This window comes from Paracoccus fontiphilus (assembly GCF_017356265.1).
Taxonomy (GTDB): Bacteria; Pseudomonadota; Alphaproteobacteria; order Rhodobacterales; family Rhodobacteraceae; genus Paracoccus; species Paracoccus fontiphilus.
Genome location: NZ_JAFNAW010000024.1, coordinates 1 through 51,233, shown reverse-complemented (window position 1 = coordinate 51,233; position 51,233 = coordinate 1). Strand labels below are relative to the sequence as shown.

Here is a 51,233-nt window from a genome sequence, read left to right as displayed (position 1 = left end):
TGTCAACGGCGGTGCAAAATCCGGCCACGCGGCGGGGTAAAATCAGGCCAGGCGGCGGTGACCGGCACCATGGCGCGCGCGCTCACCATATAGCTGGCGCGTGCCATGGTGCCTTGGCCCCTTGGGCCAAACGACGCGATGTTTTTCAGGGCTTTTGTTGCCGCTTCCGGGCAGTGCTGTTGGCGAGGCGATAACTCTCGCCGTTCATTTCGAGGATGCTGACGTGATGGGTCAGCCTGTCGAGCAGTGCGCCGGTGAGGCGCTCGGAGCCGAAGGTCTCGGTCCATTCATCGAAGGGCAGATTGCTGGTGATCAGGGTTGAGCCGCGCTCGTAGCGTTGCGAGATCAGTTCGAACAGCAATTCGGCGCCGGTCTTGGACAGCGGCACGAAGCCCAGTTCGTCGATGATGAGCAGCTTGTAACCGGCCATTTGCTTCTGAAAGCGCAGCAGACGGCGCTCGTCGCGGGCCTCCATCATCTCACTGACCAGGCTCGCGGCGGTGGTGAAGCCCACGGAGAGCCCCTTCTGACAAGCCGCCAGTCCGAGGCCAAGGGCGATATGCGTCTTGCCCGTGCCACTTGGGCCGAGGGCAATGACGTTCTCGCGACGGTCGATCCATTCGCAGCGGGCCAGTTCCAGCACCTGCATCTTGTTGAGCTTCGGAATGGCGCTGAAGTCGAAGCTGTCGAGGCTTTTGACCGCGGGGAATTTGGCGGCCTTGATGCGGCGCTCGACCATCCGCCGCTCCCGGTCAATCAGCTCCAGTTCGACGAGGCGGGCAAGGTAGCGGACATGGTCCATGCCTTCGGCCGCGCATTGCCGGGCCAGCTTCTGATGTTCGCGCAGGAATGTTGGCAGCTTCAGGGCCTTGAGGTGATGGGCGAGCAGGATTTCCGGGGCGTCGTTCATGCCGCGTCCTCTGCATCGCTCGACAGCAGCCGCATGTAGGACCCGGGCCTGGTCTTCTCGACTGTCGTCCGCGGCAGATAGGGATAGCAGTCCAGGTCCAACCGGGGCGGACGCCGTTCGACACGGCAAAGCAGCAGGTGCTTTACGGCATCGAAGCCGATCGCGCCCATCTGAAGCGCCTGCTTTACCGCGGCATGCAGATCAGCCAGATCGAAGGTCTCGAGCAACCGCAGGACCTGGACGTATTCGCGTCGGCCATGGCGGTTCATGCGGGCTTCCATCAGCTGGCGCAACGTCGCGAACTCCTCGGGAAGCTCCCAACCTTGCAACGGCGCGGCCTGATCAAATGCGTTGAGCTTCTGCTCCAGCAGCGGCAGGTAGTGGATCGGGTTGAAGATGAGTTCATCGCGATCCCAGCACCGGGGATGGCGGGCAATGACTTCGCCCCGACAGCCAATCACCACGTCATGGACATAAGCCCGGATCCAGACATCCTGATGGGCAAAGGCGACCGGCACCGAGTAGTCATTGGTCTTGTAGCGCACGAGCGATTGCGACGAGACGCGGCCGGTGTCCTGATCGCAGGCGTCAAAGGGTGAAGCAGGCAAGGATCGCATCTCTGCCAGATCGCGCTGCAGCCGCTCGCCGATCGTTTCGCCCTCACCGCGCAGGACATCCTGCTGGCGCTTGCGGCATTGCTCCTCCAGCCAGAGGTTGAACGCCTCCCAGGTCGCGAACTCGGGGAGCGGCACCATGAAGTTGCGGCGGCAATAGCCTGCAATAGCCCACCAGGCCCTCGACATTCCCCTTGTCGTTGCCTTTGCCGGGGCGGCCATAGCGATCCCGGATCAGGTAATGGGAGAGAAACCCGCTGAACAGGGCGGCCCGCTTGCGGGTGCCATCGGGCAGGATCTTTGCCACCAGGCAACGGTCGTTGTCATAGACAATCGACTGGGGGACCGCCCCAAAGAAGGCAAAGGCGTGGATATGGCCGTCCACCCAGGCCTCGGCCACAGCCGCCGGATAGGCGCGGACGTAACAGGCGTCGCTGTGCGGCAGATCCAGAACAAAGAAGTGGGCCTTCTGCTCGACACCGCCGATCCTGACCATCGCTTCGCCGAAGTCGGCCTGCGCATGGCCCGGGGGATGCGCCAGCGGCACGAACACTTCCTGGCCCCGCCGTTCCCGCTCCCGGATGTAATCCTTGATGATCGTGTAGCCACCGGTGAACCCGCATTCGTCACGCAGCCGGTCGAACACCCGCTTTGCCGTATGCCGCTGCTTCCGCGGCATGGAGCGGTCCGCCTCCAGCCAGCCCTCGATGATCGCGATAAAGGGATCGAGCTTCGGCCGCCTGACCTCGGCCGTCCGCCGGTAACCCGGTGGCACCGAGAACGTCATCATCTTCGCAACCGTATCACGGGAGATGTTGAAGGCCTTCGCCGCCTGACGCTGGCTCATGCCCGCCGCGCAGGCCTGGCGAACCCTGAGATATAGTTCCACGCTGAAAATCCTCGCGCCCTCCCTGCTGCCGCAGAAAGGGAAAGGGTGGACGACTTTTACGCCGCCCGCAGCAGCTCCATGCCGCCGCTTCCGTGGCCTAATTTCTCACCGCCGTTCTCATAAAGGGAAAGGGTGGACGACTTTTACGCCGCCCGCAGCAGCTCCATGCCGCCGCTTCCGTGGCCTAATTTCTCACCGCCGTTCTCAATGATCTCGACTGGTTCGACGCGCGTGAAGAAGGTCTGGGCGACCTTTACGAAGGCCTTCTCCAGAAGAATGCCGAGGACAAGAAATCAGGCGCTGGCCAGTATTTCACGCCCCGCCCCTTGATCGACAGCATCATCCGTTTGACAAAGCCTCAACTTGGGGAACGGATCCAGGATCCGGCAGCGGGCACCGGTGGCTTTATCGTCGCCGCGCATCGCCGCATCTACAACGAGAACAACGAGCTCTACGGCCTGCCCGATGGCGCCGCCGAGAAGCAGATCCGCGACTGCTACACCCTTGCTGAATTGGTGCCTGACACGCATCGCCTCTGTCTGATGAACCTCATGCTCCACGGCATTGAGGGCGACGCGCATTCCATGGACACGCTGACCGACGAAGGCGCCAGCTTGCCCAAGGCCGATCTTATCCTCTCCAATCCGCCCTTCGGTACCAAGAAAGGCGGCGGAAGGCCGCAGCGGGGTGATTTCTCGACCACTGCGAACACGTCAAACAAGCAGCTGGCTTTCGTCGAGCACATCATTCGCGGCCTCGCTCCGGGCGGCCGCGCCGCCGTTGTGGTGCCGGACAACGTGCTGTTCGAGGACGGCACCGGCCGCACCCTGCGGCAGATGCTGATGAATTGGTGCGACCTGCACACCATCCTGCGCCTGCCCACCGGCATCTTCTACGCTCAAGGGGTAAAGACCAACGTCATCTTCTTCACCCGCAACGCCGACAAGGCGCAGAGCGGCGGGACGAAGGAAGTCTGGGTCTACGACATGCGCGCTGGCGCGCCCTCCTATGGCAAGACGCGGCCTCTCAAGGCTGAGGACTTCACCGCATTTGAGGCCGCCTTCGGGGACGATCCCTATGGTCATGGCGAACGGCAGAATCAGGGCGAGGAAGGCCGCTTCCGCCGCTTCACCCGCGACGAGATCGACGCGCGCGGCGACAACCTTGACATTTCTTGGCTACGCGACGGAGAGGAAGAGGCCGAGGACGGCCTAACCGACCCCGACGACATTACGGCGGCTATCTTGGGCCACCTGCGCGAAGCCACGCGCGAGATCGAGGCGCTGGTGTTGGAACTGGAAGGCGGGGAAGAGGACGAGGCAACGGCAGCGGTGGCAGCGGAATGAGCGAACTACCCAGAGGCTGGTCTGTCGCGATTATCAAGAGCGTGGCGGACATCAACCCGAAGCATGATTCCACAACCGATCGCGAGACCGAAGTCAGCTTTGTCCGTATGCCGGCTGTGGATGAGCACCTGGGGGTTATTACTACGCCAGACATCAAGCCTCTTAAGGACGTCTGGAAGGGCTTCACGCACTTTGCAGAAGGGGATGTCATTTTCGCGAAGATCACGCCGTGCATGGAGAACGGCAAGACGGCAGTGGCCCGCGGCCTCAACAATGGTCTGGCGTGTGGTTCCACAGAGTTTCACGTGCTCCGGCCAACTGAGGCGCTGAACGCCGATTACATATGGCGCTACCTCCGGCAGAAATCGTTTCGCGCAGAAGCAGAAGCCGCGATGACAGGAGCTGTTGGCCAGCGGCGCGTGCCAAAACCCTTCTTGGAGGAACGCGAGCTTCACTTACCCCCCATTGCCGAGCAGCGTCGCATTGTGGCGAAGCTGGACCGGCTCTCGGCGCACTCCGCTGCCGCCCGCGACCACCTCGCCCACACCACCAAACTCGCCACCCGCGCCAAGCAGGCGATTCTTGACGCGGAAACAGTTCAGGCAACCGTAGACTGTGGTGTCGTGACCATAGAGGAGATTGCAGATGTCATGTTTGATGGTCCATTCGGATCCAATCTGAAATCAGAAGATTACACTGCTGAGGGCGTCCGTGTAGTTAGGCTGGAAAACATCGGTGTTATGGAGTTCCGCGCCGAAAAGATCACGTTCATCTCAGAGAGGAAATACAAGACACTTCAACGCCACAGCCTTCACCCGGAAGACATCGTATTTTCATCCTTCGTTGCTGATGATGTCCGTGCAGCACTAATCCCTGCCAACCTCGGAAGTGCCATCAACAAAGCGGACTGTTTTTGTGTACGTTGCGACAAGAATATCGTCGACCCAAAGTACCTTCTGTTCCGCCTGAGCGCTCGTCGAACATATCTCGACATGGAAGATCTGGTGCACGGGGCGACAAGGCCACGGATCGGCTTGAAGCATCTCAAGGCGTATAAAATTTCACTGCCTGCTCTCGAACAGCAGAAGGCAATTGTCCGCCGTATCGAAGCTGCCTTCGCCCGCATCGACCGGATGACCAAGGACACCAGTCGCGCTGCCCATCTCCTCGACCAGCTTGATGAGCGCCTACTGGCCAAGGCCTTTCGCGGAGAGCTCGTCCCTCAGAACCCTGAGGACGAACCTGCCGAGGCCCTACTTACCCGTATCCGCGAAGCCCGCGCTACTGCCCCGAAGCAGAAGCGGGGCCGCCGGAAGGAAACAGCATGACAGAAGGACGCACCTTCACCGTGGCCACCGATGCTGAGATCGTTAACCTGATCGAAGCAGCCCAACGTCGCTTGGTGGTCATTGCGCCGGCCCTGTCTCTGCTGGTTGCAAAGGCGCTTGCACGCCGCTTCAACGATCTCGACCATCTCGACGTCCGGGTAATCGTCGATGCAGACCCGGAGGTCTACCGTCTCGGATTTGGTGAACAGGAGGCATTGGAGGAGATCCGCCAAGCGGCGACCCGGAACCTTCTGGATCTTCGGGAACAAACGGGGGTGCGGATTGGGGTGGTCATTTCGGACGACACTACGATGATTTTCGCGCCAGTCTCAAAAAACATCGAAGCCGGGTCCGAGACGGCGGAGAAGCCAAACGCCATCATGCTCAGGGGTAGCTCTTCTGATTCCCTCATCAGCGCTGCAGGAGCCGACCCATTATCTGCAGCCTCGAAAGGCGAGATCGGCAATTCAGCGCTTGACCCGGCAAAGGTCGAGGCAATGCAGGCCGACCTTGCCCGCAATCCACCGGCAAAATTCGACATCGCCCGCCGCATGCAGGTGTTCACCTCCCGCGTGGTCTACGTAGAATTCGAGATCAAGAACTTCACCCTTAGCCGAAAACAGGTGCCCCTGCCGCGAGATTTCCAGACGGTGGTGAATGCACAGCTCAGGGATCAGATCACGAGTCGGCTGACTGCCCCCATCGCCCAACTGGGTGCTGTCAAGGTGTCGGTCGGAACTGGGGACAGCGCACAGGAGGAATTGATCGATGACACTTGGCTGCGCAAGGCGCGGAAGCAGATCGAGGATCTCTACACTTTCCAGATTGATAATTTCGGCCGGGTCATTTTGCGCGAGGATCGAGAGAAGTTCGATGCGGCAATTCAGGAGTTCACCACAGTCGTGGAGAGCTATCATGCAGCCGTTCGCAAAGCACTCGACGAACATCGCAAGACGTTCCGCGATAATTTTGTCGCTGAGTTCCTTCCACGCTGGAAGACCTCACCGCCGACCTACATGAGCCAGTGGGGCAGAACGCCTGATGAAACATCACTTAGTAAAGAGCTGGAGAACAGAGCAAACGAAGTTTTCGACGAGATGATGAACTTCGCGCCTCCGACTGTTCGTCTGGTCGAGAAGAACGTGTCGCCAAAGAACGTCGAAGATCCGCGGTTTCTCGATCCGTTGCGTCGCATCATGGAGAAGCGGCGGGTACCACGGCAAATCATTGAGTCGCTCTTTGCGTCTGGAGACGCGGCGCCGCAACAGCCTGACTTCCTTGATCTGTCGTAACTGCGGAGCCTCGTGACACATATCTTGCTCGAGCTTGTATATCCCAAGGCCTGAAGATGCTGCCGTGCAAAAGGTTCGCTCACGCTAAAGCTCCTTCGGATGAAGGAGGTTGATGACTCACGACTGGGTGGCTTTCAGGGGTGGGGCTGTGTTCTCGACAAGCGTTTGGGCCGGGAACAGCCGCTTCAGATTCGCCAAGATTGCGGTCGCCGGTCAGAGTTTTTATCCAGTTTTTGTCCAGAGCCGAGACCTGCGGGCAAAACGGCAAAGCTAAGTTGTTGAAAATTTGGTGACCCCGACAGGACTTGAACCTGTAACCTGCCCCTTAGGAGGGGGCTGCTCTATCCAGTTGAGCCACGGGGCCGCCACAGCCCTTTTGACCGCTGCGGCGCGCTTTGGCAAGGTTGTCGCGGGTGTTGCCGTCCGCTAACATCGCGCAAAGACCTGACCGACCGGAAGCCGATGAACGCCCCCAGACCCCGCCGCCCGCTGACCCTGCGTGATGTGTCCGAAGCCTCGGGCGTGTCGGAGATGACGGTCAGCCGGGTCCTGCGCAACCGGGGTGACGTGTCCGCCGCGACGCGGGAAAAGGTGCTGACCGCCGCCAAGATGCTGGGCTATGTCCCTAACAAGATCGCGGGCGGGCTGGCCAGCCAGCGGGTGAACCTCGTGGCGGTGGTGATCCCGTCGCTGTCGAACCTGGTCTTTCCCGACGTGTTGGGCGGGGTGTCGGCGGAACTCGACGACACGGGGCTGCAGCCGGTGATCGGCGTCACCAACTATTCCCCCGCACGAGAGGAGATGGTGCTTTACGACATGCTGTCCTGGCGCCCGTCCGGCGTGATCCTGGCGGGGCTGGAACACAGCAAGGCCTCGCGCGCCATGCTGGCCAATTCCGGCATCCCCGTGGTCGAGATCATGGACGTGGACGGCGAGGGGATCGACACGGTGGTGGGCATCTCGCACCGCCGTGCCGGCCGGGAAATGGCCGCGCGGATCCTGGCCGCGGACTATCGCCGGATCGGCTTCGTGGGCACCCACATGCCCGAGGATCACCGCGCCCGCAAGCGGCTGGCGGGTTTCGAGGAAGGCCTGGCCGAGGCAGGCGTGACGCTGGAAGCGCGGGAATACTATCAGGGCGGGTCCTCGCTGCTGAAGGGGCGCGAGTTGACCGAGCGCATCCTGACCCGCGCCCCGGATCTGGACTTCCTGTATTTCTCGAACGACATGATCGGGGCCGGGGGGCTGCTTCACTGCATCGACAAGGGCTATGACATTCCCAACCGGATCGGCCTTGCGGGTTTCAACGGCGTCGACCTGCTGGACGGGCTGCCAGTGCGGCTGGCCACAACCGACGCCCGGCGCATCGACATCGGGCGGCGCGCGGCGCGGCTGGTCGCGGGCAAGGACCCGATCCCCGAGGATCGCATCGTCGCGTTAACCCCGACCTTCCTGCCCGGCGACACGATCCGCAATGGATGACGCTTGTTGCGGGGCAGGGGCGTGATTAAGTCTGCCGCCATGCGTATTCCCTATCTCGACCGTCTGACGAACAAGGGCCCCCGCGTGTCGGTGGTGCGGCTGCACGGCGCCATCGGCATGGCCGGGCGCGGCGGCGCGCTGACCGATGCCGCGCTAGCCCCGGTGATCGAACGCGCCTTCCGCAAGGGCAAGCCCGTGGCGGTGGCCCTGTCCATCAACTCGCCCGGCGGGTCGCCGGTGCAGTCGTCCCTGATCGCCGCGCGCATCCGGCGGCTGGCCGAGGAGACGAAGATCCCCGTCCATGCCTTCGTGGAGGATGTCGCGGCCTCGGGCGGCTATTGGCTGGCTTGCGCGGGCGACGAGATCTGGGCCGACGAAAGCTCGATCCTGGGGTCGATCGGCGTGATCTCGGCGGGCTTCGGCTTCCAGGACCTGATCGCCCGCTGGGGGATCGAGCGGCGCGTGCACACGGCGGGCCGGTCCAAGTCCACGCTGGACCCCTTCCGCCCCGAGCGCCCCGAGGACGTGGAGCGCCTGCACAATGTGCTGGAGCCGATCCATCAGGCCTTCAAGGACCATGTCACCCTTCGTCGCGGGGCAAGGCTGGCCGCCGATCACGACCTGTTCACGGGCGAATTCTGGGCGGGGCGGAAGTCGATCGAACTGGGGCTTGCCGACGGCCTTGCGCATCTGGTGCCGAAGATGAAGGCGCTTTACGGCGACAAGACCCGCTTTGTTGTCCACAGCCCGCGCCAGTCGCTGTTCCGCAGGCTGGGCCTGTCGGCGGGCACCGTCCTGGACGCGGCGCAGGAACGCGCGGCCTTCGCGCGCTTCGGTGCCGGGGGATGAGCGTGCGGGTCGTGATCCTGTTCCTGCTGGTGATGGTCGCGCTGGCGCTGCTGCGCGGCCGGGCCTTCCGGCGCGGCTTGGGGCGGCTTCTGGGGATCGCGCCCGCGGCCCGCCGCTCCGGGCGTCGGCGCGACTGACCGCGCCGGTCCATTTTGTCCCCGGCCAGGCAAGATGTGGCAAGCAAGGGACTGAAACTGCGCAAGTTTCATCAAGCTCTGGCCGAATTATTAATTTCTTTAGCCAAAACAAGGGCCTGAATAACTGCCTAAAATATCGGCAAAGTTACGGGAATGTAACGATTGCTGGTTGGGACCGCCCTGCCTCACAGGACTCTCACAGAGTTATCCACAGCGGCGGTGGACAGCTTCCGCCTTGCATTCGCCCCTTGGAACTTGCAGCCCGCCACGGGAATCACTTTCTTGACTGACATGACCCAAGACACAGCACCCAAGACCGGCCATGCGCTGATCCAGGACTATCTTCGCCAGCTGGATCGCAGCCCCGGCGTCTACCGGATGCTGGATGCCCAAGGTGGGGTGCTGTATGTCGGCAAGGCGCGCGACCTGAAGGCGCGGGTGTCGAACTATGCCCGGCTCTCGGGCCATTCCGCGCGCATCGCGCGGATGATCCGCGAAACCTGTTCGATGATGTTCCTGACCACGCGCACGGAAACCGAGGCGCTGCTGCTGGAACAGAACCTCATCAAGCAGCTGAAGCCGCGCTACAATGTGCTGCTGCGCGACGACAAGTCCTTTCCGAACATCCTGGTGGCGAAATCCCACGCCTTTCCCCAGATCAAGAAGCATCGCGGGGCGAAGTCGGAAAAGGGCGACTACTACGGCCCCTTCGCCAGCGCCGGCGCGGTGAACCGCACGCTGACGCAGTTGCAGCGAGTGTTCCTGCTGCGCAACTGCACGGACGCCACCTTCGAATCCCGCACGCGCCCCTGCCTGCTGTTCCAGATCAAGCGGTGCAGCGCGCCTTGCGTGGGCCGGGTCTCGGCGGATGACTACAACGCGCTCGTGGCCGATGCCGAACGCTTCCTGCAAGGCAAGACCACGGTGATCCAGGCGAACTTGGCGCGCGACATGGCCGCCGCCGCCGAGAACATGGAATACGAACGCGCCGCCGCCCTGCGCGACCGGATCAAGGCGCTGACCGCCGTGCAGTCGGTCCAGGCCATCAACCCCAAGCGCGTGGCCGAGGCCGACATCGTCGCCCTGCACATGGAAAGCGGCCAGGCCTGCGTGCAGGTCTTCTTCATCCGCGGCAACCAGAGCTGGGGCAACCGCGACTTCTATCCCCGGCTGGGGGGCGTGGAATCGCCCGCCGAGGTGATGCAGGCCTTTCTGTTGCAATTCTACGACGACAAGCCGCCGCCCCGGATGATCCTGCTGTCCCATGCGCCCGACGAACCCGAACTGACGCGGCAGGTCCTGTCCGAACGCGCCGCCCGCCGCGTCGTCATCGGCGTCCCCCAGCGGGGCGAGAAGTTCGAGCTTGTCGAAAACGCCCTGCGCAACGCCCGCGAAAGCCTGGCCCGCCGCATGTCGGAAAGCGCCACGCAACTGCGCCTGCTGGAAGGCGTGGGCGAGGCCTTCGACCTGCCCGCCGCGCCGCGCCGGATCGAGGTCTATGACAACAGCCACATCATGGGCACCAATGCCGTGGGCGGCATGATCGTCGCGGGCCCCGAGGGCTTCATCAAGAGCCAGTATCGCAAGTTCAACATCAAGGGGACCGAGATCACGCCGGGCGACGACTTCGGCATGATGAAGGAGGTGCTGTCCCGCCGCTTCGTGCGCCTGCTGAAGGAAGACCCCGACCGCCAGACCGAGGCCTGGCCCGACCTTCTGCTGATCGACGGCGGGGCGGGGCAGGTTTCGGCCGTGGACGGCATCATGGCCGAACTGGGGGTCGAGGACATTCCCGTCGTCGGCGTCGCCAAGGGCATCGACCGCGACCAGGGGAAAGAGGAGTTCCACCGCCCCGGCCGCGCGCCCTTCGCGCTGCGCATGAACGATCCGGTCCTCTATTTCATCCAGCGCCTGCGGGACGAGGCGCATCGCTGGGCCATCGGCACCCACCGCGCAAAGCGCGCCAAGTCGGTCATGGCCAACCCCCTGGACGAGATCGCGGGCATCGGCGCGGCCCGCAAGCGCGCCCTGCTGGCCCATTTCGGCAGCGCCAAGGCGGTCAGCCGCGCGGGCCTGGCCGATCTGCAGGCGGTCGAGGGGATCTCGGCGGCCATAGCGCAGAAGGTTCATGACCATTTCAACGCCCGCGGCTGATGCGGCAACTCAGAAACCGCAGAAACCCTCCAGTCTCAGGGAGAATTATTTCCTGAATTTCATGGATATCCGGAACACTCATTCACCCATCTGCCCTAGCGTCAAGCTTAAGTCGTTACATAACCGATGGTTGAGAAAGTGCCTCTGCATCCAAGCCTCGGGCGCTGCAATGCCGCAGGAGGGCTGCGGTATTCACCTACCACTTTGTGCAGCGAGAGGCACGTTATGGTTGTGACTTGCTCAACTCCAGGAGGCCTTCATGCCCCATCTGCCTGAAGCCGGCATCGCTGACCCGAGAACCCCCGCCTTGGATCTGACGACCACCATCGAGCATACTGCCTGGGACGAATTCAAACCCCACCTGGTTCGGCTGGAAGCCGTGGTCACCGACAACTACGCGACCGGCAGCGATCCGGTCCTTTGCGTCCGTGACAGGAATGGCCACAACTGGACGATCGAACTGGCCAGCCGCGCCCGCAACGCCCAGGTCGGCCTGACCGAAAGCGCCGCCCTGCCGGGCGATCCGGTGCGCATCATCGGCCGCCGCGCCCGCCTTTTCGGCGAACAGCGGATCAAGGCCGTCCACCTGACCATCGCGGGCCGCGCCTTCGAGCTTTACCCCGGCGCACTTGGCTGATGTTCCCGGCGGCGGCGCATTTCCTCGCGCCGCCCCTTTCCAAGCCGGGCGGCACGGACTAGCTTGCCGTCATGCGCTGGACCGTCCCCAATATCCTGACCCTCCTTCGGCTGATCGCGGCGCCCGCCGTGCCGCTGATGTTCCTTTATTTCAGCCGTCCCTGGGCAGACTGGGCGGCCCTGGCGCTGTTCCTGGTGGCTGCCGCGACCGACTGGATCGACGGCTACCTGGCGCGAAGCTGGCAGCAGGAAAGCCGCTTCGGCGCGGCCATGGACCCGATTGCCGACAAGGCCATGGTGGTGATCGCCATCGTGGTCATCACCGGCTATTCCGGGATGAACCCCTGGCTGATCCTGCCCGCCACCCTGATCCTGTTCCGCGAGGTCTTCGTATCGGGCCTGCGCGAGTTCCTGGGATCGAACGCCCGCCTGCTGAAGGTCACGAAGCTGGCGAAATGGAAGACCACCACCCAGATGGTCGCCATCGCGATCCTCTTTCTGGGCACGGGCCTGGCCTATGTCCAGCACGGGCGCCCGCCGCTGGTCGGGGAATCGCGGTTGCCGTGGTTCTCGTCGTCCTGGGCGGATCTGGCGACCCAGGCCGGGCTTCTGATGATCTGGATCGCGGCGATCCTGACGGCCTGGACAGGCTGGGACTACTTCGCGAAGGCGCGGCCCTACCTGCGGGAACCGGGCCATGACGCTTGACGTGCTGTATTTCGCCTGGCTGCGCGAACGCATCGGCCAGCCGCGGGAACGGGTCGACACCGACGCCGCCACCGTCCGCGACCTGATCGCCGACCTGGCCGCCCGCGACGACTGGCACGCCGCGGCCTTTGCCGACCTTGCCGCCATCCGCTGCGCCGTCGATCAGCAGCTTGCCGACCTGGATGCACCGCTTGCCGGCGCGCGAGAGGTCGCGTTCTTTCCGCCCATGACCGGCGGCTGATGCCATGTCGGCCCGCGTCCAGTCCGCGCCCTTCGACCTGGCCGCCGAACTGGCGGGCTTCGGCGCGGGCGCGGGGGCCATCGTCACCTTCACGGGCGTGGTCCGCGACGACACCGGCCAGATGGCCGCGCTGGAAATCGAGCATTACCCCGGAATGACCGAACGCGCGCTGTCCGATTACGGCACCGAAGCCGCCACCCGCTTCGACCTTGCCGACTGGCGCATCGTCCACCGCCACGGGCGGCTGGCCGTGGGTCAGCCGATCATGATGGTCGCCACCGCCGCCCGCCACCGCCGGGCCGCCTTCCAGGCGGCCGATTACCTGATGGATTGGCTGAAATCCCGCGCCCCCTTCTGGAAGCGCGAGATCGGCCGCGATGGCGCCGCCCGCTGGGTCGACGCGAAATCCAGCGACGAAGATGCCCTGGCGCGATGGTAGCTTCTTCGTTGTCCAAATACCCATTCCCGGCTGCCTGCCATGATCCGGCCTGACCTGCGAGCCTGGGCCGCCAGACGGTCCGAGGTCCTCGTGGCGACCGCCATCCTTCTCGCCGGGCTGTGGCTCGCCCTTCGCGGTGGCTGGTTCTTTGCCGCGCTTGGCGGGCTGGTCCTGCTGGTGGGCCTGTCGCTGCTGATCGGCGCCATCCGCAGGCTGCCCTTCCGCCGGCAGGTCACCGCCCCCGGCCTGGTCGAGGTTGACGAGGGCGCCATCCGCTACTACGGAGCCGCCGTCCTGGGTGGCGAGATCGCCTTGCGCGATCTGGCAGAGATACGCCTGCTGCGCCTGAAGGGCCGGGGCCACTGGCGGCTGCGCAGCACCGGCGGGGAGGCGCTGCTGGTCCCCGTCGATGCCGCCGGGGCCGATCTGCTGGCCCATGCCTTCACCGCGCTGCCGGGGCTGGACATGGGCGCGGTGTCCGCCGCGCTGGCGCATCTCGCGGACCGGCCCGACGCCGTGCGCACCGTTTGGCGGAGGCCGGGTTGAGGCGGGTTGACTTGGCAATCGCCGCTTGCCACCTGTGACCGGCAAGAACCCAGAAAGGCCTCTCGCATGTCGATACCACAACAGGGCGGAGGCCCGATCGAAAGCCGCGACCAGCTTGCGGCCTATATCGCCAGCGGCGAAAAGCCGCGCGACGCATGGCGCATCGGGACCGAGCACGAGAAGTTCGGATACGACAAGGCCAGCCTGATGCCCTTGCCCTATGAGGGGACCTGTTCCGTCCTCGCGATGCTGACCGGCTTGCAGGAACGCTTCGGCTGGACCCCGGTGATGGAAGCGGACAAGCTGATCGGCCTTGAACGCGATGGCGCCAATATCAGCCTGGAACCCGGCGGGCAGCTGGAACTGTCGGGCGCGCCGCTGGAAACCATCCACCAGACCTGCGACGAGGTGAACCGCCATCTGGCCGAGGTGAAGGAGGTTGCCGACCGCATCGGCGCGGGCTTCATCGGCTTGGGCGCGGCGCCCGTTTGGTCCCAGGACCAGATGCCGATGATGCCGAAAGGGCGCTATCGGCTGATGACCGACTACATGGACCGGGTCGGCACCCTGGGCAAGCAGATGATGTATCGCACCTGCACCGTGCAGGTGAACCTGGATTTCGGGTCGGAAGCCGACATGGTCCAGAAGATGCGCGTGGCCCTGTCGCTGCAACCCGTCGCCAACGCGCTGTTTGCCAATTCGCCCTTCCTGGACGGCAAGCCCAATGGTTGGAAAAGCTGGCGGGCGCATATCTGGCAGAACCTGGACGGCGCGCGCACCGGAATGCTGCCCTTCGTGTTCGAGGACGGTTTCGGCTATGACGCCTGGGTCGATTACGTCCTGAACGTGCCGATGTATTTCGTCTATCGCGACGGCAAGTATATCGACGCCCTGGGCCAGTCGTTCCGCGATTTCCTGGACGGCCGCCTGCCTGCCCTGCTGGGCCAGGTGCCGACGCTGTCGGACTGGGCCGACCACATGACCACGGTTTTCCCCGAAGCCCGCGTCAAGAAATACATCGAGATGCGCGGCGCCGACGGCGGCCCCTGGCGCAGGCTCTGCGCGCTGCCCGCGCTGTGGGTGGGGCTGATCTATGACCGGACGGCCTTGGATGCCGCCTGGGATCTGGTCAAGGGCTGGGACCACGAAACCCGCGAATCCTGGCGGCGAGAGGCAGGAATCCATGCGCTTGACGCGCAGGTGAACGGCGTCAGGATGCACGACCTGGCCCGCCGGGTGGTCGAGATCGCCGAACAGGGCCTGAAGAGCCGCGCCCGTGCGGGATCGGGCGGGATGGTCCCGGACGAGACGCATTTCCTGAACGCGCTGAAGGAAAGCCTGGACAGCGGCAGGGTGCCTGCCGACGAATTGCTGGCGAAATACCATGGCGAATGGAACGGAGACCTGACCCCGATCTATCGCGAATATTCGTATTGATGCGTCAGAACCACCATGTCAGGCCCGGCAGCGGGCCACACATGGTGGCGTCCATCCGCGTCCCGCCGCTGCGGTGATCCACGTCCAGCCGCCGGTATCCCACCGGGGCAGAGGCCCGGTCGGTCATCCGGTAATTGACGGTCGCCACGACCCGCGTCGTGCTGTCCGGCCCCAGGCCGGTGACGCCGTGGTTGATCTGGGCGATGGCCGACCAGCGGTGTGCGGCTGGGCGCGCCGGTGAATGGCGTGACATGCCTGCCCACACCCGAGGCCCAGACCTAGGGCGTGACCTGCGCGTTCCGGTTTTGCGCCGGGGCCGGGGTTGCGACCAGCGTGGCAAGGGCGGCACGCCTGATCATATCGAATCCCCCGAAAGCTCGTTCTTGACCACACGGCCGTTCTTCATGATCAGCCGCAGATTGGCCGTATCGGCCAGCCAGTCCAGGGTTTGCTCCGGCTCTCCGTCGATCACCAGCAGGTCGGCAAGCGCGCCTTCCGCGATCACCCCCAGCCTGCCGTCATAGGGTGCTCGCGCCCCGGACAGCGCCAGCAGCCGCCCCGCCGCGCCCGTCGCGCGATGCAGCGCCGACAACGGCGACATGAAGCGCGCAAGCTTGGCCAGTTGCCGCCCTTGGCTTTCGCCGCCGCCGTAAAGAATGTCGCTGCCGAAGGTCCAGTTGACCCGGTGCTTGTCGGCCCATTCGAAGGCGCGGGCCGTGCCCTCGGCCACCTGCCGCTGTGCCGCGACGGCCTTGGGGTCGGTGTACTGGTTCGCATCCTCGTCGGCCAGGAAGGGCTGGATCGACCACCAGGTGTCGCTGTCGGCCATCAGACGCACGGTATCCTCGTCCGCAAGCTGGCCGTGTTCGATGGATCTGACCCCGGCCGCGATGCAGCGCCGGATGCCGGGCGAGGTATAGACATGGGCGCAGACATAGGTGCCCCAGTCGGTCGCGGCATCGACCGCCGCGCGCATTTCCGCTTCGGTGAACTGCAGCGATTCCAGCGGGTCGTATTGCGACGCGACGCCGCCGCCCGCCGTGATCTTGATCTGGCTGGCGCCCTTCATCAGCTGCTCTCGGGTGCGGCGCAGCACCTCGGGGGCGCCGTCGGCCAGGGCGGACATGCCCTGTTGGCTGGCGTAATCGGCGGGATCGCCGGGCATCATCGGCAGGCTGTTCGCGAACCGGAAATCGCCATGCCCCGAGGTCTGCGAGATGATCGCCCCCGCCGGAAAGATCCGCGGTCCCGCGACCACGCCCCGGTCGATCGCCGCCTTCAGCCCGAAGGCCGGGCCGCCAACGTCGCGCACGGTGGTGAAGCCGCGCATCAGCGTGGCCCCTGCCTCTTGCCCGGCCATCAGGTGCAGGAAGCCGATGTCCTGGGTCATGGCGACGATCTGGCTGACGGATGCCAGCGTGGCGTGCCAATGCGTGTCGATCAGGCCGGGAATGACCGCGCGCCCGCCGCAGTCGATCACCTGCGCGTCCTGGGGACCTTGGCCCCGGGCCGGCAGTGCGGCGATGCGTCCGGCGTCGATCAGGATGCCGACGCCTTCGCGCAGGGACAGGGTTTCGCCGTCGAACAGCCGCAGGTTGGTCAGCAGGACAGGCCGCGCCGGCGCCTGTGCCTTGGCTGGCGCAAGGCCGAAGCCCGCGAACATGCCGACAACTGCCGCCAAGCCGCCCAGCATCTGACGGCGGGACAGGTCTGCCTCGATCCGTCGCATGATGGCCAGAGTCGCGGGGCTGCCGCAATGGCAGAAATGCAGCGTGCCGGACACGGGATCGGGCTTGAAGCAGGCTTGGCACATGGCGAATCACCGGCGAGTGGGGAAGCCGACAGCATTTGTTTGTCGCATCATGGGACGGACGGGCCGCATGGCAAGCCCCTGGCGCATTCCACCTCCGGTTCGGCGGGCCACCGGATGCACGATAATATGAAGGCCCGCGGTTCCGGCCCGTCTTGCAACGCGGCCCCGCCGGTGGCAGGGCAAGGCAAACGCGAAAGGGGGCGGGCGATGAAGGGCGACGTGATGGTATGGGTGCAACGGATCGTGGGTGCGGTCTTCGCGGTGGGTGTGGTGGCCCTGATCGGGGCCATTCTCGCCCAGGTGGGCCAGACCGAAGGCTTGCCCCCGCTGCCGATCTTCGTGGGGCTGCTGGGGATCGTCACCCTGATCCTGATGTCGGGGGCCTGCCTTGCGCTGATCTCGTTGGCGATTTCGGCGCGGCGCGGGGCCGATGCGCTGCGCCGCATGGCGGGATCGACCGTGACCGCCCCGGCCGCTGTCCGTGTCTTCAACCAGCCCTCGCTGCGCGAGGTGGTGTCGGACCCGCAGCCCGAACCCGCCCCGGCCCGGCCCGCGCGCCCCGTCGGCCGGACGCTGGTCGCCGAGCGCTAACCCTTCTTCCCGATCCGAGGCTCGGTCCCGTCCCGCAGGCGGGCGATGTTCGGGCGGTGGCGGACAAAGATCAGCACCGCCATGAACAGGCTGACGGCGATCAGGTCAGGCCGCCCCAGTCCCCAGGCGAAGACCGGCGACAGCGCCGCCGCCAGCAGGGCCGACAGGCTGCTGATGCGGCTGACGGCTGCCGTCAGCAGCCAGGTCGCGCAGGCGATCAGGCCCAGCGGCCAGTGCAGCGCAATGAGCGTGCCCAAGAAGGTCGCGACCCCCTTGCCGCCCTTGAAGCCCAGCCAGGCCGGGAAGCAGTGTCCCAGGAAGGCCGCGCCCCCCGCCAGCATCGCCGCCGTCTCGCCGCCCAGATGCCGGGCAACCAGCACGGCAATGGCGCCCTTGCCCGAATCCAGCAGAAGCGTCGCCAGCGCGGCGGGCTTGTTGCCGGTCCGCAGCACGTTGGTCGCGCCGATATTGCCCGACCCGATCTTGCGCAGGTCGCCCAGGCCCAGGGCGCGGGCGATCACCAGCCCGAAGGGGATCGAGCCGAGAAGATAGCCGAAGACGGCCCAAAGCGCGATCATGCCTGTTCTCCGAAGACGCGGTGTCCGCCGACCCAGGTGCCGATCACCCGGCCCTCCATCCGCGCGCCGTCGAAGGGGGTGTTCTTCGATTTCGACAGCAGCGTGAAGCGGTCCAGCACGAAGGGCGCATCCGGGTCGAACAGCACCAGATCGGCAGGCGCGCCCACGGACAGCCGGCCGCCCGGCAGGCCCAGCCGTTTCGCCGGGTTCAGCGACATCGCCCGCCACAGTTGCGGCAGGGTCAGCCCGCCGCCGTGATACAGCCGCATCGCGGCAGGCAGCAGCGTTTGCAGGCCCACGGCGCCGGGGGCGGCGGCCTCGAAGGGCAGGCGCTTGGATTCCTCGTCCTGCGGGGTGTGGAAGCTGGCGATCACGTCGATGGTGCCGTCCGCCACCGCCTGCACCATCGCCAGCCGGTCGTCCTCGGACCGCAGGGGCGGCGTGAAGCGGAAGAAGGTGCGGTAATCGCCCACGTCGTATTCGTTCAGCGTCAGGTGGTGGATCGAGATCCCCGCCGTCACGTCCAGCCCCGCGTCCCGCGCGCGCTTCAGGGCGGGCAGGGCGCGGGCGGTGGTGATCTGGTCGGCGTGCCAGCGGCAGCCGCTCATCGCCGCCAGCGCCAGGTCGCGGTCCAGCCCGATCACCTCGGCCATGGGCGATACGGCGGGTATTCCATAGATCGAGGCAAACTTGCCGCTGGTGGCCGCCGCCCCGCGCGACAGGCCCGCGTCCTGCGGGTGCCCCACGATCAACGCACCGACGCCGCGCGCATAGGTCATGCAGCGGCTGAGAAGCCGCGTATCGGCCACCTGCCGCACGCCGTCGGTGAAGGCCACCGCGCCCGCGTCGGTCAGGAAGCCGATCTCGACCATCTCGCGCCCGTCGCGGGCCTTGGTCAGCGCGGCCATGTGGCGGATGTTCACGGGCGCGTCGGCTGCGCGGCGTGTCACGAACTCCAGCGACTCGGGCGTGTCGATGGGCGGCATTGTGTCGGGCCGGGCGACGATGGTGGTCACGCCGCCTGCCGCCGCCGCCAGACCGGCGCTGCGGAAGGATTCCTTGTGCCGCTCGCCCGGCTCGCCGATCTTGACGCCCCAGTCGATGATCCCCGGCGCCAGGGCGCGGCCACCGCAGTCGATGACGGTGGCGCCCTCTGGGGCGTCCGTGTCGATGCCCTCGATCACGCCGTCGCGGACCAGCAGGCTGCCGGGGGCGTCGGTCTGCGCCTCGGGGTCGATCAGGCGGGCGTTTGTGAACAGCGTCGCGGTCATACCATCACCCCCGCCGCAGCGCGGCCGCGTTCGGCGCGCAGGTTCCGCGCCAGCAGGTCCAGCGCCGCCATGCGCACCGCCACACCCATTTCCACCTGGTCCTGGATCACGCTGCGGTTGATGTCGTCGGCGATGGTGCCGTCAATCTCGACCCCCCGGTTCATCGGGCCGGGATGCATGACGATGGCATCGGGCGCGGCACAGGCCAGCTTTTCGGCATCCAGACCGAAGCGGTGGAAATATTCGCGTTCAGACGGGATGAAGCCCCCGTCCATGCGTTCCTTCTGCAACCGCAGCATCATCACCACGTCGGCGCCCCTCAGGCCCTCGCGCATGTCCTCGAACAGTTCGACGCCCATCTCGCCCGCGCCTGCGGGCATCAGGGTCGCGGGGCCGATCAGGCGCAGGCGGTTTTCCATCTTGCCCAGCAGCAGAAGGTTCGACCGCGCCACGCGGCTGTTGGCGATGTCGCCGCAGATGGCGACCGTCAGGCGGTGCAGACGCCCCTTGGCGCGCCGGATCGTCAGCGCGTCCAGCAGCGCCTGCGTGGGATGCTCGTGCCGCCCGTCGCCCGCGTTGACGACGGCGCAGTTGACCTTGCTTGCCAGCAGGTTCACCGCGCCCGAATGGGGATGGCGCACCACCAGCAGGTCGGGCTGCATCGCGTTCAGCGTCAGGGCGGTGTCGATCAGCGTCTCGCCCTTCTTCACGCTGCTGTGGGCGACGGCCATGTTCATCACGTCCGCGCCCAGGCGCTTGCCCGCCAGTTCGAAGCTGGCCTGGGTGCGGGTCGAGTTCTCGAAGAACATGTTGATCTGGGTCATCCCCTCCAGCGCGTCGGCGTGCTTGACCGTGCGGCGGTTCAGGGCGACGTAATCCTCGGCCAGATCCAGAAGCGTGACGATCTCGGGCGGGGAAAGGTGGTCGATGCCAAGCAGGTGGCGGGCGCGGAAGGTCATGGGCGGCCTCGTGGTCGGGGTCGCGCACTCTATCGCAGATGCCTCCTCATGCGGCAAGCGGGTCAGCCGAGACGCGGCCTGCGGGCGGGCAGATCGGCCATGATCCGGCGCCGGGTTTCCGGCGACAGGCCGGACCAGGCGGCGATCTCGTCCAAAGACCGCAGGCAGCCGGTGCAAAGCCCGGACGCGGGGTCGATCACGCAGACCTTGATGCAGGGGCTGTCGATCATGATTGCAGATATCGCAGCCGGTCCAGCGCGCCTTGCAGGATATAGCCCGCCGCCACCTGGTCGATGACCTCGGCCCGGCGCTTGCGCGAGGTGTCGGCCTCCAGCAGGGCGCGTTCGGCGGCGACCGTGGACAGGCGCTCGTCCCAGAAGCCGATGGAGAGATCCGTCAGCCGTTCAAGGTTGCGGGCGAAGGCGCGGGTCGATTGGGCGCGCGGGCCCTCGCTGCCGTCCATGTTGCGCGGCAGGCCCAGGACCAGGCCCACCAGCCCGCGATCCCTGGCGATCGCCAGCAGTTCGGCCGCATCCAGCGTGAACTTCTGCCGCCGGATCACGGTCAGGGGGGATGCCACCTGCCGCAGCCCGTCGCTGACCGCGACGCCGATGGTCTTGGTGCCCAGATCCAGTCCGGCGATGGCGCCCACCGGGGGCAGGCTTGCGGCAAAATCGACGATCTCGGGATGGATCATTCGGCAAGCCCTGCCTCGGCGGCGGCTTGCCGCACGGTTTCCAGCGCCTCGGGCTGGCTGGCAAAGCGCGCCTGCGCCTCGGCCCAGATCTCGCGGGCGTGGTCCGCGTCGCCGATCACCACCAGCGAGGAAATCAGCCGCGCCCATTCCTCGGGCGTGCCGCCCTGCTGGGCCAGCCGCGCTTCAAGCTGCGCGACCATGCCCGCGATCATCTGCTGGCGTTCCTCGGGGGCCATGTCCTCGGCTGCGGCCATGGCCTCGGCGTCGGGGCCGGGCAGGGGCGCGGGGGGCACATAGTCCGGATGGCCCGCCAGCCAGGCCAGGTCGGTGATGGCCGCGCGGATGGGCGCGATCCAGGGGGCGTCGTCGGGGCCTTCCTCCAGCAGCCGGCGCCAGATCGGGAAGGCGCGGTCGGGGCGGTCGTTCTGAAGCTGCAGGATGCCCAGAAGATAGCGAGCCTGCGGATGGGCCGGATCGGCCTGCAGGGCGCGGGCCAGCACCGCCTCGGCCTCGGGCGTGATGACGCCGCCCGCCGCCTCGACCATCAGGGCCGACAGGCGCACCAGCTCGTCGGGGGACACGTCCTCGCCGCGCAGGTCGACCAGCCGCTGCTGGGCCGCGCGGGCCGCGGCGAGATTGCCCACCCGCATCTCGTTCGTGGCAAGCAGTGCAAGCCCCTGCGGGTCGTCGGGGTTCTTTTCCACCGCCTCGCGCAGCTGGTCGATCAGCACTTCGAAGTCCTCGGGCACCGGGGGCACCTGGGGGCGCGGGGCGCGGGCCTCGGCCTCGGCCTGGCCGGGGCGGCTGTCATAGGCCTGCTGGGCATCGGCGATGCGCCGGGCGATGGGCAGGTCGTCGCGCCCCGGCTGGCCTTCGCGCAGATACAGGGCGGCGGCACCCGCGAACAGCACCGCCAGCACGGCCAGGGCCAGAAGCCCGCGCCCGCCCGCGCCGCCCGCCGTGGCCTGCGACAGGCGGCGGTCGGCATCCAGCACCTTGCGGCCGATCTCGGTGCGCAGGCGCTCGGCGTCCTCGGGGGCGATGACGCCGCGCTCCAGGTCGCGCTCGACCTCGCGCAGCTGGTCGCGATAGACGCGCAGGTCGAAGGCCGCCGCCGGTTCCGCCGCGGAACCGCGCGCCCGCAGCAGGGGCGCCATGATGGCAAGGCCGACGATAAGGGTCGTGGCGGCGCAGATGATCCAGAACATTGCCGTTTTCTCCGTTCGTCCTGCTTCTAAGGCGGTTTTCCGCGCGCGGAAAGCGGCAGCCTGTCGCATTTCCGCGTGATCGCGCCGCAACCCGGCTTGAGCCTGCCGCGGCAGGGCGCCATGCTGCGCCTGTGCCATACCGGAGGTTCCATGCCGTCACGCCGCTACTCGGTCTTTGCCATCGCGCGCGAGGCGCTGCGTCAGCATCAGGGCTGGAACCGCGCCTGGACCAGCCCGGAACCGCGCGACCGCTACAAGGTGGTGATCGTCGGCGCGGGCGGGCACGGGCTGGCCACGGCCTATTACCTGGGCCGGAACTTCGGCATCACCGATGTCGCCGTGATCGAGAAGGGCTGGCTGGGCGGCGGCAATACGGGTCGCAACACCACCATCATCCGGTCCAACTACCTGCAGGACCCGTCGGCCGCGATCTATGACAAGGCGCTGAAGCTTTATGAAACCCTGTCGCAGGATCTGAACTACAACGTGATGTTCAGCCCGCGCGGGCTGATCATGCTGGCCCAGACCGAACACGAGGTCCGCGGCTACCGGCGCACTGTCCATGCCAACACCCTGCAGGGCGTGGCGACCGAGTGGATCGACGCCCGGCGCGTCAAGCAACTGGTGCCGATCATCAACATCGACGGGCCGCGCTATCCGGTCCTGGGCGGGCTTTATCAGGCGCGCGGCGGCACGGCGCGGCATGACGCGGTCGCCTGGGGCTATGCGCGGGCGTGCAGCGACATGGGGATGCACATCATCCAGAACTGCGAGGTCACGGGGATCGAAACCGAGAACGGGCAGGTCCGCGCCGTCAACACCGCCAAGGGCCGCATCGGCTGCGACAAGCTGGCCCTGGTCGTCGCGGGCCATTCGTCGCAGCTGGCCGCGATGGCGGGCTTCCGCCTGCCCATCGAAAGCGTCCCCCTGCAGGCCATGGTCAGCGAGCCGATCAAGCCCTGCATGGACGTGGTGGTGATGGCCAACACCGTCCACGGCTACATGAGCCAGTCCGACAAGGGCGAGATGGTGATCGGCGGCGGGACCGACAGCTACAACGCCTTCACGCAGCGCGGGTCCTGGCACCATATCGAGGAAACCGTCCGCGCCCTGATCGAGACCTTTCCGATGATCTCGCGCCTGAAGATGCTGCGCCAATGGGGCGGGATCGTGGATATGACGGGCGACCGCTCGCCCATCCTGTCCGCCACGCCGGTGGGCGGCATCTTCGTCAACTGCGGCTGGGGCACCGGCGGCTTCAAGGCCATTCCGGGGTCGGGCTGGGCCATGGCGGAACTGGTGGCGCAGGGCCGGCCCGGTCCGCTGGCGGCCGCCTTCGGGATGAACCGCTTCCGCGAGGGGCGCTTCATCGACGAATCCGTCGCGGCGGGTGTGGCACATTAGCCATGGCTGGAATCGCGCGCCATTTTCGGGGAACCCAAGGGGCACCGGCCTCATTGTCCGGTTATCGAATGTTGAACCGAAAGGGACGAGAATGGCCGAACCCAACAGCAATCGCATGTATATCATCATCGGTGCCATCGTCGTTGTGGTGGCGCTGCTGTTCTTCTTCATGTCTGGCGGCGACGATCCTGCGGCTGACGCCACCGCGACCGGCGACGCGGCCACGACCGCCCCGGCCACATCGACCGCCCCGGCAACGACCACGACCGACCCGGCGACCGATGACGCTGTCGATGTCGAACCCGCCGCGCCCGGCGCCACGACCGGCACTCCGGCACCGGCCAACTGACCCGCGTCGCGCCGGCCATGGCTGGCGGGCATCGCTGACAGTTCCGCGGGGGACCGGGGGCAGCCAGCCCCCGGCCTTCGCCCATGAACCACCCGCGGCCTTGCCGACCGGGTGGTTTTCGTCGTTCGTCCCTTCCTCCCGTTCGAGAGCGCGATGCTGATCCTGTTATGCCCCTATTGCGGCGTCAAAGCCGAGGAAACCGAACTCTCCCCCGGAGGCGAGGCGCATCTGAAGCGCATCGGCCCCGACGGCACCGCCGAGGAATTCGAGGCCTATCTGTTCGCCCGCAAGAACCTCAAGGGCGTGCATTTCGAACGCTGGCGCCATGCCTATGGCTGCGGCAAGTGGTTCCTGGCCGCCCGCGACACCCACACCATGCAGGTCTATGGCACCTACAAGGCCCAGACGGCCCATGCGACCGACGAGATCGTGGCGAACGCGCGGCAGGCCCGTCCCGAATGGGTGCCCGACTGGCCCCAGGCATCCGAGGCGGTGGTCGGATGAGCCATACGCCCCCCTTCCGTTTGCCCAAGGGCGGCCGCCTGATCGACCGCGCCTTCCAGCTTGCCTTCCGCTTCGACGGCCGCCACCTGCGCGGGGTGCAGGGCGACACGCTGGCATCCGCGCTGCTGGCCAACGGCCAGATGCTGATGGGCCGGTCCTTCAAGTACCACCGCCCGCGCGGCCCCATCGCCTCCGGCGCCGAGGAGCCGAACGCCCTGCTGGGCCTGGGCCAGGGCGGGCGGTTCGAACCCAACCAGCGCGCCAGCACCACCGCGCTTGAGGCGGGGATGGTGCTGCGCAGCCAGAACTGCTGGCCCTCGCTGGACGCGGATGTCGGCGCGATCAACACCTGGCTGTCGCCGCTGCTGCCTGCGGGCTTCTACTACAAGACCTTCATCCACCCGCGCCCCTTCTGGAAGCACCTGTTCGAGCCGATCATCCGCCGCAGCGCGGGCCTTGGCCGCGCCCCTAGCGATCCCGATCCCGACCGCTACGAACAGGCCTATGCCTTTGCCGAGGTGGTGGTGGTCGGCGGCGGCATCGCCGGCCTGACGGCGGCGCGGGATGCCGCCGACAAGGGCGGCCGGGTGATCGTGCTGGAACAGGACCCCCACTGGGGCGGGCGCACGCCGACCGACCATGACGGCGGGCAGGCCGCCATCGACACCCTGCTAGAAGACCTGCGCGGGCGGGACAACGTCACCCTGCGCCGCAACACCATGGCGACGGGGCTTTACGACCACGGCTACCTGCTGGCACGCGAGGCCCTGGCCGATCACGACCTGAACCAGGGCATTCCCCGGCAACGCTTGTGGCGCATCCGTGCGGGCCATGTGATCACCGCCACCGGCGCCCTGGAGCGTCCGCTGTCCTTCGCCTGCAACGACGTGCCGGGGGTCATGCTGGCATCGGCCGTGCGCGACTTCATCGCCGACTACGGTGTGGCGCCGGGCAAGCGGATCGTGGTCGTCACCAACAACGACGACGCTTATCGCACGGCACTTGTCGCGCACGGGGCGGGGCTGGAGGTCGTGGCCGTGATCGACGCCCGCCTGCGGGCCAAGGGCGATCTTCCGCAGGCGGCGCGCGCGGCGGGCATCCGGGTGATGACCGGCACCGCGATCGCCAAGGTCAAGGGCGGCCGCCATGTCGAGGGCGTGGCGCTGTGCGAGCAGGCGGGCGCGGGCCGCGTGACCGGCAGCCTGGATTGCGACGTGGTCGCCATGTCGGGCGGCTGGTCGCCGGTCGTCCATCTCTACAGCCATTGCGGCGGCAGGCTGACGTGGGATGAGCCCGAGGCGATGTTCCGCCCCGATCCCGCGCGCCCGCCGCTCGGCGCGGACGGCAAGGCCATGGTCACCGTGCTTGGGGCCGCCAATGGCGACCTGCGCTGCGCGGGCGACCTGGAGCGGGCCGAGGGCGCGACGATGCCCGTCTGGGTCATGCCGCACAACGCGCCCTACAAGCTGCGCGCCAAGATGTGGCTGGATTTCCAGAACGACGTGAAGGTCAGCGACGTGGAACTGGCCGCGCGTGAAGGCTATGCCAGCGTGGAACACGCCAAGCGCTACACGACGCTGGGCATGGCGACGGATCAGGGCAAGAACAGCAACATCAACGGCCTTGCCGTCCTGTCGAACGCCTTGAACCAGCCGCTCGAGGCCACCGGCACCACCACCTTCCGCCCGCCCTACACGCCGCTGACCCTTGGCACCATCGCGGCCGAGGCCAAGGGCGACGCGTTCCAGCCCCTGCGCAAGACGCCCATCCACGACTGGCACGCGCGCAATGGCGCCTCCTTCGAACCCGTGGGCCATTGGCGCCGCCCCTACAGCTATCCCCGCGCGGGCGAGGATCGCCATGCCGCCGTGAACCGCGAGATCCTGGCGGTGCGCAGCGGGGTGGGGACGCTGGACGCCTCGACCCTGGGCAAGATCGTCGTGAAGGGGCCTGATGCCGGGCGGTTCCTGGACATGATGTACACAAACATGATGTCCACCCTGCCGGTCGGCAAATGCCGATACGGCCTGATGTGCAACGAGAACGGCTTCCTGATGGACGACGGCGTGGTGGCGCGGCTGTCGCCCGACACCTGGCTGTGCCACACCACCACCGGCGGGGCCGACCGCATCCACGGCCACATGGAGGATTGGCTGCAATGCGAATGGTGGGACTGGCAGGTCTATACCGCCAACCTGACCGAGCAATACGCCCAGATCGCCGTCGCCGGACCAAGGGCGCGCGAATTGCTGCAACGCCTGCCCGGCACCATCGACCTGAAGCAGGAGGCGCTGCCCTTCATGCAATGGGCCGAAGGCGAACTGGCAGGCATTCCAGCGCGCCTCTATCGCATCAGCTTCTCGGGCGAACTCAGCTACGAGATCGCGGTGCCCGCGAACCGCGGGCTGGATCTGTGGGAAACGCTGCACGACACCGGTCGCGACCTGAACATCACCCCCTACGGGACCGAGGCGATGCACGTCATGCGCGCCGAAAAGGGCTTCATCATGATCGGGGATGAAACCGACGGCACAGTGATCCCGCAGGATCTGGGGCTGCATTGGGCCATCTCGAAGAAGAAGCCCGACTACATCGGCAAGCGCGCGCAGGCCCGCAGCTTCATGAAGGACGGCAGCCGCTGGCAGCTGGTGGGGCTGGAAAGCCTGGATGGCCGGGTGCTGCCCGACGGAGCCTATGCGGTGGAACCCGGCGTTAACGCCAACGGCCAGCGCAAGACCCAGGGCCGCGTCACCTCCTCCTATCACTCGCCCACGCTGAACCGCCCCATCGCGATGGGTTTGGTGCGGCACGGCCCGGCGCGGATGGGGCAGGTGCTGGACTTCCCCATTCCGGGGGGAGAGGCGATGAAGGCGCGGATCGTCGATCCGGTCTTCTACGACAAGGAAGGAACCCGTCTGAATGGCTGAGGCGCTTGCAACCATCGCCCGCATCGAAGGCTTGGGCATGATCGCGATCCGCGCCGACCTGTCGCGCACGGGCGATGCCATTGCCGAAGCCGCCGGGCTTGCCATCCCCGGGGTGACCCGGATCGTGACCAACGGCAGCCGCAGCCTGGGCTGGATGTCGCCCGACGAATTGCTGCTGGTCCTGCCGGTTGCGGAACTGGCTGACACCCTGACGACGCTGACCGACGCCCTGTCCGGCGAACACGCGCTTGTCGTGGACGTGTCGGACGCCCGCGCGGTCTTTGACGTCACCGGCCCCCATGCCGCCGACGTGATCGCCAAGCTGATGCCGGTCGATCTGGACGACCTGCCGTTCGACGGCCTGCGCCGCTCGCGCGCTGCCCAGACTGCGGCGGCGGTGTGGCGCGTCCCCGGCGGCTTCCGGCTGATCGGCTTCCGATCCACGGCGGATTACCTGCGCCTGATCCTGGAAAACGCCGCCATTCCCGGCAGCCGGCTAGCGCCGCGCTGACGTTCATCTTGGCGCAAATATCCCGCGGGGGTCCGGGGGCGCGAAGCCCCCGGCCTTGGCCCGACAGGAACCCGGCCAGAACCCCTTGCGTTGATCCCGCGAATGCGGGACTGTGCGCCCGGCTCAAGGTTAATCCCTTTACGAAAGGACAGAAAATGGCTTTCACGCTTCCCGATCTTCCCTATGCGCATGACGCACTGGCCGAAGGCGGCATGTCCAGGGAGACGCTGGAATACCACCACGACAAGCACCACAAGGCCTATGTCGACAAGCTGAACGAACTGGTCGCAGGCACCGAATGGGACGGCAAGTCGCTGGAGGACATCGTCAAGGGCACCTACCAGAAGGGCGCGGTCGCGCAGAACGGCATCTTCAACAACGCCAGCCAGCACTGGAACCACGCGCAGTTCTGGGAAATGATGGCGCCGAAGCCCGGCGCGATGCCGTCCGAACTGGAAAAGGCGATCACCGAATCCTTCGGCTCGGTCGATGATTTCAAGAAGAAGTTCACCGAAGGCGGCGTGGGCCAGTTCGGCTCGGGCTGGGTTTGGCTGGTCAAGAACGCTGACGGCAAGTTGGAAGTCACGAAGACCGAAAACGGCGTGAACCCGCTTTGCCACGGCCAGACGGCGCTGCTGGGCTGCGACGTGTGGGAACACAGCTACTACATCGACTTCCGCAACGCGCGTCCGAAATACCTGGAAAACTTCCTCAACAACCTGGTGAACTGGGAAAACGTCGCCTCGCGCATGTGATCGCCGCGACATCGACGACAGGCCCGGCCGGTGCGTCCCGCCGGGCTTTTTTCTTGTGATCGGGGCGGCATTGGCTTTCCGCGCCATGCGGGTATAAGACGGGACGCAAGACACTGCGGAAGGCGGCCATGGCCAACCAGAACGACAATTTCATCGACGAGGTCTTCGACGACCTGCGCCGCGAACGGCTGTTCAGGCTGTTCCGCCGCTGGGGCTGGGTGGCAGGCCTTGTGATCCTTGGCATCGTCGCGGGCGTGATCTGGCGCGAATACAGCCAGTCGCGGGATCAGGCGCAGGCGCGCGCCTGGGGCGACGCGATCCTGGCGGCCGAGGCTTCCGGCGATCCGGCGGCGATCACGCAGGTCGATCCGCAGGGCGCGGACGGGCGCCGCGTGCTGGCTGCGATGCTGGCGGCCTCGGCCTGGTCCGACAAGGGCGGAAACGACGCCGCGGCCGAGGCGCTGCGCAATGTCGCGAGCGATCAGGCGGCTGGCACCGTGCTGCACGACCTGGCCGAGTTGAAGCTGGTCATGCTGCAGGGCGAAGGCATGGACCCGGCGCAGCGCGACGAGATCCTCTCGCGTCTGTCGCGCACTGGCGCGCCTTTCGAGCTGCTCGCGCTGGAACAGAAGGCCATTGCCCTGATCGGCGCCGGCCGGACCGAGGACGCGATCACCCTGATCCGCCAGATCCAGCAGAAGGACGGGCTCAGCGAAGCCTTGCGCCTGCGCCTGTCCGAGATGATGATCGCCCTGGGCGTCGAGCCGGAGCCGTCCGACACCGTGCCTGCGGGCTGACGCGCGGGCCAATGAACGATACGAGGGAGAGGCGAGGAATGACCGCCACGCTGCGAATGACCCTGGCCCTGGCGGCCACGCTGGGCCTGGGGGCCTGCGGCGAGAGAGAGACGATCCTGCCCGGCCAGCGGCTGGACCCGCTGGCCGTGACCTCGCCCGACGGTCCCGCCATCGAGGGTCCGGCGCCGGTTTCCTCGACCGTGCTGTCGCTGGCGGCGCCCGTGACGAACGGCGAATGGACGCATCGCGCGGGCAATGCCGCGCATCAGCCGGGGCATCTGGCCGTGGGCGCCGGGACCGGCCGCATCTGGACCGCCGCGATCGGGCAGGGCAGCGACAAGCGCCACCGCATCAGCGCCGATCCCGTCGTGGGCGGCGAGCTGGTCTTCACGCTGGACAGCCGGACCCGCGTCACCGCCACCACCACGGGCGGGGCCACCGCCTGGACCAGCGACATCGCCCCGGCCCTGGAAACGCGCGACAGCGTGTCGGGCGGCGGCATCGCCTACGAGGCCGGGCGCGTCTATGTCACCAGCGGCTTCGGCGAGCTTGTGGCGCTTGACGCGGCCTCGGGGCGGGTGTTGTGGCGCCAGCGCGTCGATGCGCCCATCGGCGGCGGCCCGGCGGTTCAGAACGGCGTGGTCTATGTCCTGGGCCGCAACGACATCGGCTGGGCGGTGCGCGCCGCCGACGGCAAGGTGCTGTGGCAGACCTCGGGCACGCCCTCGACCGCGGGGGTGATGGGGGTGTCGGTTCCGGCCATCCAGGGCAACACGGTGGTCTTTCCCTTCGCATCCGGGCAGTTGCTGGCCGCCGACCGGGAAACCGGCGCGACGCTGTGGACCGCGCAGATCGGCGGGCAGCGGATCGGCCGGGCCGTTTCCAACATCCGCGACGTGACCGGCGATCCGGTCATCGCGGGCAATACGGTCTACGGGGGCACGTCCTCGGGTCGCATCAACGCCGTGGATCTTGCCAGCGGGATCGAGGCATGGTCGGCGCGCGACGGGGCCAACAGCCCGGTCGTCGTGGCGGGCGGGTCGGTCTTTGCGGTGAATGACCAGGCCGAACTGATCCGGCTGGACGCTGCGACCGGCGGCGCGATCTGGCGCGTCGGGCTGCCCTACTACACAACCCAGAAGATCAAGAGGCAGGACCGCATCCTTGCCCATTTCGGCCCCGTCCTGGCCGGGGGGCGGCTGTTCGTCGTGTCCTCGGACGGCGTGATGCGGGTGTTCGATCCCAATTCCGGCGGCCTGGTCGGTCAGGCGCAGATCCCCGGCGGTGCCGCCGCCGCCCCCGCCGTCGCCGGCCAGACGATCTATGTCGTCTCGCGCGATGGCCAGTTGCACGCATTCCGATGACATTCACACTCGCCATTGTCGGCCGGCCCAATGTCGGCAAATCCACCCTGTTCAACCGCCTTGTCGGCAAGAAGCTGGCCTTGGTCGATGACCAACCGGGCGTCACCCGCGACCTGCGCGAAGGTGCGGCCCGGCTGGGCGACCTGCGCTTTGTCGTGATCGACAGCGCCGGGCTGGAAATCGCCGAGGACGACAGCCTGCAAGGCCGGATGCGGCGCCTGACCGAACGCGCCGTGGACGAGGCCGACATCTGCCTGTTCGTGATCGACGCCCGCGCGGGCGTCACGGCCGCCGACGAATACTTCGCCGACATCCTGCGCCGCCGCGCGAAGCACGTGATCGTCGCCGCCAACAAGGCCGAGGGACGGGCGGGCGAATCCGGCGCGATGGAGGCTTACGCCTTGGGCCTGGGCGAGCCGCTGCGGATTTCGGCGGAACATGGCGAGGGGATGGACGACCTGTATCGCGCCCTTCTGCCCCTGTCCGAGCAGATCGAGGCCGAACGCCCCACGCCCATCGCCGCCGAAACCGACATCGACCTGACCGAGGAAGACGCCGAAACCGGCGAGGGGGCCGAGGACTGGCGCCCCTCTGCCGCGCGTCCGCTGCAACTGGCGGTGATCGGGCGGCCGAATGCGGGCAAGTCCACCCTGATCAACAAGATCATCGGCGAGGACCGCCTGCTGACCGGCCCCGAGGCCGGGATCACCCGCGATTCGATCAGCGTCAGCACGGAATTCATGGGCACGCCCATGCGCATCTTCGACACGGCGGGAATGCGCAAGCGGGCCAAGGTCACGGACAAGGTGGAAAAGCTGTCGGTCGCCGATGGCCTGCGCGCCGTCCGCTTTGCCGAGGTGGTGGTGGTCCTTCTGGACGTCGCCATCCCCTTCGAGCAGCAGGACCTGCGCATCGCCGACTTCGCGGAAACCGAGGGCCGGGCGGTCGTCGTGGCCGCGAACAAGTGGGATCTGGAGGACGACAAGCCCCACAAGCTGAACGAACTGCGGGCGAACTTCGAAAAGCTGCTGCCGCAGTTGAAGGGCGCGCCCCTGGTTACGGTCTCGGCCCGCACCGGCAAGGGGCTGGACCGCCTGCACGCCGCGATCCTGAAGGCGCACGAGGTCTGGAACCGCCGAATTTCCACCGCGCGGCTGAACCAGTGGTTGAGCGCGATGACTGAAAGCCATCCGCCCCCCGCGCCGGGTGGCCGACGGATCCGGCTGCGCTACATGACGCAGGTGAAGACCCGGCCGCCCGCCTTTGTCGTCAAGGCAACCCACACCGACAAGCTGCCCGAAAGCTATCAGCGTTATCTGGTGAACGGGCTGCGGGCCGACTTCGACATGCCGGGCACGCCCATCCGGCTGTTCTTCCGCGACCAGGGGGCCGACAACCCCTACAAGGCCAAGGCAAACAAGATCAGCCAGTCGGGCGCGCTGTCCAAGCACAAGAACCGGCAGAAGCCCAAGGAAGGCTGAGGGTCGCGGCGCGGCGCGTCGCCCTTCAGGTGGCGGCGCGCACCAGCACGACGCCCATGCCCGATATGCCGATGATCGCCGCCAGCGCGACCTCGGGATTGCTGCCCATGGTAGAGATGGCCACGGCGCAGAAGGCCCAGATCATCGCCAGCGAAAAGCCCAGCGCCCCGTCCAGCCGTTCCTGCGTGATCATGCCGATCACCGCACCCGGCAGGATCGCCAGGATCGCGGTCTGGGGGGTCGTCAGCGCTAGGGGCGCGCCGATTAGCGTGGCCAGCGTCGCGGTGCCCAGCGCCAGGCTCCATCCCGCCATGAAGGCGGTGGCGGGGCGGAACTGGCCGCGCGCCCGGATGGCGCCAGACAGCGCCGCCGTCAGCATCAGCAACGCGCCCAAGGTCGCCAGGGGCTTGTGGATGCCTACAAGCCACGGCCAGACCGCGCCGCCCAGCAGCGCAAGGCTCAGCGGCAGCCAGGCAGGGTTGCGGCCATGGTCGGTGGGGGACAGGTACTGGACGATGGCATCCGCCAGCAGCAGCGACCACAGGGCAACCAGCAGCGCCCACATCAGCAGATTCTGCGGCTGCACGTAAAGCTGCGGCAAAGTGGCGACCGGCAGGACCGTCGAAAGCCCCAGCGAACCGCCGGGCGCCGATCCGGCCAGGATCGGGGCTGCGATCTGGGCAGCGGGGTGGCCCATCGTTGCAAGCACGGCTCCGCTGGCGACGAAGACCGTCACCGAACCCAGGTAGAGGATCTCTGCCATGCGCGCCATGCGTGCCAACGTCCGGCGGCAGGGCCCAGTTTCGGGCCTGCCGTCCGCAATCGCCTTTTCACGCAGTCGTGGTCAGGACAGCCTGCCGTCCGCCGTCAGGCGCGTCGCGCCGCCCAGATAAGGATGCAGCGCGGCGGGCAGGATCACCGACCCGTCGGCTTGCTGGCCGTTTTCCAGCACCGCGATCAGCGTGCGTCCCACGGCCAGGCCCGATCCGTTCAGCGTATGGACGAATTCCGGCTTGCCGGTCTTGTCCGACCGATAGCGGGCGTTCATCCGCCGCGCCTGGAAGTCGCCGCAATAGCTGACGCTGCTGATCTCGCGGTACTTGTCCTGGCCGGGAAGCCAGACCTCGAGGTCATGGGTGATGCGCGCCCCGAAGCCCATGTCGCCGGTGCAGAGCACGATGGTGCGATAGGGAAGCTCCAGCGCCTCCAGCACGGCCTCGGCGCAGCGGGTCATGCGGTCGTGTTCGGCCACGCCCGTGTCGGCGTCGGTGATCGAGACCATCTCGACCTTCTCGAACTGGTGCTGGCGCAGCATCCCCGTCGTGTCCCGGCCCGCGCTGCCGGCCTCGGACCGGAAGCACTGGGAATGCGCCACCATGCGGCGGGGCAGCGAGGCGTGATCGACCAGATCGCCGTGGACGGTGTTGGTCAGCGTCACCTCGGACGTGGGGATCAGCCAGTAGCCTTCGCGGGTCAGATAGCTGTCCTCGCCGAACTTCGGCAGTTGCCCGGTGCCGACCATCATGTCTTCCAGCACCAGCACGGGGGTCCAGGTTTCCTGCAACTCGTGGCGGGTCACATGCAGGTCCAGCATGAACTGCGCCAGAGCGCGGTGGATGCGGGCGACGCCACCCTTCAGCACCACGAAGCGGCTGCCCGACAGCTTGGCCGCGGTCTCGAAGTCCATGCCGGGCTTGACGGCCGCGATCTCGAAATGCTCCACAGGGGTGAAGTCGAAGGTGCGCGGGTTGCCCCAGCGGCGCAGCTCGACATTGTCGTTCTCGTCGCGGCCGTCGGGCACGTGGTCCAGCGGCAGGTTCGGGATCTCCATCAGCATGTCGCGCAACCGGCCGTCCAGCAGCGATGCCTCGGCCTGCATCCGCGCCACGTCGGCCTTCTTCTCGGCCACCAGGGTTCGCAGCCGCTCGAACTCGGCGTCGTCGCCGCGCGCCTTGGCGGCGCCGACCTCCTTGCTGGCGCGGTTCTGGTCGGCCTGGGCCGTTTCAGCGGCGACGATGCGGGCGCGGCGGTCGGCGTCCAGCGACAGGACGCGATCCGACAAGGGCGCAAGGCCGCGCCGCGAAAGCGCCGCGTCAAAGGCTGCGGGGTTGTCCCGTATGGCACGGATGTCATGCATGATCGTCACCGTCGCTGAGAATGCTGGCCGCTGCCTAGCCCATGCGCGGCCCGTGCGGAAGCCCGCTCATCGTGCTTGGTCCAGCAGGGCGTTCAGCGCGGGATAGAACTGCGCGGCCGTCATGTGGCCTTCCAGGCGACCGACCTCGAAACCCCCGTCCAGCAGGATGAAGGTGGGCGTGACAAAGGGCCGCCGCGCCAGGGCCAGGCCGTCAGGGTAGGGGCCGTGGATGTCCACCCGCGTCAGGGGCGCGGCCTGTCCCGCATCCGAGGCCGCATAGCCCGGCCCGATGGCGCGGTCCCAGGCGGCGCAATAAATGCAGTCCTTCTTTTCCACCATCAGCAGCCGCAAGGGTTCGGCGGCGAGGGGCAGGGCGGTCAGCACCAGGGCAAGGGCGGCAAGAAGGCGGGTCATGGCCCCCTTATCGGCCCCGCGCGACGGCTTGGCAATCGCCGTCCCGCCCCCTATCCCTTTGCCCATGGACGAGCTTCTGGAACCGTTGGTCGCCAAGGACCGCCGCGCCCTGTCGCGGGCGATCACGCTGATCGAATCGACGCGGCCCGATCATCGCGCCCGCGCCGTGGCGTTGCTGGCGGATCTGCCCGACCGGCAGGCGCTTCGGATCGGCCTGTCGGGCACCCCCGGCGTCGGCAAGTCCACCTTTATCGAGGCGTTCGGGACGATGCTGACCGAAAGGGGCCTACGCGTCGCCGTTCTGGCAGTCGATCCCTCGTCCGCGCGCTCGGGCGGGTCGATTCTGGGCGACAAGACGCGGATGGAGACGCTGTCCAGGAACCCCATGGCCTTTATCCGGCCCACGCCGTCCAATGCCCAGCTTGGCGGCGTCGCGCGCCGCACGCGCGAGGCGATCCGGCTGTGCGAAGCGGCGGGCTTCGACATCGTGCTGATCGAGACGGTGGGCGTCGGCCAGTCCGAAACCCTTGTGGCCGAGATGTGCGACCTGTTCGTGCTGCTGCTGGCGCCGGCGGGCGGGGACGAGTTGCAGGGCGTCAAGCGCGGCATCATGGAGATGGCCGACCTGATCCTGGTCAACAAGGCCGATGGCGAGCTGTTGGGCACCGCCCGCCGCACCGTGGCGGATTACGCGGGCGCCCTGCGGCTGCTGCGCAAGCGCCCGCAAGACCCGCAGGGGTTTCCCAAGGCGCTGCCGGTATCCGCCGCCACGGGCGACGGCCTGGCAACGGCATGGGAGGAGATGCAGGCGCTGACGGAATGGCGCCGCGACAACGGCCATTTCGCGGCCAACCGGGCCGAACAGGCGCGGCACTGGTTTCTAGCCGACGTGCGGGCGGGGTTGCTTGCGCGGCTGGATACTCCTGATGCCCGCGACCGGCTGGCCCGGCTGGGCGATGCCGTGGCCCATGGCGCGACCGCCCCGGCCGAGGCGGCGCGGGACATGCTGTCATGGCTGTCCCGGCACGGAAATTAGATGCCCGATTTTGCGGCCCCCGGTGGCGGCGAATCGGCTAGGGTCTAGGGCATGGAGAAGGTGAACGACATGCTGGACCTGCCCCCCGACGAAACGCTTTACGCGGCCCTTGTGGCGCGCGACCCGGCCTGGGAAGGCCGCGCCCTGGTCGGTGTCACGACCACGGGCATCTTCTGCCGCCTGACCTGCCCGGCGCGAAAGCCCCTGGCGCGGAACTGCCGCTGGTTCGCCTCGGCCGTGGCAGCGCAGGCCGCCGGTTTCCGCCCCTGCCGGCGCTGCCATCCGCTTGGCCCTATGGCCGAAGGCGATCCGCTGGTTCGCGACCTGATGGCCCGGCTTGAAGCCCAACCCGACCGCCGCTGGTCCGAGGCCGACCTGCTGGCGCTGGGTCACGACCCCTCGACCGTGCGGCGCGCGTTCAAGCGCCACTTCGGACAAAGCTTCCTGGACATGGCCCGCGCGGCGCGGCTGCGCGGCGGCATGGCCAGCCTGGCGAAAGGATCGGCCATGATCGACGCGCAACTGGATGCGGGCTTTGACTCGGCCTCGGGGTTCCGGACGGCCTTTGCGCGGCTGTTCGGCCATCCGCCTCACCGGCTGCGGCAAGGGTCCGACCTGCTGGCCGACTGGATCGACACGCCCTTGGGCGGCATGATCGCCATCGCCGACGACCAGGCGCTGCATCTGCTGGAATTCATCGACCGCAAGGCCCTGCCCGAAGGGCTGCGCCGCCTGTCCGCCCATGTCGGCGGGCGCGTGGGCCTCGGCCGCACGGGGGTCCACGACCTGACCGAGGCCCGGCTTGGCGCGTATTTCGCAGGCAAAGCCCCGCTTCTGGACGTGCCGGTGGTTCTGCACGGCACCCCTTTCCAGCAGCAGGTCTGGCGCGCCTTGCAGACGATCCCCGCCGGGCAGACGCGCAGCTATCTGCAGCTTGCGGCGGCGATCGGCAGGCCCGCGGCGGTCCGGGCCGTGGCGCGGGCCAATGCCACCAACCGCATCGCCCTTGTCGTGCCGTGCCACCGCGTGATCGGCGCCGACGGCACCCTGACCGGCTATGCCGGGGGGCTGTGGCGCAAGGAAAAGCTGATCGGGATCGAGCGCGGTTATGCTTGATTCGGGTTGACGCGGTAGCCCGGTTCCATTAGGGACGCGCAAACGGATTTCCGGGCGCTGCCTCGCGGCGCCCTTTCACATTGGGCCGGAACCTTTCGCCGGGGCCGCCCGCATAGCAAAGACGAAGGATCAACACCATGTCGCGCGTCTGCGAACTGACCGGCAAAGGCCCGATGACCGGTAACAATGTCAGCCACGCCAACAACAAGACCCGTCGCCGGTTCCTGCCGAACCTGAACGAGGTCACGCTGCTGTCCGACTCGCTGGGCCGCAGCTACTCGCTGCGCATCTCGGCCGCGGCGCTGCGTTCGGTGGATCACCGTGGCGGTCTGGACGCCTTCCTGGCCAAGGCCAAGGACAGCGAGCTGTCGGACCGCGCGCTGAAGATCAAGCGCGAGATCGCCAAGGCGGACGCTCCCCAGGCCTGATCGGAATCCCGCTCTGCGGCAATATGCCCCGTCGTTCCTGCGGCGGGGCTTTTGCATGTGTGTTGCCTTTCGGTGGTTCTTCAGGAAAGGTCGCGTCGATTTTCGTGATGCCCTTTCCGGGCAGATCTTTGATGTAAAGGGACGCGATGACCATGATCCGCATGACCTTGGCCGCTCTGGCGGTCGTAACGCCTGCCGCCGCCTTCGCGCAGGACGGGCTGACGATCCGCGACGCCTATGTGCGCAGCGCCAATTCGAAGACCGCCGCCGCCTTCATGGTTGTCCAGAACGACCGCGACGCCGAATGCCGCCTGACCGGCGCGTCCTCTGACGCCGCCGAACTGGTTGAACTGCACACCCATTCCGAGGTGGACGGCGTCATGAAGATGCACAAGATCGAGGGCGGTATCGCGGTACCGGCGGGCGGCGACCATGCGCTGGCGCGCGGCGGGGATCATGTCATGCTGATGGGGCTGGCAAAGCCCCTGTCAGATGGCGACACGGTCGCGCTGGTGCTGGATTTCGGCGACTGCGGCACCCGGCAGGTCGATGCGGTGCTGGACAACGACCGCGCCGATGGCGCCGGCGGCCATGCGGATCACCAGTCCCACTAGCCCAGCATCTGCCTGACTTTCGGGCCCAGCGCCGCAACCATCAGCCGGATGCCTGCGGCGTTCAGATGCACGCCGTCCGGCAGAAGATAGTCGCGATGCCGGGCCTTCGGCAGGGCGGCGATCGGCGCGTAAAGGCTGGGCAGCAGGACGGCACCGTGGCGGTCGGCCAGGCGTGGCCAGAGGGCGCGCCAGGCCTGCCGCCAGGCGGTCTTTCCGGGAACGGGGTTCAGGCCCACCAGCAGCAGCGGCCGACCCCCCATGCCTGCTCGCGCCAGGATCGCCTCGGCCCGCGCGGCGGACCAGCCCAGCAGCATGTCGTTGCCGCCAAGCGCGACGATGACGGCATCGGGCCGGTGTCGGCGCAGCGAGGGGCCGATGCGGACCCGCCCGCCATAGGTGGTGTCACCCGACAGGGCCGCCGGGATGACCGTCGCGGGCGTCCCGTCCTGGTCGAGCCAGGCTTGCAACTGCGGCACCATCCCTTCGCCACGCCGCAGGCCATAGCCCGCGAACAGGCTGTCGCCGAAGGCCAGGACGCGCGGGCGGGACTTGCCCGCCCCGGCCAGGGCCAACGCCCCCGCCGCCGCCAGAAGGGCGCGGCGGGCGATCACCGCACGGTCCGCAGGCGCAGCGCATTGCTAACCACGAAGACCGACGACAGCGCCATGGCCCCCGCCCCCAGCATGGGCGACAGCTGCGGCCCGCCGAAGGGCACCAGAACGCCCATCGCGACGGGGATCAGCGCCGTGTTGTAGGCGAAGGCCCAGAACAGGTTCTGCCGGATGTTGCGCATCACGGCGCGCGACAGCCGGATCGCGCGCGGCACCCCGCCCAGATCGCCGCCCATCAGCACCAGATCGGCCGATTCGATGGCGATGCCCGTGCCCGTGCCGATGGCGATGCCGGTTTCCGCCGCAGCCAGCGCCGGGGCGTCGTTGATGCCGTCGCCCACGAAGACCGAACCTCCGCCCATGTCGCGGATCGCGGCCAGCTTGTCGCCGGGCAGCAGGCCGGCCTGCACGGCGTCGATCCCCAGCCGCCTGCCCACCGCGTCGGCCGTGGCAGGGATGTCGCCCGACAGCAGCGCCGTTTCCAGCCCCATGCGGTGCAGGGTGGCGACCGTCTCGGGCGCCTCGTCCCGGACCCTGTCGGCCAAGGCGAAGCTTGCGACATGGCGGCCATCGACGGCCAGGTGCACCGGGGTCGCGCCTTGGCCGGCATCCGCCTCGGCTGCGGCCCGCAGGGGGGGCGAGGCGGCGATCCCGGCCTCGGACAGGGCGGCCAGGTTGCCGATCAGCAGGCGCCGACCTTCGACCAGACCCGAAAGCCCGCGCCCGGCGGCGGCCTTCACGTCCTGCGCGGGCGGCAGGTCAAGCCCGCGCGCCACGGCCCCGGCGACGATGGCGGCGCCAAGTGGATGCTCCGACCGCGCCTCGGCGGCCGCGGCAAGGCGCAGGGCATCCTCCTCGGCGATGCCGTCAGCATGGATCTGGACCAGTTCGGGTCGGCCGCGTGTTAGCGTCCCGGTCTTGTCGAAGGCGATCAGGCGGGCATTCGACAGGCGCTGCAGGGCCTCGCCCCGGCGGAACAGCACGCCCAGCTGTGCGCCCCGCCCGGTGCCCACCATGATGGACACGGGAACCGCCAGCCCCATGGCGCAGGGGCAGGCGATGATCAGCACCGCCACGGCTGCCACGACCGCATGGGCGAGGTCGGGGCCAAGGACCAGCCAGATCAGGAAGGTCAGCGCCGCCAGCCCGATCACGACGGGCACGAAGATGCGGGTGATGCGGTCCACCAGGGCCTGCACCGGCAGGCGGGCGTTCTGCGCGCCTTCGACCATGCGGACGATGCGGGACAGCGTGGTCGCAGCCCCCGTGGCCGTGACGCGGTAGGCAAGCGCGGCGGGGCCGTTCACCGTGCCGCCCGTGACGGGATCGCCGGGGGACTTGGGGGCGGGCACCGGCTCTCCGGTCAGCATGGATTCGTCGACATGGCCCTGGCCCTCGGTCACGACCCCATCGACGGCCACGCGTTCGCCCGGTGCCAGCAGCACCAGGTCACCCCGCTTCAGGTCTGCGACGGCCACCGGCACGGGCTTGCCGTCGCGCAGGGCGGTGGCATGGTCGGGGGCAAGCTCGATCAGGGCGCGGATCGCGGCGCCCGCCCGGCCCTTGGCGCGGGCTTCCAGCCAGCGGCCCATCAGGATCAGGGTGACGATGACCGCCGCAGCCTCGAAATAGACATGGCGCGAGGCGGGCGGGATCAGGCCAGGTGTCAGCACCACGGCCGCCGAATACAGGAACGCCGCCCCCGATCCCAGCGCGACAAGGCTGTTCATCTCGGGTCCGCCGCGCAGCAGGGCAGGGATGCCGGTGGCGAAGAACCGTCGTCCCGGACCGGCCAGGACAAGGGCGGTGAGGATCATCTGCGCCCACAGCAAGGCGGCCGCCCCGACCTGCGCGTGCAGCCAGTGGTGGAAGGCAGGGACCAGATGCCCGCCCATTTCCGCCACGAAGACCGGCAGGGTCAGGACAAGGGCCAGCAGGAAGGCGCGTTTCAGGGTGGCCGCCTCGTCTTCCCTGGCGACGGGGACGGCGTCCTGCTCGACCACGGCGGGATAGCCAAGCCGGGTGACGATCCCGGCCAGGTCGTCGGGCGAAAGATGGGGGGCGTGCCGGATGCTGGCGGTGCCCGCCAGCAGGTTCACCTGCGCATCGGCCACGCCGGGGCGCGTGGACAGGGCGCGCGTCACGCGGCCCGAACAGGCGGCGCAGCTCATCCCCTCGATGGTCAGGCGGGTGGTGGTCAGGTCGGACGGATGGCCCGGGACGGGCAAGTCAGCGGATTGAACGGTCATGATGGTTTCCCGAGATCGTGCATGGGGTGCAGGACGGCTTCAGGAAACGGGGCGGCGCCTGCGGGCGCAGGGGCGCCTGCCGTGGAAGGAACGCGGCGATCAGGGCCCGAGGATCAAGGCGGGGCGCAAGGCGGGGACGGGCAACGACCGGGCGCGCGTCCTGGTGGCAGCGGCAGGCCCGGTCCCCCCGGCCCCGGCACAGATGCGCAGGCCGCCGCAGGGGGCGGCGCCGTCCGGTGCAGCAGAGGCGCGGGGTCGGGGCCATGCCTAGCAGATGTGCCCCCCGCACCCCTTGGTCAAGGTCAAAGTGAACGCGAAACGCCCTCGTGAGTTGCATGGGCAGCCTGTCCCTTGTTATGGGCAGGACAGAGCAGAAGAACACGAGATTGACAGGATCACCATGAACCGCCGTGAGCTGATGTCGCTGGCCGTGCCGCTGATGGCCGCCGCCTATTTCGCCCCGTCGCTGGCCTTCTCGCAAGAGGCTGCCCCGCAGCAGGCCGCACGCGATCCCTATGCCCCGACCGAGGTCGCGATCCGCAACGACTTCGAGGTCGGCAGCATCGTCGTGGTCAGCAAGGACTTCTTCCTGTACCACGTCGTGGCGCCGGGCCGGGCTGTCCGCTACGGCGTCGCCGTGGGCACGGCCGAACTGGTCTGGAAGGGCCGCGCCACCGTGGGCCGCAAGGTCGAATGGCCGTCCTGGACCCCCACGCCCGAGATGATCAAGCGCAAGCCGCAGCAATACGGCAAATGGGCCGACGGGATGCCCGGCGGCCCGCAGAACCCGCTGGGCGCACGGGCGCTGTATCTTTATAACGCGCAGGGCCAGGACACCGCGATCCGCATCCATGGCACGACCGAGCCGGGGTCCATCGGCCGCGCCGTGTCCAACGGCTGCCTGCGGATGCGCAACGAGGCGGTGATGGCGCTGTATGACCAGGTGCCCATCGGGACGCCGGTCTACGTCTACTGACTTGGCGCTGACGCTTTCGCGCGTGGCGGACCCCGCGCTTGCGGGGTTCGACGACATCATCGACGTGCGCTCGCCCTCGGAATACGCCGAGGATCACCTGCCCGGGGCGATCAACCTGCCGGTCCTGAGCGACGAGGAACGCACGCGGGTCGGCACGATCTACAAGCAGGTTTCCCCCTTCGACGCGCGCAAGCTGGGCGGGGCCTTGGTCGCGGCCAATGCCGCGCGCCACATCGCCGGCCCGCTGGCGGATCGCGACGGAAGCTGGCGCGGGCTGGTCTATTGCTGGCGGGGGGGGCAGCGGTCGGGCAGCTTTACGACCATCCTGTCCCAGATCGGATGGCGGGTGGACCGGGTCGAAGGCGGCTACAAGGCCTGGCGGGCGCTTGTGGTGGACCGGGTACAGAACCGGGCCGTCGCCTCGCCCGTCATGGTCCTGGACGGCAATACCGGCAGCGCCAAGACCGCGATCCTGGGGCGCCTGGCCGCGCGCGGCTGGCAGGTGATCGACCTGGAAGGCCTCGCCAATCATCGCGGCAGCCTGTTCGGCGGCCATGCCGAGGGCCAGCCCAGCCAGAAGATGTTCGAAGGGCGGCTGGCCCTGGCGCTGGAGTCGCTGGATCCCGCGCGCCCCGTCCTGGTCGAGGCCGAGAGCAGCCGCATCGGCGACCTGACCGTGCCCAAGGCCATGTGGCAGGCGATCTGCGCCGCGCCCCGGCTGCGGCTGGACGTGCCGGTCGCGGCCCGCGCCGCCTATACCGCCGCCACCTATGACGACATGGTGGACGACCCCGCACGGGTCGAGGCGATCGTGGCGGCCCTGTCGCGCCTGCACCCGGCCGAGCGGGTCGAGGCGTGGAACACCGCCGTCGCCGCACGCGACTGGCGCGGTCTGGCCGAGGGGCTTCTGCGCGACCATTACGACCCGCGCTATCTCAAGCACCGGCTGCGCTACGCGGCGGGAGAGAAGGGTGTCGTCGCCCTGGACGACCTGCGCGACCTGGACAGGGCGGCGGGGCAGGTCGAGGCGGCCTTGGCCCGGCTGGTGCCCTAGCGGGTTGCGGTCCGCGTCCGGGCCGCTTATCACGCGGGCAGCGAACATGGACCCGGGTGCGATCCCCGGGTGGCTCTTCCGGCCGCCGATCCGCCGGACAACCTGAACAAAAACCCCTTGCGGATTCCGGCGCGACCCAGCGCCGGTCAGGACCGAAGACATGCTTTCCTGGACTCTCTACAAGCAGCAATGGCTGGGCAATGTCCGCCGCGACCTGCTGTCGGGCCTTGTGGTGGCGCTTGCGCTGATCCCCGAGGCCATCGCCTTTTCCATCATCGCGGGCGTGGACCCCAAGGTCGGACTTTACGCCAGCTTTTCCATCGCCGTGATCACCGCCATCGCGGGCGGGCGGCCGGGCATGATCTCGGCCGCGACCGCCGCGACGGCGGTGCTGATGGTGACGCTGGTGCGCGACCACGGGCTGCAATACCTGCTGGCCGCCACGGTCCTTGCGGGCCTGCTGCAGATCGGCATGGGGCTTTTGCGGCTGGGCTTCGTGATGCGCTATGTCTCGAAATCGGTGATGACGGGCTTCGTGAATGCCCTGGCGATCCTGATCTTCCTGGCGCAACTGCCGGAGCTGGACCCGGCCCGCGTCACGCCCCTGACCTATGTGCTGACCGGGGCGGGGCTTGCGATCCTCTACCTGTTCCCGCGCATCACCCGCGCGATCCCGTCGCCGCTGGTCACCATCGTCGTGCTGACCGCGCTGACGCTGGCCTTAGGCTGGGACGTGCGGACCGTGGCCGACATGGGCGCGCTGCCCGACACGCTGCCGGTCTTCCTGATCCCGCAGGTGCCGCTGTCGTTCGAGACGCTGGGGATCATCTTTCCCTATGCCATGGCCGTGGCCGTGGTGGGGCTTCTGGAAAGCCTGATGACCCAGAACCTTGTGGATGAGCTGACCGATACGCGAACCAGCCGCAACCAGGAATGCATCGGGCAGGGGCTGGCCAATGCGGCCACCGGCTTTATCGGCGGCATGGCGGGCTGCGCGATGATCGGGCAGAGCATGATCAACGTCAAATCCGGCGGGCGCGGGCGGCTGTCCTGCTTCTTCGCGGGCGTGATGCTGCTGGTCTTCTGCGTCTTCCTGGGGCCGTGGGTAGGGCTGATCCCGATGCCCGCGCTGGTGGCGATCATGATCATGGTGTCGGTCAGCACCTTTTCCTGGGTCTCGATCCGGTCGCTGCGCACGCATCCGCGTTCCTCGTCCGTCGTGATGCTGGCGACGGTGGTGGCGGTCGTCTGGACCCACAATCTCGCCATCGGGGTGCTGGCGGGGGTGCTGCTGTCGGGCATCTTCTTCGCCGCCAAGATCGCGCAACTGTTCCGCGTCACGTCGGAACGGTCGGCCGACGGAAGCACCCTGACCTACCGCGTGGAAGGGCAGTTGTTCTATGGCTCGGTCGAGGATTTCACGGCGGCCTTCGACTTCCGCGACGTGCCCCGGCACGTAGTGATCGACGTGTTCGGCGCGCATATCTGGGACATCTCGTCCGTGCTGGCGCTGGACATGGCGGTGCTGAAGTTCCGCCGCGCGGGGGCCGAGGTCGGGATCGTCGGCATGAACCAAGCGTCCGAGACGATCGTGGACCGGCTTGCCCTGCACGACAAGCCGGGTGCCCTGGACAAGCTGATGGCGCACTAGGGCGTGCGCCCCTCTCAGGCGTCCCGCAGGAAGCGGCGTAGGATGCGTTCCAGCTTGGCGGCGCCCAGGGGGGCCATGGCCTTGGTGTGGTCGTGGCTGATGGATTCGTCCGACAGGCCCGCGCCCATGTTGGTGATGACCGAGATCGCGGCGCAGCGCAGGCCCAGGAAGCGGGCCAAGATGATCTCGGGCACCGTGGACATGCCCACGGCATCGGCGCCGAGGATCCTGGCGGCGCGGATTTCGGCAGGGGTTTCGAAGCTGGGGCCGGAGAACCAGCAGTAAACGCCTTGCGGCAGGTCGATGCCTTCCGTCAGCGCGGCAGCCTTCAGGGCGGCGCGCATGGCCGCGTCATGGGCATCCGTCATCGGCACGAAGCGGGCGTCGGTCGCCTCTCCGATCAGGGGGTTGGTGCCGGCGAAGGCGATATGGTCCTCCAGCAGCATCAGCCCGCCCGGCGGGATGTCGGGGCGCAGCGATCCGGCGGCATTGGTCAGGATCAGTTTCTTGCAGCCAAGCGCCGCCAGCACCTCCAGCGGCAGGCGCATGGCGTCGGCGCGGCCGGATTCGTAATAATGCGACCGTCCGCCGAACACAGCGACGCGGCGACCTTCAAGCTGGCCGATTACCAGTTGCGGGACATGGCCCGACACGCCCGCATGGGGAAAGCCCGGCAGGTCGTCATAGGGGATCGCCACGCCGTCGACCGTGCCCGACAGGTGCCCGAGGCCGGACCCCAGAATCAACCCGTATTCCGGCGCGGCCTCGCCGGCGCGGTCGCGGATCAGGCGGGCAAGCTCAACGCTCCTTGACATAGGGTTCTCCTCCGGCGCGAGGCGGGATGGCGCGGCCCACGAAGCCCGCAAGGATGATGACCGTCAGGATATAGGGCAGGGCGTTCATGAACATGGACGGCACGGTGATCACGCCCAGGTCCAGGTTCGGATAGCGGTTGGCGACGGCCTCCAGCAGGCCGAACAGGAAGGTCGCGCCAAGCGCCCCCCATGGCCGCCACTTGGCAAAGATCAGCGCGGCCAGGGCGATGAAGCCGCGCCCGGCGGTCATTTCCTTGACAAAGCCCGCCGACAGCCCGGTCGCCAGATAGGCGCCCGCCAACCCGCAGAGCAGCCCGGCGATCGCCACGGCGGCAAAGCGCAGCCGCGTGACCGACACGCCCGCTGTATCGACCGAGGCCGGGTTTTCCCCCACCGCCCGCAGCCGCAGCCCGAAGCGCGTGCGATACAGCACCCACCAGGTCAGCGGCACCATCAGGAAGGCCACATAGACCAGGATCGTGTGGCCCGAGATCACCTCGGCATAAAGGGGGCCGATCACGGGGACGCCGCGCAGGGTTTCGGCCAGCGGCAGGGTGATCTCGCCGAAGCGCGGGGTGGCGGTCAGCGCGGCCGCCGTATCCGGGCCCGTGGTCCCCGACAGCCAGGCACGGAAGGGCGTGACCTGCGTTTCAAGCTCGGCCCCGGGCGTCAGGCTGGGGGTGCGCCCGCCCAGGCCGAAGATCTTCTGCCCCAGCAGCACCGTCAGCCCCGAGGCTAGGAAGTTGATCGCCACCCCCGAGATCAACTGGTTGCCCCGGAAGGTAATCGAGGCGATGCCGTGGACCGCCGCCAGCAGCAGCGCCCCCAGCAGGCCCGCCATCGCGCCCAGCCAGACATTGCCGGTCAGGGCGGCCACGGTGGCGGCGCTGAAGGCGGCCATCAGCATCTTGCCTTCCAGCCCGATGTCGAAGACGCCCGCGCGTTCGGAATAAAGCCCGGCCAGACAGGCCAGCAGCAGGGGCGTCATCAGCCGCACCGCGCTGTCGAGGATTTGCAGGACGGTGTTCAGATCCATCATGCGCCTCTTTTCCGCATCGCCAGGAACATCCGTTCCAGCGGCATCCGCACCATGTTGTCCAGGGCGCCGGTGAACAGGATCACCAGCGCCTGGATCACGATGATCAGCTCGCGCGGGATGCTGGTCCACAGCGCCAGTTCACCGCCGCCCTGATACAGGAAGCCGAACAGCAGCGCGGCCAGGAACACGCCCAGCGGATGGTTGCGGCCCATCAGCGCGACCGCGATGCCGATGAAGCCCGCGCCTTCGACGGCGTTCAGGACCAGGCGCTCGGCCTCTCCCATCACGTTGTTGATGGCCATCAGGCCCGCAAGCCCGCCCGAGATCAGCATGGCGATCACGGTGATGCGGACCGGGTTGATGCCGGCATACAGGGCTGCGGGCTCGGATTTGCCGAAGGCGCGGATTTCGAAGCCCAGGCGCGACCGCCAGATCAGCAGCCAGACCAGCACGCAGGCGATCACCGCCACGAAGAAGCTGATGTTGACGGGCGTGTTCTTGCCCCATTCAAACCCCAGGGCCAGCGCCATGTCCGACAGCTTGGGCAGGTGCGTGGCCTCGGGGAAGCGGCCCGATGCGGGGTCCATGCTGCCCACCGGGCGCAGCAGGTTTACCAGGATGTAGTTCAGCGCGGCGGCGGCGATGAAGTTGAACATGATCGTGGTGATCACGATATGGCTGCCGCGTTTCGCCTGAAGCCAGGCGGGGATCAGCGCCCATGCCGCGCCGAACAGCGCCGCGCCGATCATGGCGGCGGGCAGGGCCAGCGCCCAGTGCGGCAGGGGCAGGGACAGCAGCACCAGGGCCACGCCCAGGCCCCCCATCGCGGCCTGCCCCTCGCCGCCGATGTTGAACAAGCTGGCGTGATAGGCGACCATCACCGCCAGTCCGGTGAAGATGAAGTTCGTCGCGTAATACAGCGTGAAGCCCCAGCCGTAGCTGGAGCCCAGCGCGCCGTCGATCATCGTGGTCAGCGCCACGGTCGGGCTTTCGCCGATGGCCAGGATCACAAACGCCGAAATCGCCATCGCCAGCACCAGCGAGATCACGGGTGTCAGGATCACATCGGCCCATTTCGGCATCTTGTTCATGCGTCAGCCTTTCATGCCATGACACAGCGCCAGGAAGTTTCGTGCATCGGCGATCCCGTCCCAGGCGATCGCGTCCCCGTTGCCCGCCATGCGCGCGAGGCTGCGGGCGCGGGGAACCGCGCCGCCGGCGCCGGGATAGCCGCGCACGACAAGCAGGTTCTCCTCGGCTCGGGTCTGGCCCTGGCGCGCCTCTCCGGTGCAGCGGCTGCCGTCGGCAAGCGTCGCGAAGGCGATGGCCACGCGGCCCGTGACCTGGGGCGCAGTCGCGGCTTCGGCGGGCATTTCCACCGGGGCGTGGTCGGCGCAGGCGGTGCCGCGCGCGTCGGTGACGCAGTTCGCGGCGAAGTCATCCTCGTAGTCGGAGTCCCGGACGGGATCGGCCACGGCCCAACTGCCGTCGGCGTTGCGGGCGCGGGTCTGGGCACGGGCCTCGGCCGCCATGACCAGACGGTCGGGCGCCTCTCCGTCGGGCCAGATGTTCATCTTTGGCATCCGCGGGGCAGGCATGGCGCTGCACCCGGCAGCCAGAAGAAGAACGGAGAAAAGGCAGGTCGCTTTCAGGGTCATTCCGGTACTCGAAGGGGTCTTGGGGTCTTCTAAGGGGTATGGGCGGGCAAGGTCCCGTCCCGGGTCGGCGCGGTGGCGGGATCGACGCCTGCCATCAGCAGGCCCAGTTCGCCCGTAGTGGTGGCGCCGGGCAGGCGTTCACCCATGATGCGGCCGTCGAACATCACGGCGATGCGGTCGGACAGCGACATGATCTCGTCCAGTTCCACGGACACCAGCAGGATCGCCTTGCCCGCGTCGCGCAGTTCCACGATGCGCTTGTGGATGAACTCGATGGCGCCGATGTCCACGCCGCGCGTCGGCTGGCCGATCAGCAGCAGGTCGGGATTGCGCTCGATTTCCCGGGCGACGACGATCTTCTGCTGGTTGCCGCCGGAAAAGTTGCGCGCGGCCAGATCGCAGCTTGGCGGGCGCACGTCGAAGCGGGCGATCTTGCCCTCGGCGTCGCGGCGGATCGCATCGCGGTCCATCAGCGGGCCGCGCCCGTATTCCGGCGCGTCGTGATAGCCGAAGGCCACGTTCTCCCAGGCGGCGAAGTCCATGATCAGGCCCTCGACCTGCCGGTCCTCGGGGATATGGCCCAGCCCCTGGCGGCGGCGCTCGGCGGCGTTGCAGCCCGCGCCGCTCAGCGGCAGGGGGGTGCCGTTCACGCGGGCCTTCCCCGTCACGGTGCTGCCCTTTTCAGGGTATCCGCCCAGGATCTCCAGCAGTTGCGTCTGGCCGTTGCCGCTGACCCCCGCGACGCCAAGGATCTCGCCCGCGCGGATGTCCAGGTCGATGCCGCGCAGCCGTTCGACGCCCGCCGCATCGACCATGCGCAGGCCGCGAACCTCAAGCACGGGCTTGCCGGGCGTCGCCGGGACCTTCTGCACGTTCAGCAGCACCTTGCGGCCCACCATCAGCTCGGCCAGTTGCTCGGGGCTGGTCTCGGCGGTCTTGACGGATGCCACCATCTCGCCCCGGCGCATGACCGACACCGTGTCGGTGATCTCCATGATCTCGCGCAGCTTGTGGGTGATCAGGATGATCGTCTTGCCCTCGGCCCGCAGGCCTTCGAGGATGCGGAACAGGTGGTCGGCCTCGGCCGGGGTCAGCACGCCGGTCGGCTCGTCCAGGATCAGGATGTCGGCCTGGCGATACAGCGCCTTGAGGATTTCCACCCGCTGCTGGTGGCCGACCGACAGGTTTTCCACCACCTCGTCGGGATCGACGTTCAGTTCGTAATCCTTTGCCAACTGCCGCAACACGCCGCGCGCCTTGGACAGCGACGGGCGCAGCAGCCGCCCCTCCTCGGCCCCCAGGATGATGTTTTCAAGCACGGTGAAGTTCTGCACCAGCTTGAAATGCTGGAAGACCATGCCGATGCCTGCGCGGATCGCGGTCTGGCTGTCGGCGATGGTCAGGGGCCGCCCGCCCACCAGGATCTCGCCCGCGTCGGGCTTGTAGAAGCCATACAGGATCGACATCAGCGTGGACTTGCCCGCGCCGTTTTCGCCGATGATGCCGTGGATCGTGCCGCGTTCCACCCGCAGGTAGATGTCGCGGTTGGCCTGCACGGACCCGAAGGCCTTGGAGATGCCGCGCAGTTCAATCGCCGCAGGGGCGGCCGTTTCCAGCCGCCCCCCGCCTTGCATCATCGCGGCCATCTACTGGACCGGGCAGGCGTTGTCGGTCATGTAGTCGTGGACCGCGATCTCGCCCCCGGCGATCTTGGCGCGCGCCTCGTCCACGGCGGCCTGCATCTCGGGGGTGACCAGCGCCTTGTTGTTGTCGTCGATGGCGACATCCACGCCCTCGGCCTTGAGGTCCAGAACCTTGACGCCCGGCTCCACACCGTTCTTGAAGGCGTCATAGACCGCATTGTCCACGCGCTTGACCATCGAGGTCAGCACCTTGCCCGGATGCAGGTGGTTCTGGTTGCTGTCCACGCCAACCGACAGGATGCCTTCGTCCGCCGCCGCCTGCAGGATGCCGATGCCGGTGCCGCCCGCCGCCGCATAGATCACGTCGGCGCCCTGGCTGATCTGGGCCTTGGCAAGCTCGCCCCCCTTCACCGGGTCGTTCCACGCGGCCGGGGTGGTGCCGGTATAGTTGATGAGAACCTTGCCGTCGGGCTTGGCGGCCTTGAAGCCCTGGGCGAAGCCGCATTCGAACTTGTGGATCAGCGGAATGTCCATGCCGCCGATGAAGCCCACGGTGCCCGACTTGGACGCCATGGCCGCCATGATCCCGGCCAGGTAGCTGCCCTGTTCCTCGGTGAAGACGACGGACTGGACGTTGGGCTGTTCCACGACCATGTCGATGATGGCGAACTTGGTGTCCGGATAGTCCGGGGCCACCTGGTTCAGCACGTCCCCGAAGGCGAAGCCGGTCATCACGATGGGGTTGGCGCCCGTTTCGGCCAATCGGCGGAGCGCCTGTTCGCGCTGCGCCTCGGACTGCATTTCCAGTTCCTTGTAGGTGCCCCCGGTCTCGTCCGCCCAGCGTTTCGCGCCCATGTAGGCCGCCTCGTTGAAGGACTTGTCGAACTTGCCGCCAAGGTCGAAGATCAGCGCCGGTTCCGCCAAGGCAGCGGTGCCCGTCAGAGCCGTCAGCGCCACGCCCGCCAGAAGCGTTTTCGTCAGGGACATAAGGAAACCTCATCCTGTTGTGCCGGGCGATTCAAGCCGCCCGCGTGATGGGGCGATTAGGGCGCAACGGTTGTAGGCGGTCAACCGCCTTCTTGACCCGCTTCCAGTGGCAGCGTCATGACGATGGCGTCCAGGTCGGGGCCGTAATAGCGCCGCCTGCGCCCCGACTCGCGCCAGCCCGTCGCGCGATACAGCGCCTGGGCAGGCGCATTGTCCGCCGCGACCTCCAGAAAGGCCAGGGATGCGCCGCGCCTCCGTGACGTGGCGGCAAATTCGCCCACCAGGTCGCGGGCCGTGCCGCGGCGCCGAGTCTCGGGCGCGACGGCAAGGGTCAGCAGTTCCGCCTCGTCCGCAACAGTGCGGCCCAGCAGGAAGCCTCGGGCGCGGGTCAGCAGGAAGGCATGGGGGCTGTCCAGCAGGGCGGCGAACTCGGCCGCGCTCCACGGCCGGGGGCGGGTGAAGCAGCGGGCGTGCAGCGCGGCAAGCCGGTCGGGGGTCACGGCAGGATCAGGGGCGGCGCCTCGCGCGCGGGGGCCGCGTCGGCCGGACGCAGGTAAAGCGGCGCGGGACGGGGGCCCGGATCGGCGC

At 67.7% G+C, this 51,233-nt stretch carries 51 protein-coding genes, 1 tRNA gene, 1 pseudogene and 1 other annotated feature; of the genes and pseudogenes, 30 read left to right on the top strand and 23 right to left on the bottom strand.

Annotated features, from left to right (window positions below; all coding sequences use genetic code 11):
* Nucleotides 1-145: 145 nt before the first annotated feature.
* Both istB and istA read right to left on the bottom strand, forming a co-directional pair.
* On the bottom strand, nt 146-910 hold the full coding sequence (istB, locus tag J0F76_RS10460; RefSeq protein ID WP_207468912.1) for an IS21-like element ISPve1 family helper ATPase IstB: 765 nt from the start codon (nt 908-910) through the stop codon (nt 146-148).
* Nucleotides 907-2,413, bottom strand: a pseudogene (gene istA, locus J0F76_RS10455) (IS21 family transposase). The gene istB and the pseudogene istA overlap by 4 nt, the downstream one beginning before the upstream one ends.
* Before the next feature lie 242 nt (nt 2,414-2,655).
* Between istA and J0F76_RS10450 the strand changes: the two are divergent.
* Genes J0F76_RS10450 through J0F76_RS10440 form a run of 3 tightly spaced genes read left to right on the top strand, consistent with a single transcriptional unit; the run spans nt 2,656 to nt 6,379 of the window.
* Nucleotides 2,656-3,759, top strand: coding sequence for an HsdM family class I SAM-dependent methyltransferase (locus J0F76_RS10450; RefSeq protein WP_207468929.1), 1,104 nt, complete (start codon nt 2,656-2,658; stop codon nt 3,757-3,759).
* Complete coding sequence (locus J0F76_RS10445; protein ID WP_207468910.1) at nt 3,756-5,087, top strand: restriction endonuclease subunit S; 1,332 nt, start codon at nt 3,756-3,758, stop codon at nt 5,085-5,087. Before J0F76_RS10450 ends, J0F76_RS10445 begins: the two co-directional genes overlap by 4 nt.
* Nucleotides 5,084-6,379 (top strand): hypothetical protein, encoded by a 1,296-nt coding sequence (locus J0F76_RS10440; RefSeq protein WP_207468908.1) that lies wholly within the window; start codon nt 5,084-5,086, stop codon nt 6,377-6,379. The genes J0F76_RS10445 and J0F76_RS10440 overlap by 4 nt, the downstream gene beginning before the upstream one ends.
* 287 nt (nt 6,380-6,666) lie before the next feature.
* Here the strand turns inward: J0F76_RS10440 and J0F76_RS10435 are convergent.
* Nucleotides 6,667-6,743 (bottom strand) — tRNA-Arg (locus J0F76_RS10435).
* 98 nt (nt 6,744-6,841) lie between these two features.
* Here J0F76_RS10435 and J0F76_RS10430 point away from each other — a divergent pair.
* The 10 genes from J0F76_RS10430 (at nt 6,842) to J0F76_RS10390 (ending at nt 15,008) form a co-directional block, all read left to right on the top strand.
* A complete protein-coding gene (locus J0F76_RS10430) occupies nt 6,842-7,861 on the top strand; it encodes a LacI family DNA-binding transcriptional regulator (protein ID WP_207468905.1) in 1,020 nt (339 codons plus the stop codon).
* 39 nt (nt 7,862-7,900) lie between these two features.
* Nucleotides 7,901-8,710, top strand: a complete 810-nt coding sequence (locus J0F76_RS10425; RefSeq protein WP_207468903.1) for a S49 family peptidase — start codon at nt 7,901-7,903, stop codon at nt 8,708-8,710.
* 2 nt (nt 8,711-8,712) lie between these two features.
* On the top strand, nt 8,713-8,847 hold the full coding sequence (locus tag J0F76_RS21165) for a hypothetical protein (protein WP_278250416.1): 135 nt from the start codon (nt 8,713-8,715) through the stop codon (nt 8,845-8,847).
* Nucleotides 8,848-9,138: 291 nt separating this feature from the next.
* A complete protein-coding gene (uvrC, locus tag J0F76_RS10420) occupies nt 9,139-11,001 on the top strand; it encodes an excinuclease ABC subunit UvrC (protein WP_207468901.1) in 1,863 nt (620 codons plus the stop codon).
* 259 nt (nt 11,002-11,260) lie between these two features.
* Complete coding sequence (locus tag J0F76_RS10415) at nt 11,261-11,638, top strand: hypothetical protein (RefSeq protein ID WP_207468892.1); 378 nt, start codon at nt 11,261-11,263, stop codon at nt 11,636-11,638.
* A gap of 71 nt (nt 11,639-11,709) precedes the next feature.
* On the top strand, nt 11,710-12,345 hold the full coding sequence (pgsA, locus tag J0F76_RS10410; protein WP_207468890.1) for a CDP-diacylglycerol--glycerol-3-phosphate 3-phosphatidyltransferase: 636 nt from the start codon (nt 11,710-11,712) through the stop codon (nt 12,343-12,345).
* Nucleotides 12,335-12,586 carry a molybdopterin converting factor subunit 1 gene (moaD, locus tag J0F76_RS10405; RefSeq protein WP_207468888.1) on the top strand — a complete coding sequence of 84 codons (252 nt, stop codon included), beginning with the start codon at nt 12,335-12,337 and terminating at the stop codon, nt 12,584-12,586. The genes pgsA and moaD overlap by 11 nt, the downstream gene beginning before the upstream one ends.
* A 4-nt stretch (nt 12,587-12,590) precedes the next feature.
* Nucleotides 12,591-13,025: a molybdenum cofactor biosynthesis protein MoaE gene (locus J0F76_RS10400; RefSeq protein ID WP_207468887.1), complete on the top strand. Its 435-nt coding sequence runs from the start codon at nt 12,591-12,593 to the stop codon at nt 13,023-13,025.
* 39 nt (nt 13,026-13,064) lie between these two features.
* Nucleotides 13,065-13,571, top strand: coding sequence for a hypothetical protein (locus tag J0F76_RS10395; RefSeq protein ID WP_207468884.1), 507 nt, complete (start codon nt 13,065-13,067; stop codon nt 13,569-13,571).
* 66 nt (nt 13,572-13,637) lie between these two features.
* Nucleotides 13,638-15,008, top strand: coding sequence for a glutamate--cysteine ligase (locus J0F76_RS10390; RefSeq protein WP_207468882.1), 1,371 nt, complete (start codon nt 13,638-13,640; stop codon nt 15,006-15,008).
* Between the two features lie 4 nt (nt 15,009-15,012).
* Here the strand turns inward: J0F76_RS10390 and J0F76_RS10385 are convergent, their stop codons facing one another.
* On the bottom strand, nt 15,013-15,261 hold the full coding sequence (locus J0F76_RS10385) for a hypothetical protein (protein ID WP_207468880.1): 249 nt from the start codon (nt 15,259-15,261) through the stop codon (nt 15,013-15,015).
* Nucleotides 15,262-15,363: 102 nt separating this feature from the next.
* Nucleotides 15,364-16,821, bottom strand: coding sequence for a metal-dependent hydrolase family protein (locus J0F76_RS10380; RefSeq protein WP_207468879.1), 1,458 nt, complete (start codon nt 16,819-16,821; stop codon nt 15,364-15,366).
* A 207-nt stretch (nt 16,822-17,028) separates the two neighbouring features.
* Here J0F76_RS10380 and J0F76_RS10375 point away from each other — a divergent pair, with 207 nt between their 5' ends.
* A complete protein-coding gene (locus J0F76_RS10375) occupies nt 17,029-17,412 on the top strand; it encodes a hypothetical protein (RefSeq protein ID WP_207468876.1) in 384 nt (127 codons plus the stop codon).
* On the opposite strand, the gene plsY is transcribed toward J0F76_RS10375, so the two are convergent.
* From plsY to ccmI, 6 genes are all read right to left on the bottom strand, one after another.
* The gene (gene plsY / locus J0F76_RS10370) at nt 17,409-17,990 is read right to left on the bottom strand and encodes a glycerol-3-phosphate 1-O-acyltransferase PlsY (protein ID WP_207468874.1); all 582 of its coding nucleotides are present in this window, start codon (nt 17,988-17,990) and stop codon (nt 17,409-17,411) included. The two genes, J0F76_RS10375 and plsY, sit on opposite strands and share 4 nt — an antisense overlap.
* Entirely contained in the window at nt 17,987-19,261 is a 1,275-nt protein-coding gene (pyrC, locus tag J0F76_RS10365) for a dihydroorotase (RefSeq protein ID WP_207468871.1), read from the bottom strand. Before pyrC ends, plsY begins: the two co-directional genes overlap by 4 nt.
* On the bottom strand, nt 19,258-20,220 hold the full coding sequence (locus tag J0F76_RS10360) for an aspartate carbamoyltransferase catalytic subunit (RefSeq protein WP_207468868.1): 963 nt from the start codon (nt 20,218-20,220) through the stop codon (nt 19,258-19,260). The genes pyrC and J0F76_RS10360 overlap by 4 nt, the downstream gene beginning before the upstream one ends.
* 62 nt (nt 20,221-20,282) lie before the next feature.
* A complete protein-coding gene (locus tag J0F76_RS10355) occupies nt 20,283-20,450 on the bottom strand; it encodes a DUF1289 domain-containing protein (protein WP_207468865.1) in 168 nt (55 codons plus the stop codon).
* A complete protein-coding gene (ruvX, locus tag J0F76_RS10350) occupies nt 20,447-20,917 on the bottom strand; it encodes a Holliday junction resolvase RuvX (protein WP_207468863.1) in 471 nt (156 codons plus the stop codon). Before ruvX ends, J0F76_RS10355 begins: the two co-directional genes overlap by 4 nt.
* Nucleotides 20,914-22,125, bottom strand: coding sequence for a c-type cytochrome biogenesis protein CcmI (ccmI, locus tag J0F76_RS10345; protein WP_207468861.1), 1,212 nt, complete (start codon nt 22,123-22,125; stop codon nt 20,914-20,916). The genes ruvX and ccmI overlap by 4 nt, the downstream gene beginning before the upstream one ends.
* Nucleotides 22,126-22,275: 150 nt before the next feature.
* Here ccmI and J0F76_RS10340 point away from each other — a divergent pair, with 150 nt between their 5' ends.
* The 9 genes from J0F76_RS10340 to der all read left to right on the top strand — a co-directional run bounded on the left by J0F76_RS10340 (nt 22,276) and on the right by der (nt 32,217).
* Nucleotides 22,276-23,529, top strand: coding sequence for a sarcosine oxidase subunit beta family protein (locus tag J0F76_RS10340; protein ID WP_207468925.1), 1,254 nt, complete (start codon nt 22,276-22,278; stop codon nt 23,527-23,529).
* 91 nt (nt 23,530-23,620) lie between these two features.
* Nucleotides 23,621-23,878 (top strand): hypothetical protein, encoded by a 258-nt coding sequence (locus J0F76_RS10335; protein WP_207468854.1) that lies wholly within the window; start codon nt 23,621-23,623, stop codon nt 23,876-23,878.
* Nucleotides 23,879-24,031: 153 nt separating this feature from the next.
* The gene (locus J0F76_RS10330) at nt 24,032-24,382 is read left to right on the top strand and encodes a sarcosine oxidase subunit delta (RefSeq protein WP_207468852.1); all 351 of its coding nucleotides are present in this window, start codon (nt 24,032-24,034) and stop codon (nt 24,380-24,382) included.
* Nucleotides 24,379-27,309 carry a sarcosine oxidase subunit alpha family protein gene (locus J0F76_RS10325; protein ID WP_207468850.1) on the top strand — a complete coding sequence of 977 codons (2,931 nt, stop codon included), beginning with the start codon at nt 24,379-24,381 and terminating at the stop codon, nt 27,307-27,309. Before J0F76_RS10330 ends, J0F76_RS10325 begins: the two co-directional genes overlap by 4 nt.
* A complete protein-coding gene (locus tag J0F76_RS10320; protein WP_207468843.1) occupies nt 27,302-27,820 on the top strand; it encodes a sarcosine oxidase subunit gamma in 519 nt (172 codons plus the stop codon). Before J0F76_RS10325 ends, J0F76_RS10320 begins: the two co-directional genes overlap by 8 nt.
* 155 nt (nt 27,821-27,975) lie before the next feature.
* Nucleotides 27,976-28,575 (top strand): superoxide dismutase, encoded by a 600-nt coding sequence (locus J0F76_RS10315; protein ID WP_207468839.1) that lies wholly within the window; start codon nt 27,976-27,978, stop codon nt 28,573-28,575.
* A 128-nt stretch (nt 28,576-28,703) separates the two neighbouring features.
* A complete protein-coding gene (locus tag J0F76_RS10310; RefSeq protein ID WP_207468837.1) occupies nt 28,704-29,372 on the top strand; it encodes a tetratricopeptide repeat protein in 669 nt (222 codons plus the stop codon).
* 38 nt (nt 29,373-29,410) lie between these two features.
* Nucleotides 29,411-30,736, top strand: a complete 1,326-nt coding sequence (locus J0F76_RS10305) for a PQQ-like beta-propeller repeat protein (protein WP_207468835.1) — start codon at nt 29,411-29,413, stop codon at nt 30,734-30,736.
* Nucleotides 30,733-32,217: a ribosome biogenesis GTPase Der gene (gene der / locus J0F76_RS10300; protein ID WP_207468833.1), complete on the top strand. Its 1,485-nt coding sequence runs from the start codon at nt 30,733-30,735 to the stop codon at nt 32,215-32,217. Before J0F76_RS10305 ends, der begins: the two co-directional genes overlap by 4 nt.
* Before the next feature lie 25 nt (nt 32,218-32,242).
* Here der and J0F76_RS10295 read toward each other — a convergent pair whose 3' ends face one another.
* The 3 genes from J0F76_RS10295 to J0F76_RS10285 all read right to left on the bottom strand — a co-directional run bounded on the left by J0F76_RS10295 (nt 32,243) and on the right by J0F76_RS10285 (nt 34,768).
* Entirely contained in the window at nt 32,243-32,980 is a 738-nt protein-coding gene (locus J0F76_RS10295) for a hypothetical protein (RefSeq protein ID WP_207468831.1), read from the bottom strand.
* A gap of 81 nt (nt 32,981-33,061) precedes the next feature.
* Nucleotides 33,062-34,354 carry a serine--tRNA ligase gene (gene serS, locus J0F76_RS10290; protein ID WP_207468830.1) on the bottom strand — a complete coding sequence of 431 codons (1,293 nt, stop codon included), beginning with the start codon at nt 34,352-34,354 and terminating at the stop codon, nt 33,062-33,064.
* A 66-nt stretch (nt 34,355-34,420) separates the two neighbouring features.
* Entirely contained in the window at nt 34,421-34,768 is a 348-nt protein-coding gene (locus J0F76_RS10285) for a thioredoxin domain-containing protein (protein WP_207468828.1), read from the bottom strand.
* A 64-nt stretch (nt 34,769-34,832) separates the two neighbouring features.
* Between J0F76_RS10285 and meaB the strand changes: the two genes are divergently transcribed.
* From meaB to J0F76_RS10265, 4 genes are all read left to right on the top strand, one after another.
* On the top strand, nt 34,833-35,804 hold the full coding sequence (gene meaB / locus J0F76_RS10280; protein ID WP_207468826.1) for a methylmalonyl Co-A mutase-associated GTPase MeaB: 972 nt from the start codon (nt 34,833-34,835) through the stop codon (nt 35,802-35,804).
* Between the two features lie 51 nt (nt 35,805-35,855).
* A complete protein-coding gene (locus tag J0F76_RS10275; RefSeq protein ID WP_242690128.1) occupies nt 35,856-36,920 on the top strand; it encodes a bifunctional transcriptional activator/DNA repair enzyme AdaA in 1,065 nt (354 codons plus the stop codon).
* Between the two features lie 137 nt (nt 36,921-37,057).
* Nucleotides 37,058-37,348, top strand: a complete 291-nt coding sequence (gene rpmB / locus J0F76_RS10270; protein ID WP_207468824.1) for a 50S ribosomal protein L28 — start codon at nt 37,058-37,060, stop codon at nt 37,346-37,348.
* A 146-nt stretch (nt 37,349-37,494) separates the two neighbouring features.
* Nucleotides 37,495-37,962 carry a copper chaperone PCu(A)C gene (locus J0F76_RS10265; RefSeq protein WP_242690127.1) on the top strand — a complete coding sequence of 156 codons (468 nt, stop codon included), beginning with the start codon at nt 37,495-37,497 and terminating at the stop codon, nt 37,960-37,962.
* Here the strand turns inward: J0F76_RS10265 and J0F76_RS10260 are convergent.
* Complete coding sequence (locus J0F76_RS10260) at nt 37,959-38,573, bottom strand: GDSL-type esterase/lipase family protein (RefSeq protein ID WP_341351582.1); 615 nt, start codon at nt 38,571-38,573, stop codon at nt 37,959-37,961. The genes J0F76_RS10265 and J0F76_RS10260 overlap by 4 nt on opposite strands.
* The gene (locus J0F76_RS10255; protein ID WP_207468822.1) at nt 38,570-40,822 is read right to left on the bottom strand and encodes a heavy metal translocating P-type ATPase; all 2,253 of its coding nucleotides are present in this window, start codon (nt 40,820-40,822) and stop codon (nt 38,570-38,572) included. The genes J0F76_RS10260 and J0F76_RS10255 overlap by 4 nt, the downstream gene beginning before the upstream one ends.
* A gap of 400 nt (nt 40,823-41,222) precedes the next feature.
* Here J0F76_RS10255 and J0F76_RS10250 point away from each other — a divergent pair, with 400 nt between their 5' ends.
* From J0F76_RS10250 to J0F76_RS10240, 3 genes are all read left to right on the top strand, one after another.
* Nucleotides 41,223-41,798, top strand: a complete 576-nt coding sequence (locus J0F76_RS10250; RefSeq protein WP_207468821.1) for a L,D-transpeptidase — start codon at nt 41,223-41,225, stop codon at nt 41,796-41,798.
* Nucleotides 41,758-42,852: a tRNA 2-selenouridine(34) synthase MnmH gene (mnmH, locus tag J0F76_RS10245; protein ID WP_207468820.1), complete on the top strand. Its 1,095-nt coding sequence runs from the start codon at nt 41,758-41,760 to the stop codon at nt 42,850-42,852. The genes J0F76_RS10250 and mnmH overlap by 41 nt, the downstream gene beginning before the upstream one ends.
* Before the next feature lie 45 nt (nt 42,853-42,897).
* Nucleotides 42,898-42,955, top strand: a sequence feature (sul1 is cis-regulatory element that is thought to sense ions involved in sulfur or methionine metabolism; They are found in Alphaproteobacteria).
* Nucleotides 42,956-43,012: 57 nt separating this feature from the next.
* On the top strand, nt 43,013-44,503 hold the full coding sequence (locus tag J0F76_RS10240; RefSeq protein ID WP_207468819.1) for a SulP family inorganic anion transporter: 1,491 nt from the start codon (nt 43,013-43,015) through the stop codon (nt 44,501-44,503).
* A gap of 14 nt (nt 44,504-44,517) precedes the next feature.
* On the opposite strand, the gene J0F76_RS10235 is transcribed toward J0F76_RS10240, so the two are convergent.
* The 7 genes from J0F76_RS10235 to J0F76_RS10205 all read right to left on the bottom strand — a co-directional run bounded on the left by J0F76_RS10235 (nt 44,518) and on the right by J0F76_RS10205 (nt 51,145).
* The gene (locus tag J0F76_RS10235) at nt 44,518-45,318 is read right to left on the bottom strand and encodes a purine-nucleoside phosphorylase (protein ID WP_207468818.1); all 801 of its coding nucleotides are present in this window, start codon (nt 45,316-45,318) and stop codon (nt 44,518-44,520) included.
* A complete protein-coding gene (locus J0F76_RS10230) occupies nt 45,302-46,354 on the bottom strand; it encodes an ABC transporter permease (protein WP_207468917.1) in 1,053 nt (350 codons plus the stop codon). The genes J0F76_RS10235 and J0F76_RS10230 overlap by 17 nt, the downstream gene beginning before the upstream one ends.
* Nucleotides 46,354-47,448, bottom strand: coding sequence for an ABC transporter permease (locus J0F76_RS10225; RefSeq protein WP_207468817.1), 1,095 nt, complete (start codon nt 47,446-47,448; stop codon nt 46,354-46,356). Before J0F76_RS10225 ends, J0F76_RS10230 begins: the two co-directional genes overlap by 1 nt.
* 3 nt (nt 47,449-47,451) lie before the next feature.
* The gene (locus tag J0F76_RS10220; RefSeq protein WP_207468816.1) at nt 47,452-47,931 is read right to left on the bottom strand and encodes a hypothetical protein; all 480 of its coding nucleotides are present in this window, start codon (nt 47,929-47,931) and stop codon (nt 47,452-47,454) included.
* A 113-nt stretch (nt 47,932-48,044) separates the two neighbouring features.
* Nucleotides 48,045-49,661 carry an ABC transporter ATP-binding protein gene (locus J0F76_RS10215; protein WP_377706648.1) on the bottom strand — a complete coding sequence of 539 codons (1,617 nt, stop codon included), beginning with the start codon at nt 49,659-49,661 and terminating at the stop codon, nt 48,045-48,047.
* The gene (locus J0F76_RS10210; protein ID WP_207468815.1) at nt 49,662-50,645 is read right to left on the bottom strand and encodes a BMP family lipoprotein; all 984 of its coding nucleotides are present in this window, start codon (nt 50,643-50,645) and stop codon (nt 49,662-49,664) included. It lies immediately after the preceding gene.
* 80 nt (nt 50,646-50,725) lie between these two features.
* On the bottom strand, nt 50,726-51,145 hold the full coding sequence (locus tag J0F76_RS10205) for a GNAT family N-acetyltransferase (protein ID WP_207468814.1): 420 nt from the start codon (nt 51,143-51,145) through the stop codon (nt 50,726-50,728).
* Nucleotides 51,146-51,233 lie beyond the last annotated feature (88 nt).

Excerpts from the sequence above, each read along its gene's own strand:
- istB (WP_207468912.1), bottom strand. The coding sequence starts at position 910 with ATGAACGACGCCCCGGAAATCCTGCTCGCCCATCACCTCAAGGCCCTG.
- J0F76_RS10445 (WP_207468910.1), top strand. The coding sequence starts at position 3,756 with ATGAGCGAACTACCCAGAGGCTGGTCTGTCGCGATTATCAAGAGCGTG.
- J0F76_RS10440 (WP_207468908.1), top strand. The coding sequence starts at position 5,084 with ATGACAGAAGGACGCACCTTCACCGTGGCCACCGATGCTGAGATCGTT.
- J0F76_RS10430 (WP_207468905.1), top strand. The coding sequence starts at position 6,842 with ATGAACGCCCCCAGACCCCGCCGCCCGCTGACCCTGCGTGATGTGTCC.
- J0F76_RS10425 (WP_207468903.1), top strand. The coding sequence starts at position 7,901 with ATGCGTATTCCCTATCTCGACCGTCTGACGAACAAGGGCCCCCGCGTG.
- uvrC (WP_207468901.1), top strand. The coding sequence starts at position 9,139 with ATGACCCAAGACACAGCACCCAAGACCGGCCATGCGCTGATCCAGGAC.
- J0F76_RS10415 (WP_207468892.1), top strand. The coding sequence starts at position 11,261 with ATGCCCCATCTGCCTGAAGCCGGCATCGCTGACCCGAGAACCCCCGCC.
- pgsA (WP_207468890.1), top strand. The coding sequence starts at position 11,710 with ATGCGCTGGACCGTCCCCAATATCCTGACCCTCCTTCGGCTGATCGCG.
- moaD (WP_207468888.1), top strand. The coding sequence starts at position 12,335 with ATGACGCTTGACGTGCTGTATTTCGCCTGGCTGCGCGAACGCATCGGC.
- J0F76_RS10400 (WP_207468887.1), top strand. The coding sequence starts at position 12,591 with ATGTCGGCCCGCGTCCAGTCCGCGCCCTTCGACCTGGCCGCCGAACTG.
- J0F76_RS10395 (WP_207468884.1), top strand. The coding sequence starts at position 13,065 with ATGATCCGGCCTGACCTGCGAGCCTGGGCCGCCAGACGGTCCGAGGTC.
- J0F76_RS10390 (WP_207468882.1), top strand. The coding sequence starts at position 13,638 with ATGTCGATACCACAACAGGGCGGAGGCCCGATCGAAAGCCGCGACCAG.
- J0F76_RS10385 (WP_207468880.1), bottom strand. The coding sequence starts at position 15,261 with ATGTCACGCCATTCACCGGCGCGCCCAGCCGCACACCGCTGGTCGGCC.
- J0F76_RS10380 (WP_207468879.1), bottom strand. The coding sequence starts at position 16,821 with ATGTGCCAAGCCTGCTTCAAGCCCGATCCCGTGTCCGGCACGCTGCAT.
- J0F76_RS10375 (WP_207468876.1), top strand. The coding sequence starts at position 17,029 with ATGAAGGGCGACGTGATGGTATGGGTGCAACGGATCGTGGGTGCGGTC.
- plsY (WP_207468874.1), bottom strand. The coding sequence starts at position 17,990 with ATGATCGCGCTTTGGGCCGTCTTCGGCTATCTTCTCGGCTCGATCCCC.
- pyrC (WP_207468871.1), bottom strand. The coding sequence starts at position 19,261 with ATGACCGCGACGCTGTTCACAAACGCCCGCCTGATCGACCCCGAGGCG.
- J0F76_RS10360 (WP_207468868.1), bottom strand. The coding sequence starts at position 20,220 with ATGACCTTCCGCGCCCGCCACCTGCTTGGCATCGACCACCTTTCCCCG.
- J0F76_RS10355 (WP_207468865.1), bottom strand. The coding sequence starts at position 20,450 with ATGATCGACAGCCCCTGCATCAAGGTCTGCGTGATCGACCCCGCGTCC.
- ruvX (WP_207468863.1), bottom strand. The coding sequence starts at position 20,917 with ATGATCCATCCCGAGATCGTCGATTTTGCCGCAAGCCTGCCCCCGGTG.
- ccmI (WP_207468861.1), bottom strand. The coding sequence starts at position 22,125 with ATGTTCTGGATCATCTGCGCCGCCACGACCCTTATCGTCGGCCTTGCC.
- J0F76_RS10340 (WP_207468925.1), top strand. The coding sequence starts at position 22,276 with ATGCCGTCACGCCGCTACTCGGTCTTTGCCATCGCGCGCGAGGCGCTG.
- J0F76_RS10335 (WP_207468854.1), top strand. The coding sequence starts at position 23,621 with ATGGCCGAACCCAACAGCAATCGCATGTATATCATCATCGGTGCCATC.
- J0F76_RS10330 (WP_207468852.1), top strand. The coding sequence starts at position 24,032 with ATGCTGATCCTGTTATGCCCCTATTGCGGCGTCAAAGCCGAGGAAACC.
- J0F76_RS10325 (WP_207468850.1), top strand. The coding sequence starts at position 24,379 with ATGAGCCATACGCCCCCCTTCCGTTTGCCCAAGGGCGGCCGCCTGATC.
- J0F76_RS10320 (WP_207468843.1), top strand. The coding sequence starts at position 27,302 with ATGGCTGAGGCGCTTGCAACCATCGCCCGCATCGAAGGCTTGGGCATG.
- J0F76_RS10315 (WP_207468839.1), top strand. The coding sequence starts at position 27,976 with ATGGCTTTCACGCTTCCCGATCTTCCCTATGCGCATGACGCACTGGCC.
- J0F76_RS10310 (WP_207468837.1), top strand. The coding sequence starts at position 28,704 with ATGGCCAACCAGAACGACAATTTCATCGACGAGGTCTTCGACGACCTG.
- J0F76_RS10305 (WP_207468835.1), top strand. The coding sequence starts at position 29,411 with ATGACCGCCACGCTGCGAATGACCCTGGCCCTGGCGGCCACGCTGGGC.
- der (WP_207468833.1), top strand. The coding sequence starts at position 30,733 with ATGACATTCACACTCGCCATTGTCGGCCGGCCCAATGTCGGCAAATCC.
- J0F76_RS10295 (WP_207468831.1), bottom strand. The coding sequence starts at position 32,980 with ATGGCAGAGATCCTCTACCTGGGTTCGGTGACGGTCTTCGTCGCCAGC.
- serS (WP_207468830.1), bottom strand. The coding sequence starts at position 34,354 with ATGCATGACATCCGTGCCATACGGGACAACCCCGCAGCCTTTGACGCG.
- J0F76_RS10285 (WP_207468828.1), bottom strand. The coding sequence starts at position 34,768 with ATGACCCGCCTTCTTGCCGCCCTTGCCCTGGTGCTGACCGCCCTGCCC.
- meaB (WP_207468826.1), top strand. The coding sequence starts at position 34,833 with ATGGACGAGCTTCTGGAACCGTTGGTCGCCAAGGACCGCCGCGCCCTG.
- J0F76_RS10275 (WP_242690128.1), top strand. The coding sequence starts at position 35,856 with ATGGAGAAGGTGAACGACATGCTGGACCTGCCCCCCGACGAAACGCTT.
- rpmB (WP_207468824.1), top strand. The coding sequence starts at position 37,058 with ATGTCGCGCGTCTGCGAACTGACCGGCAAAGGCCCGATGACCGGTAAC.
- J0F76_RS10265 (WP_242690127.1), top strand. The coding sequence starts at position 37,495 with ATGACCATGATCCGCATGACCTTGGCCGCTCTGGCGGTCGTAACGCCT.
- J0F76_RS10255 (WP_207468822.1), bottom strand. The coding sequence starts at position 40,822 with ATGACCGTTCAATCCGCTGACTTGCCCGTCCCGGGCCATCCGTCCGAC.
- J0F76_RS10250 (WP_207468821.1), top strand. The coding sequence starts at position 41,223 with ATGAACCGCCGTGAGCTGATGTCGCTGGCCGTGCCGCTGATGGCCGCC.
- mnmH (WP_207468820.1), top strand. The coding sequence starts at position 41,758 with ATGACCAGGTGCCCATCGGGACGCCGGTCTACGTCTACTGACTTGGCG.
- J0F76_RS10240 (WP_207468819.1), top strand. The coding sequence starts at position 43,013 with ATGCTTTCCTGGACTCTCTACAAGCAGCAATGGCTGGGCAATGTCCGC.
- J0F76_RS10235 (WP_207468818.1), bottom strand. The coding sequence starts at position 45,318 with ATGTCAAGGAGCGTTGAGCTTGCCCGCCTGATCCGCGACCGCGCCGGC.
- J0F76_RS10230 (WP_207468917.1), bottom strand. The coding sequence starts at position 46,354 with ATGGATCTGAACACCGTCCTGCAAATCCTCGACAGCGCGGTGCGGCTG.
- J0F76_RS10225 (WP_207468817.1), bottom strand. The coding sequence starts at position 47,448 with ATGAACAAGATGCCGAAATGGGCCGATGTGATCCTGACACCCGTGATC.
- J0F76_RS10220 (WP_207468816.1), bottom strand. The coding sequence starts at position 47,931 with ATGAACATCTGGCCCGACGGAGAGGCGCCCGACCGTCTGGTCATGGCG.
- J0F76_RS10215 (WP_377706648.1), bottom strand. The coding sequence starts at position 49,661 with ATGGCCGCGATGATGCAAGGCGGGGGGCGGCTGGAAACGGCCGCCCCT.
- J0F76_RS10210 (WP_207468815.1), bottom strand. The coding sequence starts at position 50,645 with ATGTCCCTGACGAAAACGCTTCTGGCGGGCGTGGCGCTGACGGCTCTG.